Source organism: Streptomyces chengmaiensis (assembly GCF_029846775.1).
In the GTDB taxonomy this organism is placed as follows: Bacteria; Actinomycetota; Actinomycetes; order Streptomycetales; family Streptomycetaceae; genus Streptomyces; species Streptomyces chengmaiensis.
On the sequence record NZ_JARWBG010000053.1, the window covers coordinates 1 to 43552 of the forward strand.

General features: G+C 69.6%; 44 protein-coding genes and 4 pseudogenes. 17 read left to right on the top strand and 31 right to left on the bottom strand.

All coding sequences use genetic code 11. The annotated features are described in order from the left end of the window. The 5 genes and pseudogenes from QCN29_RS30140 to QCN29_RS30160 form a co-directional block, all read left to right on the top strand. Positions 1-139, top strand: a pseudogene (locus tag QCN29_RS30140) (IS110 family transposase); the annotation flags it as partial. A 311-nt stretch (positions 140-450) separates the two neighbouring features. Beyond that, complete coding sequence (locus QCN29_RS30145) at positions 451-1695, top strand: ParA family protein (RefSeq protein ID WP_279932142.1); 1245 nt, start codon at positions 451-453, stop codon at positions 1693-1695. Further along, positions 1692-2744, top strand: coding sequence for a ParB/RepB/Spo0J family partition protein (locus QCN29_RS30150; protein ID WP_279932143.1), 1053 nt, complete (start codon positions 1692-1694; stop codon positions 2742-2744). The genes QCN29_RS30145 and QCN29_RS30150 overlap by 4 nt, the downstream gene beginning before the upstream one ends. A gap of 543 nt (positions 2745-3287) precedes the next feature. Continuing rightward, a complete protein-coding gene (locus tag QCN29_RS30155; RefSeq protein WP_279932144.1) occupies positions 3288-4385 on the top strand; it encodes a hypothetical protein in 1098 nt (365 codons plus the stop codon). A 68-nt stretch (positions 4386-4453) separates the two neighbouring features. After that, positions 4454-4933 carry a hypothetical protein gene (locus tag QCN29_RS30160; protein ID WP_279932146.1) on the top strand — a complete coding sequence of 160 codons (480 nt, stop codon included), beginning with the start codon at positions 4454-4456 and terminating at the stop codon, positions 4931-4933. A gap of 98 nt (positions 4934-5031) precedes the next feature. On the opposite strand, the gene QCN29_RS30165 is transcribed toward QCN29_RS30160, so the two are convergent. Both QCN29_RS30165 and QCN29_RS30170 read right to left on the bottom strand, forming a co-directional pair. Beyond that, on the bottom strand, positions 5032-5553 hold the full coding sequence (locus tag QCN29_RS30165) for an IS200/IS605 family accessory protein TnpB-related protein (RefSeq protein ID WP_318036752.1): 522 nt from the start codon (positions 5551-5553) through the stop codon (positions 5032-5034). Positions 5554-5651: 98 nt separating this feature from the next. Next, a pseudogene (locus QCN29_RS30170) lies at positions 5652-6567 on the bottom strand (IS630 family transposase); the annotation flags it as partial. A gap of 25 nt (positions 6568-6592) precedes the next feature. Between QCN29_RS30170 and QCN29_RS30175 the strand changes: the two are divergent. Beyond that, the gene (locus QCN29_RS30175) at positions 6593-6949 is read left to right on the top strand and encodes an HAD family hydrolase (RefSeq protein ID WP_279932148.1); all 357 of its coding nucleotides are present in this window, start codon (positions 6593-6595) and stop codon (positions 6947-6949) included. Between the two features lie 49 nt (positions 6950-6998). On the opposite strand, the gene QCN29_RS30180 is transcribed toward QCN29_RS30175, so the two are convergent. Then, the gene (locus QCN29_RS30180) at positions 6999-8927 is read right to left on the bottom strand and encodes a UvrD-helicase domain-containing protein (RefSeq protein ID WP_279932150.1); all 1929 of its coding nucleotides are present in this window, start codon (positions 8925-8927) and stop codon (positions 6999-7001) included. 703 nt (positions 8928-9630) lie between these two features. Here QCN29_RS30180 and QCN29_RS30185 point away from each other — a divergent pair. Continuing rightward, positions 9631-9930 carry a hypothetical protein gene (locus tag QCN29_RS30185; protein ID WP_279932151.1) on the top strand — a complete coding sequence of 100 codons (300 nt, stop codon included), beginning with the start codon at positions 9631-9633 and terminating at the stop codon, positions 9928-9930. A gap of 285 nt (positions 9931-10215) precedes the next feature. Then, positions 10216-12348 carry a hypothetical protein gene (locus QCN29_RS30190; RefSeq protein ID WP_279932152.1) on the top strand — a complete coding sequence of 711 codons (2133 nt, stop codon included), beginning with the start codon at positions 10216-10218 and terminating at the stop codon, positions 12346-12348. 48 nt (positions 12349-12396) lie between these two features. Here QCN29_RS30190 and QCN29_RS30195 read toward each other — a convergent pair whose 3' ends face one another. The 26 genes and pseudogenes from QCN29_RS30195 to QCN29_RS30320 all read right to left on the bottom strand — a co-directional run bounded on the left by QCN29_RS30195 (position 12397) and on the right by QCN29_RS30320 (position 30431). Continuing rightward, positions 12397-12888, bottom strand: coding sequence for a hypothetical protein (locus QCN29_RS30195; RefSeq protein WP_279932153.1), 492 nt, complete (start codon positions 12886-12888; stop codon positions 12397-12399). A gap of 72 nt (positions 12889-12960) precedes the next feature. Next, entirely contained in the window at positions 12961-13302 is a 342-nt protein-coding gene (locus QCN29_RS30200) for a hypothetical protein (protein WP_279932154.1), read from the bottom strand. 11 nt (positions 13303-13313) lie between these two features. Beyond that, complete coding sequence (locus tag QCN29_RS30205) at positions 13314-13490, bottom strand: hypothetical protein (RefSeq protein ID WP_279932155.1); 177 nt, start codon at positions 13488-13490, stop codon at positions 13314-13316. A gap of 115 nt (positions 13491-13605) precedes the next feature. Continuing rightward, on the bottom strand, positions 13606-13788 hold the full coding sequence (locus tag QCN29_RS30210; protein ID WP_279932156.1) for a hypothetical protein: 183 nt from the start codon (positions 13786-13788) through the stop codon (positions 13606-13608). After that, positions 13785-14225, bottom strand: a complete 441-nt coding sequence (locus tag QCN29_RS30215; protein WP_279932157.1) for an ASCH domain-containing protein — start codon at positions 14223-14225, stop codon at positions 13785-13787. The genes QCN29_RS30210 and QCN29_RS30215 overlap by 4 nt, the downstream gene beginning before the upstream one ends. After that, positions 14222-14899 carry a GGDEF domain-containing protein gene (locus QCN29_RS30220; RefSeq protein ID WP_279932158.1) on the bottom strand — a complete coding sequence of 226 codons (678 nt, stop codon included), beginning with the start codon at positions 14897-14899 and terminating at the stop codon, positions 14222-14224. The genes QCN29_RS30215 and QCN29_RS30220 overlap by 4 nt, the downstream gene beginning before the upstream one ends. A 93-nt stretch (positions 14900-14992) precedes the next feature. Further along, the gene (locus QCN29_RS30225; RefSeq protein WP_398860263.1) at positions 14993-15265 is read right to left on the bottom strand and encodes a hypothetical protein; all 273 of its coding nucleotides are present in this window, start codon (positions 15263-15265) and stop codon (positions 14993-14995) included. A gap of 163 nt (positions 15266-15428) precedes the next feature. Next, positions 15429-16199 (bottom strand): hypothetical protein, encoded by a 771-nt coding sequence (locus QCN29_RS30230; protein WP_279932160.1) that lies wholly within the window; start codon positions 16197-16199, stop codon positions 15429-15431. A 38-nt stretch (positions 16200-16237) separates the two neighbouring features. Beyond that, the gene (locus QCN29_RS30235) at positions 16238-16387 is read right to left on the bottom strand and encodes a hypothetical protein (protein WP_279932162.1); all 150 of its coding nucleotides are present in this window, start codon (positions 16385-16387) and stop codon (positions 16238-16240) included. Beyond that, positions 16384-17346: an ATP-binding protein gene (locus QCN29_RS30240; protein WP_279932163.1), complete on the bottom strand. Its 963-nt coding sequence runs from the start codon at positions 17344-17346 to the stop codon at positions 16384-16386. The genes QCN29_RS30235 and QCN29_RS30240 overlap by 4 nt, the downstream gene beginning before the upstream one ends. Beyond that, complete coding sequence (locus QCN29_RS30245) at positions 17343-17693, bottom strand: hypothetical protein (RefSeq protein ID WP_279932165.1); 351 nt, start codon at positions 17691-17693, stop codon at positions 17343-17345. The genes QCN29_RS30240 and QCN29_RS30245 overlap by 4 nt, the downstream gene beginning before the upstream one ends. Beyond that, positions 17690-18199, bottom strand: a complete 510-nt coding sequence (locus QCN29_RS30250; RefSeq protein ID WP_279932166.1) for a hypothetical protein — start codon at positions 18197-18199, stop codon at positions 17690-17692. The genes QCN29_RS30245 and QCN29_RS30250 overlap by 4 nt, the downstream gene beginning before the upstream one ends. A gap of 465 nt (positions 18200-18664) precedes the next feature. Beyond that, positions 18665-19183 (bottom strand): hypothetical protein, encoded by a 519-nt coding sequence (locus tag QCN29_RS30255; RefSeq protein ID WP_279932167.1) that lies wholly within the window; start codon positions 19181-19183, stop codon positions 18665-18667. Positions 19184-19267: 84 nt separating this feature from the next. After that, on the bottom strand, positions 19268-19495 hold the full coding sequence (locus tag QCN29_RS30260; protein ID WP_279932168.1) for a hypothetical protein: 228 nt from the start codon (positions 19493-19495) through the stop codon (positions 19268-19270). Between the two features lie 39 nt (positions 19496-19534). Then, complete coding sequence (locus QCN29_RS30265; RefSeq protein ID WP_279932170.1) at positions 19535-22081, bottom strand: hypothetical protein; 2547 nt, start codon at positions 22079-22081, stop codon at positions 19535-19537. An 80-nt stretch (positions 22082-22161) separates the two neighbouring features. Then, on the bottom strand, positions 22162-22554 hold the full coding sequence (locus QCN29_RS30270; protein ID WP_279932171.1) for a hypothetical protein: 393 nt from the start codon (positions 22552-22554) through the stop codon (positions 22162-22164). Then, complete coding sequence (locus QCN29_RS30275; protein ID WP_279932172.1) at positions 22551-23717, bottom strand: hypothetical protein; 1167 nt, start codon at positions 23715-23717, stop codon at positions 22551-22553. The genes QCN29_RS30270 and QCN29_RS30275 overlap by 4 nt, the downstream gene beginning before the upstream one ends. 117 nt (positions 23718-23834) lie before the next feature. Then, a complete protein-coding gene (locus QCN29_RS30280) occupies positions 23835-24023 on the bottom strand; it encodes a hypothetical protein (protein WP_279932173.1) in 189 nt (62 codons plus the stop codon). Positions 24024-24279: 256 nt separating this feature from the next. Then, positions 24280-24642: a hypothetical protein gene (locus QCN29_RS30285; RefSeq protein WP_279932174.1), complete on the bottom strand. Its 363-nt coding sequence runs from the start codon at positions 24640-24642 to the stop codon at positions 24280-24282. 72 nt (positions 24643-24714) lie between these two features. Next, entirely contained in the window at positions 24715-27255 is a 2541-nt protein-coding gene (locus QCN29_RS30290) for a collagen-like domain-containing protein (RefSeq protein WP_279932175.1), read from the bottom strand. A 156-nt stretch (positions 27256-27411) separates the two neighbouring features. Continuing rightward, positions 27412-27975, bottom strand: a complete 564-nt coding sequence (locus tag QCN29_RS30295) for a DUF6197 family protein (protein ID WP_279932176.1) — start codon at positions 27973-27975, stop codon at positions 27412-27414. Positions 27976-28084: 109 nt separating this feature from the next. Further along, positions 28085-28272: pseudogene (locus QCN29_RS30300) on the bottom strand (DUF5999 family protein). A gap of 203 nt (positions 28273-28475) precedes the next feature. Further along, positions 28476-28715, bottom strand: coding sequence for a hypothetical protein (locus tag QCN29_RS30305; RefSeq protein WP_279932178.1), 240 nt, complete (start codon positions 28713-28715; stop codon positions 28476-28478). Continuing rightward, on the bottom strand, positions 28712-28981 hold the full coding sequence (locus tag QCN29_RS30310) for a WhiB family transcriptional regulator (RefSeq protein WP_279932179.1): 270 nt from the start codon (positions 28979-28981) through the stop codon (positions 28712-28714). The genes QCN29_RS30305 and QCN29_RS30310 overlap by 4 nt, the downstream gene beginning before the upstream one ends. A 133-nt stretch (positions 28982-29114) precedes the next feature. Continuing rightward, positions 29115-29612: an ATP-binding protein gene (locus QCN29_RS30315; RefSeq protein WP_279932181.1), complete on the bottom strand. Its 498-nt coding sequence runs from the start codon at positions 29610-29612 to the stop codon at positions 29115-29117. A gap of 210 nt (positions 29613-29822) precedes the next feature. After that, positions 29823-30431 (bottom strand): hypothetical protein, encoded by a 609-nt coding sequence (locus QCN29_RS30320; RefSeq protein ID WP_279932182.1) that lies wholly within the window; start codon positions 30429-30431, stop codon positions 29823-29825. Positions 30432-30786: 355 nt separating this feature from the next. Here QCN29_RS30320 and QCN29_RS30325 point away from each other — a divergent pair, with 355 nt between their 5' ends. Further along, positions 30787-31539, top strand: coding sequence for a GntR family transcriptional regulator (locus QCN29_RS30325; protein ID WP_279932183.1), 753 nt, complete (start codon positions 30787-30789; stop codon positions 31537-31539). A 424-nt stretch (positions 31540-31963) separates the two neighbouring features. Here QCN29_RS30325 and QCN29_RS30330 read toward each other — a convergent pair whose 3' ends face one another. After that, the gene (locus tag QCN29_RS30330; protein WP_279932185.1) at positions 31964-32353 is read right to left on the bottom strand and encodes an HAD family hydrolase; all 390 of its coding nucleotides are present in this window, start codon (positions 32351-32353) and stop codon (positions 31964-31966) included. 99 nt (positions 32354-32452) lie between these two features. Then, positions 32453-33082 carry a hypothetical protein gene (locus tag QCN29_RS30335; protein ID WP_279932187.1) on the bottom strand — a complete coding sequence of 210 codons (630 nt, stop codon included), beginning with the start codon at positions 33080-33082 and terminating at the stop codon, positions 32453-32455. Positions 33083-33896: 814 nt separating this feature from the next. Between QCN29_RS30335 and QCN29_RS30340 the strand changes: the two genes are divergently transcribed. From QCN29_RS30340 to QCN29_RS30375, 8 genes and pseudogenes are all read left to right on the top strand, one after another. Beyond that, positions 33897-36500, top strand: a complete 2604-nt coding sequence (locus tag QCN29_RS30340) for a hypothetical protein (protein WP_279932189.1) — start codon at positions 33897-33899, stop codon at positions 36498-36500. Between the two features lie 415 nt (positions 36501-36915). After that, a complete protein-coding gene (locus QCN29_RS30345) occupies positions 36916-37095 on the top strand; it encodes a hypothetical protein (RefSeq protein WP_279932190.1) in 180 nt (59 codons plus the stop codon). A gap of 116 nt (positions 37096-37211) precedes the next feature. Next, on the top strand, positions 37212-37565 hold the full coding sequence (locus tag QCN29_RS30350; RefSeq protein ID WP_279932191.1) for a hypothetical protein: 354 nt from the start codon (positions 37212-37214) through the stop codon (positions 37563-37565). A gap of 285 nt (positions 37566-37850) precedes the next feature. Further along, complete coding sequence (locus QCN29_RS30355) at positions 37851-40838, top strand: RHS repeat-associated core domain-containing protein (protein ID WP_279932193.1); 2988 nt, start codon at positions 37851-37853, stop codon at positions 40836-40838. Positions 40839-40966: 128 nt separating this feature from the next. Next, entirely contained in the window at positions 40967-41242 is a 276-nt protein-coding gene (locus QCN29_RS30360; RefSeq protein ID WP_279932195.1) for a hypothetical protein, read from the top strand. Between the two features lie 476 nt (positions 41243-41718). Further along, the gene (locus tag QCN29_RS30365; protein WP_279932196.1) at positions 41719-42300 is read left to right on the top strand and encodes a hypothetical protein; all 582 of its coding nucleotides are present in this window, start codon (positions 41719-41721) and stop codon (positions 42298-42300) included. 170 nt (positions 42301-42470) lie between these two features. After that, a pseudogene (locus QCN29_RS30370) lies at positions 42471-42829 on the top strand (hypothetical protein). 22 nt (positions 42830-42851) lie between these two features. Then, complete coding sequence (locus tag QCN29_RS30375; RefSeq protein WP_279932197.1) at positions 42852-43391, top strand: hypothetical protein; 540 nt, start codon at positions 42852-42854, stop codon at positions 43389-43391. Positions 43392-43552: the final 161 nt, after the last annotated feature.

A 43552-nucleotide genomic window follows, 5' to 3' on the forward strand; every position in this document is an offset into this window, starting at 1 on the left:
CCTGAAGAAGCGCGGCGAGGGCTGCAAGCACGTCCAGGCCGTCATTGCTCTGGCCCGCCGGCGGGCGAGTGTGTTGTGGGCCCTGCTGCGTGACGGACGGGTCTTCACCTCCGCCCCGCCAGTCACGCAAGCGGCTTGACTTCGTCATTGAGACTCCTGGCGTCGGTGGCGGCTGGCCTGGGTGCATGAGCGTAGGTGCGCTGGCTGCAGGGGGTGAAGGGCCAGGGTCAGCGATGACTGGAATCCGTCGATGGGCGCCGGTGGGGGAGAAGTGCGTGGAGTTGGCGGGAGGATGGGAGAGGGGACGTGATCTACCGCCGATTTGCGCGGTTTTGTGTAGCTCTGTGTAGCTTTTACTTATCACGGCGTGATAGGGCTACCCCAGATGGATCAACCTAGCTAACGTGTCGGAGCTTCAAAATATCCGTCGCGTTAGTACAGTTACTGGCTATGACGTCACCTGACTCCAGAGGCGACCGGGAAAAAGTCGTCTCCAAACTGCCCGCCTGGCTACGCCAGGAACTCAAGGTCCGAGCCGTGCAGCACGGCATCGACATGCAGGACGCCGTCGACGCCGGCATCAGCGCATGGCGCGGCCTCGGCTCCAACCTCGCAGCCATCGACACCTCCGGCGCCGAATCCTTCGCGACCTTCCTGCCCGCTGAGCAGTGGACAGGATTCAAAGCCGACTGCAAGAGCCGCGGCGTCTCCCTCATCCAAGGCCTGGCCCAGTCCGTGCGGCTCTGGCTCGACAGCAACCCAGCCCCGGCCGTCAAACGCCCCGCGATCGTCCGCCGCATCATCGTCTGCAACCAGAAAGGCGGCGTCGGCAAGACCGCCATCACCGCCGGCGCAGGCGAAGCCCTCGCAGAAGACCCCGCAGCCCTGGTACCCGTGCGGGTATCCAAGCACTTCGCAGCCCTCCTCGACGAGGACGACACCACCGACCCGCTCGCCCTCGAGGACCTACCCGGACTCGGACAGCGCGTCCTGCTCGTCGACTTCGACCCCCAGGGCCATCTCACCAAGCAACTCGGCCACGAACCGCTCCCCATGGACGGCGACTCCCTGACCAACCACATGGCCGGCGACGGCAAGGGAGACCTCAGCGACCTCATCGTCACCATCGACGACGACCGCTTCGCAGACCGACTGCACCTGCTGCCCGCCTGCGCCGACGCCTTCCTCCTCGACGTACGACTCGCCTCCGTCCGCGCCCGCGAAGCCGCCCTGGAACGCGCCCTCGCAGCCGTCGAAGCCGACTACGACGTGATCCTCATCGACTGCCCACCCAGCCTCGGCCTGAGCATGGACGCCGCCACCTACTACGGCCGCCGCCGCCCCGACGAGGCACCAGGCAACTCCGGCACCCTCATCGTCGTCCAAGCCGAAGACAGCAGCGCCGACGCCTACGGGCTGCTCACCTCGCAGATCGAGGACATGCGCGACGACCTGGCCCTCGACGTCGACTACCTCGGCCTCGTCGTCAACCACTACGACGCACGCCGCGGCTACATCGCCACATCCTCCCTGCAGTCCTGGATGGACATAAAGGATCCCCGCGTCGTCGGAGTCATCGGCGACCTCAAAGAACAGAAGGAAGCAGTCCGGGCCAAGCGCCCCCTGCTCGCCTACGCCCCCCGCTGTGAACAGTCCGTCGCACTCAGGGCCCTCGCCCGGGAGATCAGCAAGTGAGCAAAGCAAAGAACCTCGGAGCTGGAGCATCCTTCGCCCAGGCCCGCCCCATCAGCGCCCGACGCGCCGCCATCGGCGCAGCTACCGGGGTGCCCACCGCCGGCGTGCCTGAACCGACCGAACTCCCCCTCGCCGTCATCAGCCAGAACCCCGACAACCCCCGCGGAGTACTGAGGGACCTCGAGGGCCTGGCCGACAGCATCCGCGAGATCGGACTCGTCAACGCCATCACCATCGCCACCCTCGACGCCTACCTCGCAGAACGGCCCGACAGGGCCGACGACATCGACGAAGGCGCCCGGTACATCGTCATCGACGGACACCGCCGCCTCGAAGCAGCACGCCTCGCCGGTGCTCCCACGATCCGGGTGAGCATCGACAACGCCCTCGTCTCCACGGACGAATCCCTCCTCGAGGCCGCATTCGTCGCCAACGTCCACCGTGACGACATGAACCCCCTCGAGGAAGCTCAAGCCCTGCGCAAGCTGGTCGACTTCTACGGTTCCCAGAACAAAGCCGCCAAACGCCTGGGCATCGCCCAGTCGACCATCTCGTCCAAGCTCTCCATCCTCGAACTCGACCCCCAGCTCCAAGCAGACCTCGTCGCCGGCCGCCGCAAGGTCGAGCACGTACGCAACCTGGCCAAGCTCCCACCCGGGCAGCAGCGCCACGAGGCAGACGCCCGCGCGGCCGCCAGCGAGCGCAAGCGGTCCGAGCTATCACGCCGTGATAACCCCGAGAACCCCCGCCCCGCCAAAGCAGCAACCTCTGCCCCGACCCCGGCTGCGGCGACGGAGCTATCACGGCGTGATAGCCCAGCCAGCGAAACGGCACCCCCGCGCGATGACGTGCCCGCACCCCGCGCCGAACCCCAGGGGCAGTCCGAACCGCGCACCGCCCCCGCCGCGAACCTTCAGCCCGGCAACGAGATTCCCTGGCACGACGGACACAAGATTGCCGACCTTGTGCTTGAGCGAATGCTCAAGGAACAACGGGAGATCCTGGTTGAGCGCCTTGTCGCCGAGCACAGCGACACAACCCAGAGGTAGTGGTCCCGAAGCTGCCGCACCGGGGGAGTGGCACCAGGACCAGGACCAGCGAAGCTGGAGTCAACAAGGTGTGCCACCGGCGTTGACTCCGGTCAGCGCCACGACAGCAAGCTTCACGCTGTCACTGCCCCCTCTACGGTCAGCTGCATGACTGACACGCGCTTCTGTTCTGGCGGCTGCAGTCATTGGTGGCACAGACTGCCCGTCGCCTGACAGCCCAGCACACCTGAAGGCCACTTCCCTGTCGAACGTCTTCTGGGGAGCGGATCAGTCCCACCAGAAGTCCCAGTGGTGGGCATCGCTGATCCGCTCGGCGTATGCGGCCAAGGTCGCCTTCACCCAGACCGGCCGTCGACGGGCTGCGGCCGGGCACCTGGCGACTGCTGGGTGAACTCGGCTGACGGCCGCCCGATGCGGCGCGGTGGGCGATCGGGGAGGATGTGCACACTGGTGCGGAAATGGCATACCGGTGAGCGGGGAACGGAGGATCGGGTGGGGAACTGGGCGTGGCGGCACCGAAGGTGGCGGTGGGGTTCAGCGTGTGTGCTGGCCGTACTGGTCATTGTCGGGTTCTCGGTTCGGGCGCCGGTCAAGGACTGGTGGCTGGCACGTGAGGCGTGCGGGGGCAAGCTGCCCGGCGGTGATCTGGAGACGGTACGCACGGACGCGAGGCTTGGGGCGGAGGAAGAGTCCTTCGACAAGGAACTCGGCCGTTACCAATGCGTGTTGACGAACGACGAGGGCAAGGTCGTGGTCGCCGTGGACGCCTATCTGGACGGGAGGGACCGGGACCGCGAGATCCGCCGCATCGGCGCCTCCGGCCAGCCGCACGCCGTCCTGCCGGGCGGGCTCCCCGGCTTCGAGGCCCAGAAAAGCCGCGTCTACCTCATGCCCAAGTGCCCGCGCCGTGCCAAGGGCTCCTGGGGGAAGCACCACAGGCTGCTGGTGCGCACCTGGACGTACTTCGCCGAGAGCCGCGAGGAGAAGGCGGCCATGCTGCGGCTCGCGGTGCGGATGACGAACGAAATGACCGGGAAGCTCGGCTGCGGTGGCGAGCCGCTGCCCGCGCCCGAGGACGGGGCGGTGCCGGACACGGGCAAGTTCGTGCCCCGCGCGCAAGCGAAGGGCACCGCCTGCAATGCTCTGGCCACCACCCGTGGCCTGGCGGAAGGACGTAACGGGGAGGTACGCATCGCCATCGCTGACGGAGGGGTTGTCGGACGCTGCACTCTGCACGCACCCAAGAAGGCCAGCGACAACAGGTTCCGGCCAAAGGACAACCAGAGGCCGGGCAAGCCGCTTGTCGAGCTCACCAGTTGGCTTGGCACCTGGGGCGGGGACATGCGCGAGATGGGCTCGGGTCCCGATCCGCTACCGATGGGCGAAGGCGCCGTCTGGAAGCCTGCGCTGACCGCGGACCGGGCGTGGGCCGTCGCCAAGTGCGGTGGCGAGAACGCCGGCTTCGCCGCGCACTGGGGCTATGACTACTCCTACCGGGAAGAAGGCGAGAAGGTTGAGCCTCCGACGGAGGCCGAGCGGGAAGAGCAGCGGGTGCTGTTGCGTGAGTACGTAGCCACGTTCGCGAAGGACCAGGTGCGGCGCGGCAACTGCACGGGGTTGCAGCTGCCGGAAAACCCGTGAGGCGTGCCGTCCGCGAGCATGCTCAGGACGCGTGGATCGGCCCGGCACAGCCACTCAGGGTGGGCTCCTTGTACGGACTTCAGGAACTGGGCGCCCTGGTAGCCACGTTGCCCCGCGAGCACGTGGCCGAGGCGGCGCGCAAGCAGATGCGCAGACTTGCCGTTGAAACCGGGCTGGCCAAATACACCGAAGTCAGCTCGACCTTGGACGCCCTGGACCGGGGCGAGACCGTACGGCGCGGCCAGGCCAGCCCGCTGGGCCTGCGCCTGCGCACGATAATGGCTCAGGCCGACCAACACATGGACGACCTCCGCAGATGGGCCGCGGAGAACATGGTGCACGCGGTATGGGGCACGCCGCACCAAGCGGTATGCGACATCGCGGCCACCCGCAGCAACCTCAGCCTCCACTGGCTCGCCGAACTCCACGCCGACCTCGGCCACCCCCCGATACCACCCATCCCCGACGACCACTTCTGGGCAACCCCGCGCAACCCCGACATCGACACCAGCTGGTACGCAGACCGCTACGCCCAGGACCAGAACTGAAGGCGGCGGCAGGGATCACAGGCCGCAGGCTGCTCCGGGATCAGCAGGTGCGGAGGCACAGCAGGTGTACGACGAGGCGGCTCTCCTGGAGACCGTTCCTAAAGACTGAGCGTGAGTTGCACGTGCTCAGTCGAACTCCCCGAACGGTCTTGGGTGTTCTGGTCCACCGCGTTCCTGCCGCGTGCGGTCCCTTCGCCTTGCAGGCGTGGTCCGGGTACGCGGGGGCGGTTTCCCTCGCGCCCCCGGTCGCCGGGTCGGGCCTGGGCGGTCCGATGCCCGCCGGCATCGCTCTGGTGCTGGCGGGGCGGTGCCGTCCGTCGCCTGATCCGGTGACCGAGGGAACGTCGTCCGATCGCCACCGCTGCGGCGTAGTGCCGTGTCGCGGGGCGTCGCTTGGTGGTAAGCGGCTTCTGCCAATGCTCCGCGCCCCACATCGAGGTATAGGCGGGATCGACAGCGATCACGCTGATACCGGACTCCGCGCACATCGACAGGAGGCGTGCGCGGAGTCTGCTGGTGGGGATACCGGAGATGAGCTGCCGGAACTTCTTCTTCCGGCCGTGCTTCTCGCGGGTCTTGGAGTCGGTGAAGTCGAGGTCTTCGATCGCGATGGCCTGCACGCCCGTAGCCTTGGCCCAGTGCAGGAGGCGGGTGAGGGCGGGCGGAGTTGTGCGTCACGGTGTCCGGCCGAACCGCTGAGGTCGTAGTCGAAGCGGCAGTGCGCCTCGATCGGGTTCGCCCACGAGGCGTAGCTCGGGGTGAAGCACAGCTCGACCTTGTTCTTCTTCGCCCAGCGGCGGATGTCCGCGCCGGTGTGGGCGGAGAGGTTGTCCAGAATGACATAGATCGGTGCGCCGTCGGGCCGGGCGGCACGGATCGACTTCAGCGCGGCCAGCGTGTTGGCGGTGCCTTTGCGGCGGCGGTTGACGCCCCACAACCGGTCGTCGCCGACGGAGTAGCAGCCGTGGAAGGAGGTCACACCGTGCGTGCGGCGGTAGGTCGCCGGCAGGCGGTTGGGCTTTCCCTGCTTCGCCCAGCAGGAGCCTCCGGTGGACCGGATCCCCAGGGGCCCGAACTCGTCGAAGGCGAAGACCCGGTCAGGGAAGTGCTCCACGACGTGCTCGATGCGGTCGAGCTTGGCGTCGCGCTCGGGGTCGCGCGACTCCTTCCATGTCTTGGTGCGCTGGAAGGTGATGCCGCGGCACCGGAGCAGGCACCGTAAGGCTTCACGGCCGATGCGGATCGCACGTCCGTGCACGCGGCGCAGGTAGGCGGCGAGTTTGCGGATCGACCAGCGGGGTGAACGGCTGGCCGAGTTTGGCGGGGCGAGTGGTGGCCGTCTGGACGACGAAGTCCTCGTCGTCAGGGGTGAGCAGGCGGGGACCGCCTCCCGCCCACCGAGGGTCCATGCAGGCCAGGCCGATCTCGTTGAACCGGTGGATCACGTCCCGCACCGTGTCCTCGTCGGCCTGGACCAGCTGGGCAATCACAGGAACGCGGTTCCCGCCGGCGGACGCGAGCAGCATCATCGCCCGCCGATAGCGCACCGAGCTCGTGCTGCCCCCGCGCACGATCTGCTGCAGCTTCTGCCCCTCCTGGTCGGTCAGTCTGCGCACCCGCACAGGCTCAGTCACCACGCCTCCAGCAGTCGGATCGGACGTGGTCACCGGCAACGGCCGGCCAGTCGCCGAACTCAAGCTGGGTGCCTTCGTGCTCGACACCCACATCCAGTGGTACGGCGCGTACGGCGAGGACGACGACGAACGGGCGGAGCCGGTGCACATCGCGATGCGCCGGGCCGGCCAAGGCCTGGACGTACACATAGCGGCTGACGACGTGATGCTGGTCGGTGATACGCCGGCCGATATGGCAGCCGGCCGGGGCAACGATGTGCCAGCGCTCGCAGTCGCCTCGGGCCAATCGAGTGTCCAAGAACTGCGCGAGGCCGGCGCCACCATGGTGGTCGCAGACCTCGGAGACCCGCGGGCTCTACTTCGTGCTCTCGGCCGGGCCTAACCATGTATCGGCCCCTCAGACGTTCGCCCGTTGATCACATGTGTGACGGCTATGACATTGGAGGGGGACCCAGGCGATCCCAGGGTGACAAGGCAGGCGGGCGTGCAGGAGGTTCGGGGGTGGATCGTGGAGGCATGGTGGCCACAGGTCCGGCGAGGAGATCAGGGTACTTGTCGATCCATTGCAGGCCTCCGCGGTCGAGGCGTTGCCGGGCCCTCGTGACGGAGACATAGGCGAGGCGATAGTCGTCCACGGTGTAAGGACGAGGGACCTGCCGACCGTTGGCGTCGACCTCGCTGGTGGCCTGTGGCTCGAAGTCCTCAGCAATCTTGACCGATAGCCACTCGCGTCCTTTGGCCTTGTGGGCGGTGGAGAGAACGACGTCCGCCACGGATTCGTCTGTGAGCTGTTGCACGGCGCGGAGTACCGTCTCGGCCCCGTGGGTGTCGATGATGTCAACCAATGGCAGCAGGTCACCGCCCATCGGGTCCTCTTCCGCGTATTCCTGGAGTTCACCCCAGGTCTGGAAGAGCACGAGTTCGGGGTGAGCGGTGCGCCGTCCGGCCTTGAGCTCACCGGCGGCCCGGGCGAGTTCTTCAAGAGCCTTGGCGCTTCCGACGAGTGCGACCCGTTTGCCTTCCTCGAGCAGGCGGAAGGTCTCGGTAATGGTGCCGGCGTTCGTGCGGCACAGGATTGCCTCGGGCTGCTCGATGGGTCCGATGGTCGTGTCGAGGGCGGGGTTTCCACGGAGGCGGATCGGTGATCCGGCGGCGTCGAGCCACCGGTTGGCCTCCTCGGCCAAAGCGGGGCCGAAGCGGAAGGACTGGGACAGCACCAGCTGCCTGCCATCGAAGCCGGTCATCACGTCACGGGCACCGCGCCAGCCGTAGATGGCCTGGGCGGAGTCTCCGACCATGATGAGCTGCGCATGCGACCGTTGGGCGTTGAACACCTCTTCGAGCACCGGGTTGGTGTCCTGCGCCTCATCCAGAAGCAGGAAGTCACCGGGGATCACCGGCTTGGTCATGGCCCAGATCTTCAAGGCGTGGTTCGGGTCGAGCTTCACCTTCCGCCCGTCAGGGTTCTGGAGGTCTTCCCAGGCCCGCTTCGCGTACGGCAGGACGAAGCGGGCCACCTCGGGGCGGTGGCCGTTGTCAAGGCCGCGGATATATGGCAAATGCTTGGGCGACAGGTCCGTGTCGTTGGAGTGGCAGAACTTCACCACCATGCCGAGCGCGGCGGAGGACAGCGCCTTGTGTGTCATCACGCGCTCGCCGAAAGTGACCTTCATCGTCCGTGCGATGCCGAGCCGTTCTCCTGCTCGCCAGGCCGGTTCGCGCGGCGCCCCGTAGCGCTCGCCGTAGCGGGAGGCGAGAGCCTTCATGGCGATCGAGTGCGGCGTCCGGCAGTGCACGTTGGGCGGGAACCGGCGTGCTGCATCGTCGACGACTGATCGGTTGAAGGCAAGGAACACGCCGCGGTGACGGTCCGCGTGAGCGAGCAACACCAGTGTGGCGGTCTTGCCGGTGCCGGCACCGGCCTGCACGGCGAAGTGTTCACCACTGAGTTTTACCTCGACGGCCAGGTCCTGCTCCGGAGTCGGCGGAGGCCCCTTGCGCGAAGCGGTCTTCGGATGCAGCACGAGGGGAGCTGCTGGTTCAGGTAGTGGGGGGCACTGTCGGGCGGCGAGGTGCCGCAGGTACTCCTCGGCCAGTTCGAGGGCACGCTCGATCAGTGCGTCTGAGGCGCCCGTCCTGGTGCTGACGCCGAGCTTGAGGTTGAGCCGCCGGTTGACTTCTGCATGGTGCAGCCCGGAGAGCCGGGCGATTTGCGAGATGAGCCCGGAGAGTCTTCTGGCCGGGGACAGCTCCTTCGCGCTCATCTTTGCCTTCGGTGCAGGACTGGCGAACAGGGCGATCTGGTCGTCGGTGTCCTTCGGGGCTTCCTCGTTGCCTCGGCGTGGTGGCTTGCGGCTCACCAGGTCTCCTTTCCACAAGACGCGTAAGCGCAGCGTACCGGTGACGCTACAGAGAGTGACAAAGTGGCGGAATCGAGTGGGCTCAACAGAGGAGAACTGGATGACCGACGACGACGCGACAGCGGAGCCCGCCCCGTTTCCTCCGCTGCACGAGTACGCCTTGGCGCAACCGTGCCCAACGTGTGCAGCACTAGCGGCTGTCGAGTGCGTCGCGCCACGGAAGAAGGCACGCCAAGCACGCATCGACGATCTCCGGCAACGGTACGCCGTCGATTTTCGTAAGCCCGATCCGCTGCACCAGATGCACGCCCGCCGAATCGACGCCGGCCGACGCCACCTCCAGCGAGACATCAGCCGAGCTCCCTGGCCTGATGAACGGGTTCCCGGGCGCAGCTACAGCACCCTGCACGCCGCACCGGTCCCCAAGGTCAGGCCAGCCTCTTCCCCTGCTGGGAGAACTCTGCAGGAACGAGGCGCTGCCGTCTTTGGCAGGACCACGGAAGGTATCGGGTGGCCCTACGGGCTCTCCACACCCTCCCAACGCAACTACCGAAACAGCGCGGTGCGCTACGAGAATGCCGTGCGAGACCGACGCCAGGCGCAGGAGACCATCACCGCCTGGGCCGAGATGTATGGTCTCCGCCGCAGCGAGGCGGGCTGCTGTCCCCGCTGGCTCCAGCGGCGGCGCAGTAGGCAGTGCACGATGGGAAACTGCAGCCGCTACGACGCTCCCACTGCAGACGCCCCATGGCTCGACCACACCGTCGCGTGGCTCCGCGACGGTGGCCCGGCAGCGCTGACCTCTGCCCCCTACGGCCTCTCCCCCATGGACGTGGCCCGGCTCGAGTGGTGGCCGCAGCAGGACCCGCGCCTGCACGTCGCTCGAGGCACGGGCTGGTACGGATTCACCACCACACAGGTCGTGGTCTGGCGATACGACATCCTCGGCGACGTGGAGCCAGCGCGCCGCGACGCTCCAGCCTTCCTCCAAGCCGACGTGTAAGACGGTCAGAACGCGGGGCCCGGGTCCGGTGCCGGCGGTTCGGCTCGTTGCCCTTCAACCCCTGTGCGCGAGCCTCCCCCCAGCCGGACAACACCGTTTACCCGGGGCGCTTCGTTCGTTCGGCCACGTGGTCTCCGTTCCTGCGCGAGGGGGCGGTCTTGGTGTCGCCGACGGTGCGCCTGGATGCGAGGGCATCGTCGCTGAGTTTGATTGCAGACCATGTGGAGACGCCTTGTTCGAGCCCTGTCCCTGGTTGTGCTTGTCCTGGCCACCACAGTCGCAGCGGTGCCAGCCGATACCGTCGCACAGCAAGCGTGCAAGGCGGCCGACGGTCACCGGCTGGCGGGTTCTCTGGACCGGGCGAAGAAGCTGTACGAGTCGGTGAAGGCAAGCGACGGCGACCAGCAGTGCGCCGTCGACGGCCTCCGGCTGGTGGCCGAGGCCCGCCAGGACGCAGCCGAGCTCGTTACGGCCGGGCAACTCATGATCCGCTCCGGGGGCCTGGCGGCGGCCGAAGACAAGTTCGCTGCCGCGCTTCGGCTTGATGCCGCAAGCGCTGCCGCTGCCGCCGGCATCGCGCGCGTCTCCGACCTGAAGAGTCGCCCCTTGCCCACGGCAGTTTCGAACAGTGATCGCTTCTACCGAGACTGGGCGCTCCCCCTTGGGCGTCTCGTTGTGGTTGCCGCGGTCGGAATGCTCGTCCTCTACGCTCTTGCCGGCGTGTGCTCGCGGTGGCTGGTGAAGGTCGATGCCGTCGCGTGGCCGGCGTGGGTGCGGCGCACCATGGGCAGCGTCGGTGCGTTCCTGTTGTTCGCAGCAGCGGTCATGGCGCCGTTGTTCGCCATGTTCAGCCCGTTTGCACCGACGTGGACGCAGTGCTGGGTCGGTGCCCTGGTAATCGGACTGGTGGGTGTCGGGGCAGCAGCCCTGGTGCTCTGGGCCGCTCGCGGCGATGAATGGCGGCGGTGGCGTGCCCTGCTCCTGTCCCTGGACATCATCATGCTGGCGGGGATTCTTGCGGTGCTGCTGAGCTCCGCGCTCAGCTACGACGTGCGGCTGATGTTCGTGTACATCACCCTCACCGTGATCGGCGTGCTGCTGACGGCTGCGGCGCTCGGCCAGAACCTGCGTCTGCAGGTCGAGGTGCAGCAGTCCGACGGAAGCGTGAACGCCTCTTCCTCCGACTACCTGCTCGCCAGGATGAAGGGCCTCGGCACTGAAACCCCGCAGTCCTTGCGCAAGAGCACGTCCACACCGGGGACCACACCACTAAGTCAGATCCCCGTCGAGGAGCTCAGCGCCCTGCCTGCGGGAAAGATCGTGGGAACCCTGACCCGCCTGTTCTTCGCACTCAGGCCCGATCTGACCTGGCGCGCCAGGGTCACCCTCGTGGACGACAACCGCATCGCGATCAGCCTTTCGCGCAACGGACAGCAGGCAGCCAGCACCGTGTTTAGCCGGCCGGACCTGCACCTCCCGAAGGAGGACCAGGAGCGCGCCAAGGCGCAGATGCTCACCGGCGCCGCCGCATTCATCCTGGTGCAACTGAGCGCGGTGCACGAAGAGCTCCAGGACGGCCTGTACGGCGCCAGTCAGTGGAGGAGCGTCGCCCTACAGGTGATCGCCAGCAGCAAGTCGCTGCTCGCCGACAACGAAGCCCGGGACGCCACCAAGGTGCAACTTCTCGCCAAAGCGGTCGACGAGGACCCGCAGAACGAACTGGCGCTGTTCGAGTATCTATGGGCCTCCTACGGGCTACAGCCCCACGAGGAAACGGATTTCGGCGGCTTCGCCCGGGCCATCGATGCTCAGTACCACCGTTGCGAGATCTCGAAGGTTTCCGACGACCGCGAGGGATGGATGCCGCTCAAGATCCGAATCCTCTACAGCAGTGCCACCCAGTGGGTCAACGGATACATCGACGCTGGAGGCACGGACGAGGGCCGTGCCACCATGCTGGTCAGCGCCCGCGAGTCCGCCGACGAGCTCAACCGCCTATGCGACCCCAGCAAGGTCGCATGGAAGGGGAAGGAGTTGTGCCACCAGCAAGCGGCGATGCGCCCGCACGCCCGCAACCTCGTGGAATGCTTCAACGCACTGCAGGAGACCACCGAGGCCGGGCAGGTCACGGCACAGCACTCTCACGAGGAGCCGCACACCTCACCTCGGCTGGCCTACGACCACGCATGCACGCACATGCTCATCGCGCGACGAAGAAACCTCAGCGAAGAGGCTCGACGACAGCAGATGGAGTACACCATCCAGGACCTCCAATACGCCATCGTCACTGAACGCGACAAGAAAGAGGCTCAAGGCGACCCCTGTTTCACGGAACTCCGGTCAGACCCTCGTTTCCAAAGGCTCGTCAGCACGCCACAGGCCCGGCGGCGGAAACGCCTCCGGACGGGGACGCTGTGATTCTGGCTGGCGGAGTCTCATCCCTGGCGTCGTCGGTGGGGGAGACGATCAGCTGGAACCGGGCAGTGCCCGGGTCGTCGCCGGGTGCGGGGACGGTGTCCAGGTAGCCGTCGATGGCGAGGTGTTGGGTGTCCTTAGCTCGCCTCCGCCAGGGTGGTGGTGCGGTGGGCAGCGTCGTACGCGTCCAGGAGCGTCTTTGCCGGGAGGCCGCGGTCGGCGACCTGGTGGCCGTTGGCGCGCCCACGTCCGGATCGCGGCCAGCTGCTCCTTGCTGCGCTTGGTGGCAGTCGGCGCGGAAGCTGCGGCGGTCGCTGCGGGACGGCCGCCGGCCTTCACGGTGCGCAGGGTTTCCTGTGCCTGCTCCAGTTCAGCCTTCAGCTTGGCGACGCGCACTTCGGCCTCCCGCTGGGCATCGTCGGCCTCGCGCCGCGCGGTCAGCTCGTGGAGGTCGCTGCGGACGCGCGCGGCCTTGTTGCGGATGACGGCGGCCGGGTGATCCTTCGCCCAGGAGAGCAACGCCTCGATCCCGTCGCTGTCCACCGCACCATCGGACGCGGGGCCAGCCGCCTGCGGGGCGTCGGTGTCCGGGGTGGGGACGTCTTGGTCGGTGTACTAGAGGGCTTCGGCCAGTTCGCTCTCCGACAACCCGAGGGTCTCGCGGACGTGTTCGGGGCTGTCGCCGTTGTTCAGCATGGAGGCGGCGGTGGCGGTAAAGGCGTTGGCGGGCATCGTGTCTCCGGTCGTCGGGTTGTCGGACGTGTTCATGTGGGGGAGCAGACGTACGAGGTCGTCCTCGCCGCAGGGCAGACCCAGTGCGCCCAGCAGGTCGGCAAGGTCGTCCTTGTCGCGGGCCTGGTGGGCGACCACCAGGGAGGCGGCGGCGCTCTGGCCGCTGCCGATCGGGGTGAGTTCGAGGGCCTCTGCTTCGAGGGCCTCGTTCATGTCGGTGAACACGGTCGGCTCCTCTACGCGGCGGTGGTGCGGGGCTTGCGCTGGGCGAGCCCCAGGAGTTCGCGGTTGCGCTGCTGCTGGTCGGGGGTGAGCGGCCGGGGCTTCTGTGCACCGTGGCGGTGCCAGAGCGGGGAAGCGGGCGGCTCGGGGTAGACGAGGGCGTGGTTGACGTCTTGCTCGGTGCTGTTCATAGGGGCCTCCGTCGGGAGGGATCAGGCGTGGTCGTCGTCGCGCCGGCACCTGGACTGGACGTCGGAGGCGAACCTGCCGAGGCGGGCCTCAACCGGGTTCGCGGCGATCCAGTCCTCAGCGCACCTTGTGCACGGGCTCCCCGTAGTGGGAGCGCATCGGCGTGGGCTTCTCGCACAGCACGCAGGGGCGGTCCTGCCAGCGGTCGAAGTGCTGGCTGTCACGCCATTCGAGGAGCGCGCCGGGAGCCGGGATTAGGCCCGGCTCCCACAGCGGCGTTTTGCGGTGGCGGCTGGTCACGGCCGGAAGCCGGGCAGCTGCTGGAACACCTGCTCCACCAGGTCCGGGGCCGGTTTCCAGGGCACGACCTGCCCGCGTGCTGGGATGAGCAGGGCGAGCTCTTGGACGTCCGCGAGCACCAAGTGCCACGCGCCGAGGTGCGCCCATTCCGAGCAGGGTGGCAACCCCTCGGGGTCTTGGTGGCAGTCGGTGATCCGGGCGACGCCGACCACTGCGCCTGTGACCAGCTGTCGGCTGCGAATCGTGCGGCCGATCAGCAGGATGCGCAGGGCGGGCTGGTCCATCGTCTTGCTCGTGTGCAGCAGCACCCAGCCCGGCCGCCATCGGTTCGGACGGTTCTCCACCGTCTTGGCACCGGCGAGGATGCAGCCCGCGTACGGCTGCCGAATGGTGATGCCGCGGATCCAGTCGCGCTTGGGAAGGGTCGCGGTGCTCATGCGGCTCGCCCCCACACGGCCGTTCCCGGGCGCCCGGCGCGGCGGCCGTTGATGGACGGCACCGCGGCGTGCTGCTGGGTGGCGAGGTGGGCCCGTCCGGTGTGCTTGCCGTCGTACAGCGCGGCGTCAGCGGCCCGCTGCAGCACGGTCAGATCGCGGGAGCCGACCATGTCCGGGGTCGCGGCGCCGACCGAGGCGGCGATGTCGAGGGTGCGGCCGTCGTCCAGGACGACCGGTGTGTGGAGCATGCGGACCAGCTGCGCGAGGCGCTGCTCCAGGCCAGCGGCGGGTACCTGGACGACGACGGCGAACTCATCGCCGCCGAGACGGCCGACGGACGCGCGCGGGCCCGCCCACGCGGTGAGCCGGGTGGCGGTGGCGGCCAGGACGGCGTCTCCGGCCGGGTGGCCGAAGTCGTCGTTCACGGCCTTGAAGTGGTCCTGGTCGACCAAGACCACCGCCGTGTCGTCGTCGTGCCGGGCCAGGAGCCGGCGGGCGCGGGCGGTGTAGGCGTCGCGGCGCAGCAGCCCGGTCAGCGGATCTTTCCGGGTGGCAGCCAGTCGCTTGTGCAGGGCGACGGCGTGGACGGCCCAGCCGGTCAACGGCAGGGCGGCGGTGGTCAGTAAGAGGGCGCGCTGCCCGATTCGGGCCCGGGTGTGCAGGACGGAGTCCATACTGGGGATCTCCCTCTCTCGTCTCGTACGGGGTGGGTAGGCCCGGGACAGGCGGCAGGTTTGGACGCCAAGGGCGCCTGTCCCGGGGCGGAGCTACAGCGTGAAGTCGCTGCGAGTGGTCCAGCTGAGGGGGTTGTGCCAGGGGCCGGCCTTCGCGGCGGGCCACTCCATCTGCCGGCCGGGCTTCAGCCCGCGCGCTCCCCACTGGTCCGGCTGTTTGCCGGGGATCTTGAGTCCGGCCGTGTGTGCGGCGAGCGCGGCGTCGTAGACCTCGTGGGCGCGGCGCAGGGCTGTGGCGGGGGAGTCGGCGACGCCGGCTCTGAGAGGGCCGGGGATCAGTAATGGTCTCCGGCTACCCGACCACAACGCCCTTGCGGGCCGGGTTGGTGGTGTCGTGTATCGGGACGTCAACCTAGAACTCGGTGCGCGGCATGACGCCCATCTCCTCTCCGTGCCAGTGCTTGAGGGGCCACCGCGACCGCCCCGGCCCTGCGTGGTGCGAGGAGGCCGGGGCGGCACGGAGAGCCCGTCAGGTAGCGACGGCGGCGGGGGAGTCCAGGCCGGTGCCGCGGAGCGCGTCCAGGACGTAGGCGTCGAAGCGGGCCTGGTGCTGGGCGGCGACCGCGTGGCCGGCGGCGCGGGCGTAGGCATAGCTGTACGCGTGCATGCTGGCGTTGGTGTCGGCGAGGGCCTGGTCGACGGCGCGGCGTGCGAGGTGCTCGGTCCAGGTCTGGGCGGCCGACTCGCGGCGGGCGTGCGACGTCGCGTGGGCCACCGACTGCGCCCACTGTCCGCTGCCGCAGGTGGAGCCGCCGCACTGCTCCCAGTTCCACTGCCGCTGGCGCATGCCCTCGGGGTTGGCGTCCCAGTTCGCAGCCCAGCGGACGGCCCGCTCGGGGATCTGCTGCTGGACGACGTCCAGGACGTCGCGACCGCAGGGGCCGAGCGCGCGGTGGGCGTCGGTCTCCTCGAGGACGCGGATCTGGTGGGAGAGCAGCCGGTAGGGGGAGTAGTGCTGGCTCCAGTTGCCGGTCTGGCCGAGCGGCTGGACTATCCACAGCCGAACGGGCCAGGTGATGGGCCAGATGCCGGTGTCCTCCAGCGCCTCACCGACGCACTTGACCATGCGGAAGTACGAGAAGGGGCTCTCGTCGAACCACAGGTTGGTGCAGGGCTTGGGGTGGTCGAGGACCTGGCCGACGTTGGCGGCGAGGTTCACCGGGGTTCCGGCGTGCCGGGACGTCTCGATGATGCCGTCGGCGGGGGTGGCGATGTACCAGGTGACGGGCTTGCGGGCCATGCGGGCCTCCGTGAGAGGGGCAGGAGCGGGCGGGCCGCTCATAACTGGACGGTGCGGCGGTGCGCGGCGAGGCCGGCGGTGCCGCCCTGGATCGGGAGGTGACAGGTCGGGCAGCCGTGGGCCCATTCATCCCCGGCCGGGAGGTCGGCCGGGGTGAGCGGGTGCGGGCCGTCGGTGGCGCGGCTCATGCGACCGCGTCCGCGTACTGCGCCTGAAGGCCGGCGCGGCCCTCGGGGTCATCGTCGTGGTCGTGGTCGTCGGTGCCGTCGCCGTGGACGGTGCAGACGATGTCCGGGTCGCTGTCCATGGCGCCGGTCAGCGCCTTGTGCAGGTCGGTGACCGAGTAGGCCGGCGCCCACGCCTGCCCGGTGCACTCCGGGTCGAAGGGGCAGGGCAGCGCCACGTCGAAGCCGAAGTCGCCTTCTCCGTCGACGTCGTCGCGGAACGCCAGGGTGAGGGACTGCGGCCCGAGGCGGATCTCCGCGGCGCGGTCCCGGCCGGTCACCAGGTCCGAGCCGGGCCGCCACCGCCACAGCGGCAGGATCTCCGGGCCGAAGAAGCGGCGGACCAGCCACAGGTCGCCCAGGCCGTCGCTGCCGTCGCGCCCGAGGTCGGCCTCCCGGACTTGCGAGAGCTGCTTCAGGAACGGCTCCAGGCGGTACAAGGTGTCGGCGAACACGATGGTGTTGAAGCCTTCGGCCGCGAGTCGCTGGTGGGAGTGGACCATGGCCCGGTGCTGGGCGCGGACGACGTCCTCAGGCACGCGCCGGATAGTCGGCCGCGGGCTCTGCCGCTCCAGGCAGACCCGCAGCGGCGTGGCGACGATGACCGCGACGGTCGGCATCCCGTGCCGCTTGGCGGCCATCACCAGCTCCACCCGCACGGACTGTTCGATGTTGCGCGCGTCGATGACCGTGTTGAGCTTGCGGGCCATCCGGCGCTCCAGGATCAGCTTGAGGACGTCGGCGGCATCGGCCGTGGCGTCCTGGTCGCCGGGGTCGTCGCTGACCGTGTCGCGCAGGGCGTCGAGGGAGAGGACCTGGGAGGCCGGCCAGGTGCGGGCCAGGGTCGACTTGCCTGCGCCCGAAGCGCCGATCAGCACGATCAGTCCGCTTTCGGGCAGGTTCGGGTACAGCACCGAGGTCATTCGGGAGCTCCTTGCGGGTCGAGGGAGCGGGCGGCCCAGTTCAGGCGCTGCCCGGCGTTGTCGGTGAGCAGGGCGGCGGCCTCGTGCAGGGGGCAGGAGGCGTCGCCGTCGCGGTCGGGCTCGATCTGCTCCGCCCGGCGGGCGGCGGCGGTGACCAGCTGCGCGAGGGCGGGGAAGAGGCCGCCGGGGACGTCGATGTCCTCCTGGAGCTCGCGCAGGATCGAGGCGAGCTCGCGGGCGTCGACGTCGTCGGTGCTCAGGTCGTCGGCGATCTGCTGGAGGGCGAGCTGGGCGATGCCGACGGAGGCGCGCACCTGGTCCAGGCGCGTGCGGGAACGGCCGGTCATCGGGGGGTCGCCTTGGTGGTGGCGACCACGGCCGCGAGGGTTTCCCAGCCGTGGTGCCAGGCGGAGTCGAGGTGGAACGCGCCATTCATTCCGTGCGAGGCCAGCTTGTAGAAGTCGCCCTTGCCGGTCTTGGTGGCGATCTTCTCCAGGAAAGCCTTGCCCGGGACGCGTCGGTCCGCGGCGTAGTGAGTGGCGAAGGAGAGGGCGAGCGCGACCGCGGCGGCGGCCGGGTGGACCCGGATGCCGAGGGCGCGGGCGCCAGCCCCGGCGATGATCGCCTGCGTGGTCGTGTAGGTCAGGCAGTGCTGAAGGCACGCCGAACGGCCGTCAGCCGTGCCGTGGGTCGTCTCTTCCCCGGTGACCGGGTCCTGGTAGGTGACCGGGTGGTCGTCGGAAGCGCCCTTCACACGGGCACAGAAATCGCTCTGCACCCAGAAATCGCCGATCGCGCTACCGGCGCGGGTCAGTCCGAGAAGGGCCGCGAAAACGGCGGGACGATGCTGCATGCTGGATCTCTCCTGAACTCGAAACGGTGAGGGAGCGGGCGGTCGACCCTTTGCCGATGCGCGGCCGCCCGGATGTGCGGGCCCCGTCCCGGCCTGGACGGTCGGGACGGGGCCTGGCTCACGCGGCCTTACCCAGTTGGCCATCAGGTGCCAGCCGAGCTCCGGCGCCTGGGGCAGGTCCTCCCACATTTCGTGGAGCACGCCGTCTTTGGCCCAGGCTTCGTCCCACCAGGCGCGCAGTTCCGCGAGGCGGGATGTGGTGGGCTGGTGGCCGTGTCGGCGGGCTGGTTCTGCGGGGTCTGGTCGTTGCTGTGCACGGTCGGACTGCTTTGGCTTGTTCGCGGGTGCGTCGGTGGGCGGCGGCCCGTCGGTAAGGCGGTGCGTTGGAGCGGGGCTGTTCCGGCTCCCTGCCCGCGCCCGGGCCCCGGGTGGGGGTGCGGGAGGGGACAGGCAGACGTCAGTGCGTCAGCTGTTGTCGGGCGGGAGCTGGTTGGTGGTGCGGCCGAACCAGCGGGTGTCGGTGTGCAGCTCGTTGTGCTGCAGGTAGGTCGGCCCTTGGTGCTGGTGAATGGTGGTGCTGGGCAGCGCGGAGGCGCCGTCCCGTACGGCGCGTCCGATCATCCGGGCGGCGATGCCGATCGTGCCGACGAGCCCGGCCGGGGCGGCCGCGGCGATGGCGAGGGTGGTGGCGTCGACGCTCGACAGCGACCACAGCACCAGGGAGATGGCCGCTCCGACGGGCAGGGAGCCGAGGGAGTAGACCAGGACGAGGGAGGCGTGGTCGGTGGCCTTTTGGGACATCGGCGGCCGTCCGGGCTGGGCGTACGGCATGGCGTCCCCTTGCGTCGGGGCGGGCACGATGTCGCGGTAGTGGGTGGCGGTGGGGGCGTTGCTGCTGTACCCCTCGGCGAGCAGCCGGGCCGCCTCGAACGCTTCCTGGGCCGTCACCGGGGTGTGTTCCGCGCTGTCGCGGTGGTCGGCCATGACGTGGGTTCCTTCCTGCATGGGGCCGTGAGCGCGGCGGAGGCGGCCCGCGGTTCGGCGGGCCGCCTTCGGCGTGGGCTGGGGCTACTTGTTGGAGACGGAGTTGACGGTGTCGCTGGCGGTCTTGGCGCCGGTGCCGATGACGTCCTGGACCTTGGCGACGGCGGTGGCGCCCCAGGGGGTGGCGACGACGAGGATCCAGAACACGGAGACGGCGATGAACTCCCGCTTGCGGAAGCTGGAGTCCTTCTTGAACCAGATGCCGAGGCCGATGGCGACGATGGTGAACAGGCCGGTGACGGTGAGCGTCATGGGTCTACTCCCGGAGTAAAGGGGTGGTGGGGCTGCAGGTCAGGCGTCGAGGCGTTCGGCGGTGTGCCAGTCGCGCTCGATCTTGTGGAGCTTGCCGTGGCGCTCCAGGCGCTTGGTGGCGCCTGCGACGTTGGTCGGCTTGAGCTCGGTGACCTCGGCGATCTGCTTGTTGCGGCGGGCGCCGCTGTCGACCGCGTCCCACACGAGCTGGGAGCGGGTCGGCGGGACGAGCTCGTCCAGGTCCTCGTCGTCGACATCCGCGTCGGCCGGGCCGACCTGGGGCCTGATGTCGATGACGGTGGGCCTGCGATTCGGCTTGGCCTGCTCTTCCTTGAACACCTCGCGCAGGAACTGCTCCTCGTCGGCGGCGTCCAAGTGCCGGTATTCCTCCCGGCGCAGGTAGGCCGCGCCGGCGACCTCGGCTTCCCGGTCGGTGAGCGTGGGCAGCGGAAACTGGCGGCTCACGCGGGCGGGGTTGGTGTGGAACATGGCCCGGGACTGGGTGTACTGGGCTTTGCCGTCGGCGATGTAGAACAGGCCGCCGGTCTCCGAGCCGTCCGGGAACCGCTCCGGGAGCGGGGAGAGCCGGAACTCGGGGGTGCGCGAGCCGAGCGACATGACGTCCACGTCCGACCTCGCGGTGCGGAAGAGGGCGATGTTGCCGGACTGGAGCATGTCGCGGATTGCGTTCGCGCTGGCGTCCGAGCCGATCGAGTCCAGGTTCGGGATCTGGACCCAGACCCGGGCGGCCATCCCGGCTGCGCGGGAGAGCCGGCCGACGCTGGACACACTGCGCAGCAGCGGCTTGACGTGGTCTGCGGTGGGGTCCTTGAGGATCATCTCGTTGAACTCGTCCCAGGTGATGACCACCGGTGCGAACGGCTCGAACGGCACGAAGAAGCTCCGGCCGTTCTCGGTGTAGCCCTCCGCGTCGAGCCACTGCATGGTCATCTGCTCCGCGTAGCGGGACTCGGAGACCGCGTTGGCGGCCTGCCCCATGAGCATCGCCCCGTAGAACGACTTGACGATCCAGTCCAGGTCGTTCATCCAGGGGGCGTAGCCGGCGCCGCCCTTGCCGTCGGCGAGCCAGGAGACGAACCCGTTCATCCGCTGGGCGATCTGCAGGTCCTCCTCCAGGGAGGTCTTGCCGGCGCCGGTGGTGCCCGAGCCGAAGGAGTGGACTGCGGACGCCGACGCCCCGCCGCTGAGGCCGCGGCGCTTGGGGTCGAACTTCAGCAGCCGCCACTTCGCCGGAGCTCCGTACAGGTCGCGGCCGACGGTGACGTAGCCCTGGTCGTCCATGCGCAGGGCGTTAAGGTCCAGCGGGATCCCGCCGGCCAGCGGGTTGATCGACATGTCGTTGACCTCGATCCGGCGGGCGTCGAGTACCCGCAGGTGAAGCCGGGCCGCGCTGTCCTCTCCTTCCATGTCGAGGGCCTGGGCGATGCTGCGCGGCTGGACCTCGGAGACACCGGCGCCGCGCCGGGGAAGGAGGATCTTGAACTTCCGGCCGAACGGTGTGTCCTCCACGTCGTACAGCTGGCTGCCCGGATAGGGGCTGAACCCCTTCCACACCGCGGGCAGGTCGTCCTCGTCGAGCTCGGTGACCTTGGCGCGCAGGCGCACGGTGAGCTTGGCGCGGGAGGCCGGCATGTCGTCGGGCCGGTAGATGTTGACCGCGCGCGGCGGGACGTCGAACGCGATCGACACCGAGTCCTGCGCGAGCGACGTGGCGGGCCTGGCGGTGGTGGAGACGATGACGGCGGTCAGCTTGTCGTCGTCCAGGTGGACGCTGGCGAGCTTGGAGGCGGGCAGCGGGCCCCGGTCGCAGGCGATCCATTCCACCCAGCGGGCCAGGTACCAGTCCTCGCCCGCCGCCTCCTGCTCCGTCTCGGGGTTGGCGGGGTCGGGCTTCGCCCACACCCTCGCGCCCCACGACGCGGCGATCGAGCCGACGACCAGGTGCGCCCACCAGGGCATGTCCACGAACCCGGTGGCGGGGATCGCCGCGAGGGGACCGGCCCGCAGGGCCATCTCCACCGGGCTGTATCTGCGCCACCAGCCCGTCTGCCAGTCGGGCAGCAGCCGCGCCCACGCCGTGCGCAGCAGCTCGCAACGGGCCCGGCGGGCATCGGCGGTGACCTCGCGGACCAGGGCCGGCCGCTTCGGGTGCGCGTACCAGCCGTCGGCGACACCAAGGGTGTCGACGAGCCGACCGTCCGCGCCGAGGGTCGGCGGAAGGGAGTGGCCCTGGGCGAGACGGGCGCGCATGCGGCGCAGGGTGCGCCGGTAGCCGCGGCGGCTGGAGCGGCACATCCACTCCCACGGCTCGCCATTGCCCGGCAGCCACCGCCACGGGCCGGGCAGCATGCCCAGCGCCGCCCACCCGGCCGCCACCCCGGTCGCGCCGAAGGTGGTGACGAGCAGCTGCCCGTCGGTCATCAGCGTGGGCGCGAGACCGAGCGCGGCACCGGCGTACAGGCCGGGGGAGCGCTGCAGCTCGGCGACCCGCGCCCGGATGCCGGTCAGCTCCTGGGTGGTGTCGTCGTCCTTGTCGTCTGTCTGGGGCGCGGTCGTGGTCGCCATCGGCCTTCTCCCTTGGCGCGAAGGCAGCGGCCGGGACCGCCCGCGGCGGCCCCGGCCGCTGCGGGCGGGGTGGGGTGCGCCTAGCGGCGCTGGATGAACTCGCGGTCGGCCATCTGCACGTTGTGCGTGCGGTTGGCCTCCGCCATGCGGCCGTGCTGGGCACGGGTCTCGCCGTCCAGGCCCTGCGCGGCGGTGGACAGGGAGTCGGAAGCGGAGACGATCTGCCCGACGTTGCCCGCCATGGCGTTCGACAGGGTCGCGATCTCCATGTAGGCGGTGGTGGTGGGCTCGTCGACGTTGAGGACGGTCATCGCCTCGGACAGGTAGCGGGCGGAGTCGGCCCGCTCGCTGAACCGGGCCTCGAGCCGCTCGACCGCCGCCCTGGTGCGTGCGGCGCGCACACCGTAGGCGGTCGCGCGGGCGAGGACGGCGACGTAGGCGACGGCCGCGCCGGCCTTCTGGGTGGCGCTCATGCGTGGGCTCCTCGGGTCTCGTAGGTCTCGGTCTCTGCGCTGGTGTCCTCGCCGTCGACCTGGTCGGAGATGTAGAAGTCGCGGTCGGCGACGGACTCCATGTCGGCCGCGATGTCGGCGTAGTAGCCCTGGCCGGCCTCCAGCAGCGCCTTGGCCTTCACGACGGCCTCGCCCTGGGAGATCGTGTTCTTCTCCAGCTCGTCCAGCTGGGCGAGCAGCACCTGGTACTGCTCGCTACAGCGGGTGACCCAGCCGATGACGGTGGGCCCGGCGCCGACGTCCTCCAGCTGCGCGACGAGCTGGTCGGCGCGGCCGATCTCGCGCTCGCAGCGCTGCCGGATCCGGCCGTAGACCTGCACGTCGTCCTCGCACATGAGGGAGAGTTCGTCGCTCTCCTCCATGACGGAGTCGTAGCTCACCTCGGATGCCATCCGGCCAACTCCTCCACGGTCGTCGATGGTTGTTTTTGAGACACCGCCGTCGCCGGGGTCCGGCGTCGGATCCGGCGCGTTGGCGGCGGGTTGCGGAGCCTCGTCAGCCGGACTGCGGGGCCCGGGCACCGGGGCGTGGCCTTCTGCGGGGCCCCTGGGGGCGTTGCGGGCGTTGGTGAACCAGTCACCGCCGTCGTCCTCTGCAGGCGGCTCTGAGGCCCACTCAGGCGGCTTCTCGGCTTCCTCCGGCTCCCAGCCGTCCTCCGCCCACACGGTGGGCGGCTCGGCCGGCATCGGCGGGATGGGCGCGGCGACCGGGGCCGGGTCAGGCTCACCGGCGGCCTGGCGGCGCTTGCGGTACTCCCGCAGGGCGCCCCGGCCCGTGTCCTTGCCCCAGGCGACGCCGCGGGCGGCCCAGCTGCCGACGCGGCGGCCCATCGGGGTCGCGACACGGGCGACCGCGGTGTGGCCGCGATAGCCGGCCCGAAACGCCTCCGGAACCGTCAGCGAACCCTCGCCCGACGCCGCCGGCTCCTTCCACGGCGAGACCCCGGCGTGGTTCGTCGCCGGCGGGGTGGCTCCGTGCTTCTCGGCGATCTTCCGGACGGTCTTGTCGTGGCGGACCTGTTCCTTGATCAGTTCGCGCTGCGCCGGGCTGATGCCGAGCGCGGCGCGCTCGCTTTGCGCTCCTGCCGCCCATGCCAGCAGGCAGGCGGCGAGCAGAATCTCCATCGCGTTCCCTTCACGGTCTGCGACCGGGGAGGGTGAACGCGGCCCTCGTACGCGTACGTACGCGTGTAGGGGCCGGGAACGTTCACCTTCCCCGCGAGTGAACGAATGAGTGAACGATCACCGTGTGTAGCGTTCGGTGATCTTCTGGACGGCGTCGCCGACCTCGCGCCAGGCGCGGTTGGCGACCGCCGGGTCGACGCCGCGCAGCACGCCGCGCAGCCGGTCCAGGCGCTTGGTCGCGCCCTCCTTCGGGGACCGCTGGTCGGCCTTTCGGATCTCCCGGTTCCAGTACGCGGAGCCGCTCATCGGGCCGCGCCTCCTTCCCTCAGCGGACGGGTGGTTCGGTGGTGCGGTTGTGCGGTGGCGGTGCTCGCCGTGGCGCTCGCCGGGTCTGCTTCTCGGGTCTGCGGCCAGGGGGTCGCTCGCCGTGGCGCTCGCCGGGTCTGCGCCGGAGGGGTCTGCTGCTGCCTCGTCGACTGCGTGGTTTCTCTGGCAGTCGCAGCACGCGCCCGTCCGGCCGGGGCCGGGCGGGCGCGCACTGGTGGTGCCGGAGGGGTGGGATTCAGGACCGGGGACCGGCCTCTTCCTCGTCCTCTTCGTCCGCATTTGCATCGTCGTTGGTGTGGCTGGTTTCCGAATCCTCGGCCGCCTTCTCGGCCTCGGTGGCGTCGTCGCGCGACATCAGCTCGCCCCAGGTGCGGCGGATGCGCTCCTCGCCGCCGACGAAGCCGGCCTCGCGGAAGGCGGCGACGGCCTGGCGGTAGGACAGCGGCGGGTCCTCGCGGTAGCGCAGATGCCGCAGCACGACCACGAGCTGCTCGTCGCTCAGGCGCTCACCGGTCTCGGGGACCGGCACACCGGCGACGGCCGCGACTTCCGCGAGCGTGACGGTCGCCTGTGACGCCTTGCCGGCCGTGGCCGTCACCGGTCCGCGCTCGGTGAGCAAGCGCGGACCGGTGGCGACTATGAGCGGCAGGACGTCGTGCGGGCTGTCCGGTCAGCGGACCGTGTGCTGCTTGAGGGCGACAGCGATCTGTCCGGCGCGGTCCGTGGCGATGGAGCCACCCTCGGCCCGGACCGCCTTGGCGATGTTGGTCCGGTTCAGCGGCTCGTTCGCGGTCCGGAGCCGGTCCAGCGCGGTCCGCTCCAGGTCCGTGAGCGTGATGACCGTGCGGTCCGGACCGTCTTCCTCGCCTCGGCCCGGACCGCTTGCGCGGGCCGGTGCCTCCTGGCCGGCCGGTCCGGTGCGGTCCGGCTCCTGTGGCCTCGGAGCGGCGTCGGCGGTCCGGACCGTCACCCCGCGCGTGGCCGCCGCACTCTGGGTGGCGGGCACGGTCCGAGGTCCCCGGTCCGGACCGGGACCGGTCGGCAGGTCAGCGCTCTGCGGTCCGGCCGGACCGGCCTCCAGGGCGAGCGCCGGTCCGCCGGTCCGGTCCGTGGCTCCTGCGGTCCGGACCGGGCCGTGGACCGCCTTCCGGTCGGCCGGACCGGACCGGACCGCGTACCCGCCGTGCTGGACCGGGCGGACCGGAGCAGGGCTTTCTAGCGTTCCGGTCCGGTCCGTGCGGGTCAGGGTGAGCACGGTGGGGATGGCGGCCGGTCCATGGTCGTCGGCTCCAATGCGGGGGACGACAACCCGGTGCAGGGCCAGACCGGTCCGGACCGCCTTGCGGTCCGCGAGCTGCGCACCGGCTGCGGTCCAGGCCCGGTCCAGCGTGGTCAGGCGCGGGTCGGTGATCGCGAGAGACCAGGCGGTGAAGCTGTGGACCGGGTAGCGGAACCAGCGGACCGCCCCGATGGAGGGCCGCGCCTTGGCGACCTTGCCGTCCTCACGGAGCTTGCGGCGGTGGATCAGCGAGGCGTACAGCTCCCACAGCACCATGCCGACGATGCTCATGGCGGCGAACGCCACCGCCTTCGGGGTGAAGTGCCAGTAGGTGATCTGCTCTGTCCAGATCTCCTCCTTCGCGTCCCAGACCCGGCTGCCGGCCACCGGCTGCCCGGAGGCATGCCAGAAGTTCATGACCGCCGCCCCGAGGGCGAAGATCCAAGTGGAGACCCGGTAGAGGGTTCCGGCGTCGCCGCTCTGGCGGGCCTGGTGGTACATCCAGCCGACGAACGCCGTCGACAGCTCCCAGGCTGCGGCGAACAGGATCGTGAACGGGACGACCCAGCCGAGGATGTCCTCGGCGAACCCGGCCTGGCCCGTCCACGCCACGGCCATCGGGGCGGTGATCGGGCCGATCACCATCAGACGTTCCGCGTTGACCTTCACAAACTGCTTCACGCGGTCGGTCACGGTCGGCTTCCCGGCGCGGGACGAGGCCCGCAGCTCACGGGCCTTGGCCTTGCGGGCCTCCTGCGCGTCCCTGCGTTCCCCTTTGGCCTGGAGCTTGAGGCGCTTGCGTTCCAGTGCCCGCTCGGTGCGGTCGGTGGCGCGCTTCATCTGGGCGGCGGCTTCGGCCGCCATGTCGTCGGCCGCCTTCAGCGTGACGTCCGCGTCCGCTTCCCGCAGCCGGGCCTGCGCCAGGGCATGCTCGGCTTCCTTGAGCTCCGCGTCCCGTTTGGTGCGGGCCGCGGCCAGGATGCGGTCGGCTTCCTCGCGGGCGGTGCGGGTCAGCCGCTCGGCGTCCTCGGTCGCCGTCGCCCGCAGCCGGCCGATGTCCTCCTTGGCGAGCGCGCGTGTGCGAGTCGCATCCGCACGGGACGCCTCCCGCTCGCGGGCGGCGTCCTCACACACCTCGGCGGCCGCCTTCTCCGCTTCGGTGCGCACCTGCACGGCCTGGGCGTCCGCGCTCTCGCGCAGCCGGGCGGCCTCGCCTCGCGCCCGCTCCAGGAGCTGTTCAGCGTCGGTGGTGGCGCGGGTGCGGGTCTCCGTCGCGGTGCGCTCCGCGCCGGAGAGCAGCTCGGCGCGCTGTGTCTCCGCGTCGGCGAGGGCCTTCGCGGCGGCCTGCGCCGCCTCGGTCTTCACCTGCTCCGCCTGTGCGGTCGCCGTGATGGTGACCTCTTCCGCCTGGCGGCGGGCGTCGGCGAGCAGCTGCTCGGCAGCCGCCTTGGCGTCGGCGAGGACCTGGTCGGCTTCGCCGGACGCCTTCGTCGTGACGGTGTCGGCGTCGCGGTGCGCGTCGGCGAGCAGCTGCTCCGCGGTGGCGGCCGCCGTGGTAGCGGCCTCCGTGCGGACCCGGTCGGCGTCCGTCGCGGCGACGGCCAGGAGGCGGGACTGCTCCGCGGTGGCGGCCTCGGTGATCGAGGCCGCCTCGGTACGCGCGCCGTCCAGCAGCTCGGTGGCGCGCGCCTCGCTGTCGGCGAGGATCCGCGCGACGTCGTCGGCGGCCAGGTCCCGAAGGTCGGCGGCACGGTCCGCGGCGTCGGCAACGACCGGGTCGACCTCCTCGAATACCAGCGGCACGGTGTCCTCGAAGGCGGCGGCCTGTGCGGGAACGGTGGCCGGCGCCTGTGCCTTGGCCCGCCCATTGACGCGGGGCTTCGCGGCCGCGGCGTTCCGGCGCCTGTGGCGGGTGGCGGTCTTGGGAGCCACAGTGGGGTCCTCTCTTACGCTCCGGCGCCTCCTGCAAGAGGTCACCGCAGTCGGCATCGGGTCGGTAGGGTCGTGAGCAGGCCCTCCGGGGCCCCGGCAGCTCAAATGCCGGGGACTCGGAGGGCCGTTGTGCTGGTGCGGTCAGCCCCGGGCGGGTCAGACGGCCGCCGTTTCCTGGCCGGGCCCGTAGGTACGGGCGAACCGGGCACCCGCGGTCAGCAGGGCAGTGACGTCCGCGTGGGTGCGGTGCTGCCGCTCCGACCACGGTGTGGCGCGGGCGGAGTCGGACCCGGTGTGGGCCTGGATCACCAGGTCCAGGACGTCGGACCCGATGGAGGCCGTGTCCGTGTCTCCGTGCCCGCCGTCCTCACCAACGTGGCGCAGGGCGGTGGACAAAGTCCGCTGCGGGCCGGTGCCGCTCTCGTCGCGGACGAACCGCAGAAGCACCCGGACCATCGCCTTGACCGTCATGGAGTCGTCGTCGGCGAGGTCCGCGCCGGCCGACCAGCCCTTGCCGTAGTGGTAGGCGCGGATCCAGCCGTCCTTGTCGAGCAGGGCGATGGTGGCCTCCAAGTGGCGAGCCACGGCCTCGCCGGAGGACTCCTCGCCGGAGGGGCCGATCCACACCGGCCGGTAGAAGTCGGCGGCTAGTTCCGCCGCCTTCCTCAGCGTGGCACCGCTGAACACCGCCGCGGCGGGGGCGTTTGTCGTCTTGGGCATGCGAGCCTCATCTCAGGGTTTGTCGGGTCCGGACTGTCCGGCTCCCCATCACCGCCCGCCCCGGCCACCAGAAGTCGGCGGTCGGTGCGGGCGGATCAGACATCAGCCGTCAGGCCGCGGCCAGGGGCCGGTGCGGGGCGATGACCTGGCCGTCGGGGAGCAGCTCACCGGTGTCGAAGACCAGGACGCCGTTGCACAGCAGGCAGACCAGCCCTGCTCCGGATGGCTCGCGACGGTGTGCGCGGCCTCCCGGTCCGTGCTGTCGGCGGTCGGGCACTTCGGCGTGCGCGTGCACAGCGAGTCGGGCGGTCGGATGGTGCCGATCGCGGTGGTCCTCCAGGACACGAAGGGGTGGAGTGACCTCGGCAGGAAGAAGGGCCAGCCGAGGAAGCAGTGGGAGCTCCCAGCGCTCTCCACCGCCACCGGACCGCGCAAGGACGCGGGCCGGTGACGCATGGGCAACGGTGGGCTGCGGGAGAGCAGTTGCTCAGGCCCCAGGTTCAGGAACCGGCGGGGCGGCGGTGCGTTCGCCGGTGGACCGGCCACCACAGAGCGAGGCCGGAACAGGTACTCCGCACAGCGGCGCGCACAGCGCGGCGCGCCGAGCGCGGCGAGCGGGCCCGGGTGACACGGGCCGCCGGGCGGCGGGCGCCGAGGGCGACCAGGACCTCGAAGGAGTCGTAGTCGGCGGCGGTCCAGTCGGGGCGGGGACCGACGTGGCGGGAGCGCGGGATGGTCATGACGCGGCCTCCTGCTTCCGCTGCCGGGCGCGGCCGCGGGCGTCGCGGCGCAGCATGGCGCGACGCTCGTCCTCGGACAGGCCGCCCCACACCCCAGAGTCCTGCCGGGACTCCAACGCCCACCGCCCGCAGGTCTCCATCACCGGACACCTGCGGCACACGGCCTTGGCCTCCTCGATCTGCAGCAGCGCCGGACCGGTGTTCCCCAGCGGGAAAAACAGCTCCGGGTCCTCCTCGCGGCACAGAGCGTTGTGACGCCAATCCATCAGGGTCTCCATTCATCTCGTACGTTGGGTGAGTCGCGTCGTCGGCCAAATACGGGCGGGCAGCAAGGTGAAGCGGGGCCCAATGGGGCCGGCCTTCCTCGCGCCCGCACCGCTGTTCGGCAATGTGCGAGTGCTACTCGGCGGCCAGCAGGTGACAGCGGACCTGCTTGCCGACCCGTGAGGGGGCGACGTCCCAGCCTGGTGCCAGCAGGTCCAGCAGGCCCAGGCCGCGCCCGGACTCCGCGTTGTCGCTGTCCATCGCCACCGCGGTGCGGCGCGGCAGCAGATCGGCGGCGGGATCGTGCACGTTCACCTGGATTCCGCGCCCGGTGACGTACACCTCGATGACCAGCGGCACGTGATCACCGCAGGCCCGCTTGGCGTTACCGAGCAGTTCCGAGACGACCCACTGCGCGGAGCCCGCGGTGTCCTGGCCCGCCCCGTACGCCATCGGCACCGAGACGGTCAGGCCGCGAATCGTGCTGAAGGTGGACTCGGAGGCCGTGATGTGGGCGACGAAGCCGCCCTCGCGGTGCTGGACGTACAGGCCGGGGACGACATCCGGGAATGTCGGACGCTCCACCGAACGGCGCTGGTCGGCCAGACGAGCCCGGCGCAGCATCTCGCGCATGTCCGGACTGCTGTCTCCTGGTACACCAGGGGGAGCTGGAGATGTCATGATGGTGGTCAACCTGGTTCCTTTCCCAGACGGGACGGGGACGTTGAACGGCCCCGGGGCGCTATCCCGAGGCCGCTCGTTCAGGCTGTTCGTACGAGCAGCCACGGCCCCGGCCATACCGATCGCTCGGGATGGCCGGGGCCGTGGTTGTTCGTGCGGGGTTCAGCGCGCGGGGCACTGAGGGTGGAGCGTCTTGAGCGGGACCGGCGGCGCGCCCAGCGGCGCGCCACCGTCGGGCAGTTGTGCGCGGCGGGTGTCCGTGTCGCGAGCCGCCGACTCGGTCGACGCCCACTGCTCCTTGCGCAACAGCCACTCGGGCTGGCCGTCACCGGGCTGGTCAACCGTGGTCGTCTGCTTCTGTGCGGCGATCTGGCTGACGGCCGGGGCGACTGCGGTCTTCGGCTTGCGCCGCACGGTGGTCCGGCGGCGGTGGCCGGTTTCCGCGTGACCGTCCTCCAGGCGCTCCTGCCACTTCCGGACCGTGATGTCGACGAGGACCAGGCGGTTGCTTCCCAGGCGGCAGCGGACGGCGGCGTCCTTGCTCGCGCGGCCGGTGTCGTGCGGCACGAGCTTGGGCTGCTTGGTCTGGAGGCCGGTGATCGGCACCCACGTCTCACAGTCGGGGCAGACCAGCGACGCGCAGGCAGGGCGCAGGTCGTACTGGTTGGGCTTGAGAGTGGAGAGGGCCAGCGCCGGGCGGGCGTTAACGGTGCGGGAGCGGGTCCGGCTCCGGCGGGGGCGGGCGGTGCGCTCAAGGGTCGAAGCAGACATCGGGGCTCCTCACGGACGGAGTGGCGGGGCGCGGATCGCGATGCTCTCTCCGCCCTCCGGGCCGCACGGCACAAGGCCGGCGTCCCGCAGGACAGACAGCGCACAGCGCTGCGACGTGCACACAAGTCGTCGCGGCCGTCAGGCTCCGGGGGAGTTCGATGGTGCTCTCGCGCCCTGGGTGACCCCTAGGACTACCCCGGCCGCCCCAGAGGGCGGACGACTATTGCGATGGTGCTAGCGCGTAGGGCGCTCAGCGTTGTCCGCAGCCACTACAATGCTGGTCTTCTAGAAGACTGTCAAGGTCTTCTAGAATGTGCTTGACTGATGGAGACCACACAAGCTGAGAGGAGTCGCCATGCCAGCACCGGCTTCTAAGCCGCCTAAGTGGCGACAGATCGCCGATGAGATCGCGACGAAGATTGTGAACGGCGCTTATCGGCCCGGAGATCGGCTTCCGTCGGTCCAGGCCCTCGTCAACGAGGGCAAGGGCGCCGTTGCGACCGTTCATCGCGCCTACCAGGCATTGGAAGCTGAAGGGCTGGTCCGTACGACCCAGGGCATCGGAACCACTGTTCTCGGGCCCAACGACATGCCTCCAGCAGTCCTGACTGGTGCCGCTCGTTTGGAGCGGCTTCGCCGTACTGGCAGGCCGCTCGCTCCACGGGAGCGCTATGTGAACTCCCGCTCCGTACTCCGCTCGTGCGCAGATCCCGAGATCGCGAATCTTCTCGGAATCGACTTGTACGACGAGATCGTGTTGAGAAGCCGGACCTTTGTGCAGGACGACAAGCCCACGGTCTTGGCTCTGAACATGATCCACATGCGAGCCCTGATCCCACTGCCGGAGCTGCTTGATGAGGGACCGATGCCGAAGTTTCGGCACGATCTGTACGCCGAGCGCACCGGTAAGACGATCACGGCAGGCCCTGAACGGAGTACAGCACGCCTTGCCTCCAACAACGAACTCAGTGAGTTCGGCATTGATGTGCCGACGGACGTGCCGGTCCCGGTCCTGGTCCTGCGAACCCTCTACTCTGACGAAGACGGCCCACTGGAGGTGTGGGAGGACATCCTCCGGCCTGGCGTGTGGCATGGAGGCCATTCCTGACCTGGTGTGAATGACCACTGGTCTGCCCCCTTCAATCGCATCGCTATGTGAGGGCCATCACACTGGTCGCGGCTGCCATGCAACATCACAGCGCTTTGTCGAAGCTCGTGCGCACCGGCATTCACGGACTTTCAACATCCACGTACACATGGGAATTGGCCGCTGCGGCCTAGGCTCACGGCCATGACGACGACCAGGGGGATGAGGGTGGGGAAGCATCGAGCAGGGTGGCTGCCGGACCGCCTGCGGGAGCAGCGGGACGCCCACGGTCTGACCCTGGAGAAGGCCGGCGAGCGCCTCCGCGAGGTGGCTGAAAGGACCAAGCTGAAAGGCATCCCGGCTGCGAATCCCCAGCCGCAGCGGGTGGCCGCGAGCTCGAAGAGCTGCGCATCGGGCTCGCGGGCCTCGATGTCGCCAGAGGCTGCTATTCCGTCGACCAGCTTGGTGATGCCGGTCGCGGCGATCTTGGCGCGCTGGATGTCGGAGGCGCCGTTCGTGGCGATGCCGATAGTCCAGACCGCGGCACGGAGTTGGCCCATGCCTCGAGAAAGGCAGGGCGACAGATGACGGCGGCCGCCATCCGATCGACGTACGCCTCCCAGAGCTGCGCTACGGATTCATCCAGTTCGAAGACCTCTCGGAGTCGGGCGAAGTCCGCAGCATTGGCGCGGTCGGCCAGTTCCGTGAGCATCCACTGCTCGACTTCGGCACTGAAGCTATGAATGCCGCACAGGCCAGCGACGGCCTCGCTGACCGCCGACTGCCGGTCGACCAGCGTGCCATCCAGGTCGAAGAGGGCGAGGCGCTGATGCACGTCGAGGACTCTATCCGTGCTGGTGGGGCCATCCGCATGCTGGAGCAAAGGCGGAGGGGCGCTCAGCGTGGTGCCGATGCCAGCTCCACAGGCACTGTCTCAGCGAGGGGGTGCAGCGACAAAGGGACGAGCGAGGTGGTTGGGGGCATCGACGCGTTGCTTCTCCGAGGCCTCCGCCCTCGCCGGGTCGAGGGCGTTGAGTGCGGCCTTGAGTGTCGCGGAATCCCGCTGCCATCTCTTCGGTGCGATGAGCTTCAGCCGCGGTGCGTCTTCCGGGCCAAGGACCTGGCTCTTGCAGTCGATAACCGGGATGAGCCCGAGATTGTGGGTGTAGATCAGCACGGGCTTCTGCGCGACGAGCGAGCGCAGTTCAAGGCGGGCCAAGGGGCCGAGAACGAAGACGCGACTGCCAGGTCGCTTCTGTCGTCCCAGGATGACGAGGCCGTCGAGGTCTCCGACAACCGTGTCCCAGTCGTATGGGTGGTCACTGCTGAAGGTGTTGCGGAAGTGGAGCACCTCGACTCCGTCGGGGAGCCTCTCCGTGATCCGGGCAAGCATCCGGTCCCATTTCGAACTGTTCAGCATTTGTGGTCCGGTGCTGACGTACACACGGACCGGTGTGCCGGTGGCCCGGTTGACGGCGATGCGCTCCATCGCTGCGACGAAGCGGCGCTGCTGCACCGGATTGGCGAAGGTCTCCACGTCCAGGAGGTCGGTCGTCGCGTGCATGCTGCTCATCATGCCGGTCCGGGCTCCCAGGAGTTAACAAGGGGGCGGGGCGCCGTCGGACTGGTGGTACGTCAGAAGGTTGCTGTGCAAGGGCGACACGGCATGTGGCGGGGTGTCGTTACACGATGTGAGGGGGGTACTGTGTCCGTGGATAAGATCCACACAGACATGGCTTGCCCCCCGCGAGTTCCAGCTCCGGGGGGCGACGGCCGCAGACCAGCTAAGGATGGTCTCGACATGATGCAGGATACCCGTACCCTCCGACAGACACACAAGGCACCCACCTCCGTAGTAGCGATGAACTACATGTCGCTCCGGAGGCCGGGTGCCTTTTCTCTGCTTCTGTGCCGGTCCGGGCACGGGCACACCCCTCCCCTGGAGGGGGTCGAGATGGCCTAGGCCTGGGGGCGGCACCTGCACTGCAGGGCTTCTAGCCGCCCGGGGCTCGCCAGGTGATTGCAGTCACCTCGGCGTAGCGCCCATCTGATCTCCGGTCCGGCCTTGCAGGGCCCTCCCGGAGGAGTTGTTCGACCGGTTGCAGCCGCATCGAACAGTTCGATCTTGGTTCTGCCTAGGAACCCGAAGCGCCACGAGGGGCTTCGTTATGCCCTCAGGTTGAGAAGAGGAGCGCTGTCATTGTGCAGCACGATTTTGCCTTTCGCCAGTCCACGCACGCCCATTTCATCCCTGTTTGTGTATGTGAGTTCTCCCGCTCTGCCCAACCCCACTGTCACCTTTGCCTCATTTGCACAAGCTTCGGTGCTGCTGGTTTCCGGGCTCCGAGGAATCGGACGGCGCCGCTGCAGGTGGGCTGGTGAGTGCCGTGGCGGCCGAGGCCGCTGTGGTGATCCCGTCGCAGCACCGCCCGGTGTCGGAGTTCGTGGACACAGCTGTCGACGAGGGTCCGCGCCGTCGGCTGCGGTCCGTTCCGACGGCTGCTGGGACGGTCTCGGAGCGGGCTGGGGTCAACCCGCTGTCGCTGGGTCGGGATGCCCGTGCCCGGCTGGGTGGTGCGGTGGGCGCGTTGCTGAACATGGCTGGCCTGGACGGTGCGTCGGACGCGGTGCGGCTCGCCGTGGTGGTGCTGGCATCGCGGACGCCGTCCGTGTCGGGGGTGGTGAAGATCCGTACGGGTGAGCTGGGCCGGTGGCTGGGGCTGTCGAAGTCCAACGTCGCATCCGAGGTGATCCCGGGTCTGCGGCGTTCGGGTGTGGTCACAGTCGACACGGCGGAGGGAGAGTACGGCCAGGACGACGGGCTGGAGTGCCGGGTGCTGCCGCTGTGGGAGGCCCGAAGGGCCGTCGGGCATCCGCTGGGGCTGTCACGCAAGGAGTTCGCGACGCTGCTGCGGCTGTTGGAGGCCGTGATGGCGCCGGGCTGGGTGCACCGGGATGGCCGGGTGACTCCGGCCGGGTTGCTCGGGTCGCGTACGGGCCGCGGCGCGGCGACGGATCGGCTGGCGCTGCTGTTGCTGGTGCTGGAGGCGCGGGAGACCGGGCGGGTCCGGCAGTGCGGCGGGGCGGTGGACACCAAGCGCGGCCGGGCCGCGGCGACGGTGGCCCGGCTGCTGGGCTGCTCGGCGTCGGCGGGGGAGCGGGTGCTGGAGCGCCTTGAGAGCCGGGAGCTGGTGCTGCGGGTGCGTCTGAAGACGGGCTCGGGCATGCCGAACCGGTCGCGGCTGATGGTGCCAGCGGTCGCCGCCGCGCACGGCCGCACGGTCACCGACGACGTCCAGGAGGACCGTACGGAGGCCCTGGAGCCCGAGTTTTCAGACCCCGACGATGCGGCAGGGCCTGTTCAGGCGCCGGAGCCGGAGACGGAATCGCAGGTCAGCGGCGTGCTGGTGACGGATGAGGCGGATGTTGCAGAGCCCGACGTTGCGGCAACCCTTCACACTGACCACCCTCACCTGGTTACTCCCGTCATTCCTCCGCAGCTCTCTTGTGGCTTTTCCGGCGAAGGCCGTGGAGCTGACGACCGTCGGCCGGAGCGCGCGTACGCGGGCGAGGGCCAGGCCGCCAACGGCGAGGACGCCGCTGCCGGTTCGGCGTCGCCGGTGGCGGAGGGCGGCCCGCTTCGCGGGGAACAGCCGAAGAAGCCTCCGGTCGATGAGCGGGGTGGGCAGCGTGCTGCCAGGGCTGGTGCCGGTGGCCGGCCAAAGGCAGTGGGCTGGGACAAGGCGCAGCAGCAGCGGAGGGCGGGCCTTCCGGCTCCTCCTGCTTTGCAGGTGGCGCTGGGGCCGGTCGCGGGGCTGTGGGCGCGGCTTTCCGGCTGGCAGCAGGACCAGGTCCAGGCGGCCGCGGAGGCGGAGATCAAGCGGCTGGAGGGTCTGCTGGAGCACCAGGGCGGCGGGCCGCGGCTGCTGGCCGGCCGGCTCACCGACCGGCTGAAGGAGACCGGCGGCGAGGCCCTGGTCGATAAGCCGTACGGGTGGCTGATCCGCAAGGGCATGGTGCAGCGCCAGGCGTGCACGGACCCGCGCTGCGACGACGGGATCCGGCTGGACACCGGCGCTGACTGCCAGGTGTGCGGCAACGTGATCCACATCCGCCGCGCCCGCCGCGCTAAGACCGCTGCTGAGCTCGACCGGGGGCTCCCCCGCCTGAGTGACGACGAGCGCCGCCGGGTCCTTGAGGACCGGCTACGCCAACAGGCCGCCCTCGATGCGGAAGACTTCGTCTGGCGGCGGGAGCAGGCCCGCCAGGAGGCGGCCCGTGCGGTGGCCCGGGAACAGGCCGAGCGCGAACGTGCGGCCGCGGCCGCCGCCGAGGCGGTCCGTCAGGCTCTGCCGTGCGAGGACTGCGGGCTCCAGCGGTTGGCCGGGCTGTGCGAGGCGTGCGGCTACCGGCGCCGGGCCGAGGCGGCGATCGTGGAGGCCGGGCTGGTCGTGGCCGCCGGGGCGGCCGACCTGACCGACCCGGGCGACGTCTCCGCTGTCACCGCCGAGGTGCGGTCGACGATGGAACGTGACATCGCGGCCACCCACGCCGAGTACCTGCGCGCCATCGACCCGGCCGACCAGGAGGCCGAACCGGAGACCGCCGCATCCGTGCTCGCCTACGGCGCCCTCCACACCGCCCAGCAGACACTCGCCGAGTACCGGCGCAACGCCCTGGCGATGCTGGGCCGGACCGAGAAGGCCGAAGCCGAGGCCCGGCGGGCGTACAAGACCGAGCAGGGCCGGCACTGGTTCCGGCACAACCCGAACGGCGCGGACGCCGTCGCCGCCGCCACAGAGAAGGCCGAGGCCGCCCGGGAGCGCACCGCCGAGCACCTGCTCGCGGTGCGGCTGAAGCAGCTGCGCGAACAGCTGGCGGCGCGCCCCGAGCAGGCCGCGGCCGCGCCGTGGACGGACCGGCTGCCCGAGCTCGCCGCGCGCCCGCTGGACGACGAGGCGGCCGAGGCGGTGATCGCGTGAGCCCCGAGCTGAGCGGGGTCGACCTCGCGCGCCAAGCCCTGGTCGCCGCGTCGGAGGCGCGGTGGTGTCGGTGCTGAAGACCGTGTCCGCCAGCTGCCATCCCAGGCCCCGCAGGGCGTTCACGGCTTCGCGGTCGTCGCCCAGCCGAAGTGAGGCGAGATCCTGGCCGGTGATGTTGCCGACGCCGCCGCGCGCTGCCCGGATGGCCACCAGCGCCGCCAGGAGCTGCGCATCGGGACCGGGCAGGGCCAGCGTCGCAACATAGTCGAGCAGGGCGCGGGCTGCTTCTCCCTGCTTTGGACTCAGGAGGAAGGGGAGCTGCTGGGGCGTTCCGCTCGGGACTGTACTGGCGCAGGACGTGTTCGACGCTGATGCTGGCATGCCTCACCCAACGGGCGCAGGCAGCCGGGGTTACGTGAACAAACCCCCTGCCTATAGAGCACCCGAAGACGTCCGGGACGAGGACGCCGCGCGCCTCTCTCCGTTCGTCCGGCACCACGTCAACGTGCTCGGCCGGTACTCCTTCCAGCTCCCCGACCTGCCTGGCGGGCTGCGGCCCCTGCGGGACAAGAATGCTGCCGCCGACGACGAGTAGGCGCCGGCGCGGGGCGATCCGGCGGAAAGTCGGACCGGGCCGTGCGTGGTCCTGGATCGTTGATCCGTGCAGACGGCGCCCACCCGTGGACGCCGGTAGGGATGAAGGAGACGGAGATGACCGGAGCCGTCGCCCCGGAGGTACGGGCCGCGCAGCGGCGGATCGTCAGCACCATCAACGCGTCCAGCAAGCTGAACGGCGACGGGCTCGCCATGTGGCGGGAGGTCAACTGCGGCGAGTGGAAGGCCACCGCCGCCGACATCGGCCGCGACCTGGTCCTGCTCCAGGTCCCGCATACGATCGTCACCGCCTTCCGCTTCCCGCTCGCCTCCTCCTACAGCAAGGCCATGCGCGAAGGCGAGGAGGTCCGCGTCCTGCGAAAGGAGCGGCGGCTGGTGTGCGGACAGTGCTGCAACGACGGCGTGGACGAGATGGAGCGTCTGGCCGCGGTCGCCCGCGCGTCCTCGTGACCCGTGCCACCACGGGGCTGAGGGGGTGAGCCAGGTCACCGCTTCGGAACCGGCCCCCACCGCCGAGCGGACGATCCGCCCCGGCCGCGCTCGGGTTCGGTCTTCCGCTCGGGAGCCGCAACATCGACCGATCCGGGAACGTTGAATCCAGGGGGAGGGGCGACCTGCGCGCCTCCCGGGAGAGCCCCAGAGAGGTGATCGTGCACGATCAGTGGAACCCCGACGCAGATCACCCCGTCCCTGAAGACGGAGTACGCTTACGACACCGCAGGCCGCGTCACCCAGATGACGCCGCCAGGTCAGCTGCCGTGGGCCTTCGCCTACGGCAAGGTCGGCACCGATCCGGTGTCCGGTGACGGCATGTTGCTGAAGGTGTCACGCCCGACACTGAAGGCCGGATCCGCCGACGAACTCGACGGGAACACCGCCGAGACCTCTGTCGTCTACGGTGTCCCGCTCACCGGCACGAACGCGCCCCGCGCCATGGGCGCGAGCGATGTGCAGGCGTGGGGCCAGCTGGACGCGCCCACGGACGCCACCGCCGTCTTCCCGGTGGGCTCCACCCCGGTGTCGCACGACGGCGGCAGCCTGGCGTCCGACGCCTACGGGCGTGCCATGGTGCACTACCTGAACGCTTCCGGGCGCGAGGTCAACACCCTGGACCCGGCCGAGAACATCACCACCACGGAGTACGACGCGTCCGGCAACGCGGTGCGAGAGCTGTCCGCAGCCAACCGCGTCCTGGCGCTGGGTGCGTCCGACGCCGACAAGGACCAACTGGCCGACCTCGGCATCGCCGCCCTGCCCGCGCCCGAGCGCGCCGAACTGCTGTCCAACCGCAGCGTCTACAACGCCGACGGCTCGCGCGAGCTGGAGACCCTCGGTCCCCTGCACCGCGTCGTACTGGAGGGCGACCTGAAGGACGGCACCACCACGGTGGCCGCCGCCGGCGACCAGGCCGTCGTCCGCCACCGCACGGTGAACGAGTACGACAACGGCCGCCCCACCGACGGTACGGCCTCCGTCTCCGACAAGGTCACCCAGCGCACCGAGGGCGGACAGCCCCGCAACTGGCCGACACTCACAGCCGATGCCAGGGTCACTCAGACCATCTACGACTGGGAAGTCGGCAAGCCCACCAGCACGATCCAGGACCCCGGCGGCCTGGCACTCACCGAGAAGGCCACCTACGACAGCGCTGGACGCCAGATCAGCCGGAGCCTGCCCGCATCCAGCGGCACCGACGCCGGCACGATGATCACCGACTACTACACGGGCGACGGCACTGGCGTCTGCGGCGGCCGACCCGAGTGGGCCGACGAGGTGTGCCGCACCCGCCCGGCCGCAGCGATCACCAGCGGTGGATCGAACCCGTCGGAGCTGGTGACCACCACGGCTGAGTACGACCGCTGGGGCCAGACCGCCAAGCTCACGGAGACCGCGAACGGCAGCACCCGCATCAAGACGACCGAGTACGACACCGCCGGCCGCGCGAAGACCGTGACGATCACCGGCGGCATCGGCACGGCCGTCCCCGCCCTCACCACGACGTACAACTCCACCAGCGGCAAGGTCGCCACCATCACCTCCACCGACGGCGGCACGATCCAGAAGGTCTACGACAAGCTCGGCCGTCTCATCTCCTACACGGACGCCGACGGCGGCGTGACCACCAGCCAATACGACGCGCAGGGCCGCCCGGTCCAGGTCAGCGACAACGTGCCGTCGACCACGTCGTACGCCTACGACACCGCGGTCGACCCGCGTGACCTGCCCACCTCGATCACGGACTCGGTGGCCGGCACCTTCTCCGTCACCTACGACGCCGACGGGCAGATGCAGACGCAGAAGCTGCCCGGCGGCTACACCCTGCGCCAGAGCACCAACCCCGCCGGCATAGCCACGCAGCGCACCTACACCCGGGACAGCGACGGCGAGGTCCTCTTCTCCGAGACCCTCGTGCCCACCGCCCACGGGCAGCGGTCGCTGTACACCGGCTCGCTGGGACAGACCTCCAACCAGACCTACCGGTACGACAAGGTCGGCCGACTGGTGAAGGCGCAGGACGACACCATCGACGCTGTCTGCGTCACCCGCAGCTACACCTTCGACAAGAACTCCAACCGCAAGACCCTGGCCACCTCGGCCGCGGCACCCGGTCTGGAGTGCACCACGAGCGGTGCGACGACGGTGAGCCACACCTACGACAGCGCGGACCGGCTGGTCGACTCCGGCTACGCCTACGATGCCTTCGGCCGCACCACCGCGGCCCCCGGCACCACGCTGACGTACTACACCAACGACCTGGTCCGTCGGCAGACCGCCGGCAGTCAGCGTCAGACCTGGACCCTCGACCCCCAGCTGCGTTTCCGCGGCTGGACTGTGGAGTCCAACTCCTCAGGCACCTGGACGCAGACCCAGTCCAGGCTCAACCACTACGGCTCCGACCTGGACGTCCCCCGCTGGATCGTGGAGGACACCGCCACCGGAGCCCTGACCCGCAACATCAACGGGTTCGACGGACAACTCGTCGCCACCACCGCCAAGACCGGGAACACCGTGCTTCACCTGGTGAACCTGCACAGCGACGTGGTGATGCAACTGCCCCTCACCGCGGGCCAGGCACCCACCGTCCTGAGCACTGACGAGTACGGCAACCGCACTGGCACCCAGACCGCGGTCCGCTACGGCTGGCATGGCGGAATGCACCGCTCCGGAGAAACCGTCTCGGGCCTCACGCTCATGGGCGTCCGCCTGTACAACCCGGCGACTGGCCGCTTCCTCTCCGCCGACCCCGTGCCGGGAGGCAGCTGCAACGCGTACGACTACGCCTGCGCCGACCCCGTCAATAACGAAGATGTCACCGGGTGCGCCACCTGTCGCATCCCCAAGCACGCCTGGACGGGCCGGAGTTTCAGCAAGGTCCTGCGCACCACACGGTGGTCGTACAGCGGCTGGCGGAACTACAACTACCACTGGTTCTGGGACGTGGTCAGCGGCGACTACGGCCCCATGCCGATCACCTCGTGGAAGCGGCAGTACCGCTACCGCAAGCAGTACATCTTCAAGTGCAAGGTCGTAGCCTGGTACGGATACGGCAAGCAGAAGATCCTGGCCACCTATGAGACGCACTACCAGAACTCCTACCGTGACCGCACCACCTACCGGATCGCGTTCACCGGCATCAAGTGGACCCGGACAGGAGGCTGGAGCTGGGCCTCGACATACAGGCGGTACGTGTCGAGCTACCGCATCGTCTACACACGCGGCTGACCTCCGCCCATACCGGAAGCCCATAGTGTGGTGTCCCCGCGGTACTACCGCGGGGACACCCCCTCCCCTCACTCACGGCACGGGCCGCCAGGTTCGATGAGCGGCCCCCTACAGAGACACACCTCCCTATGCTGATCGCAATCGCCGCCCTGGGCATCACGGTCTTCTGCCTCGCCCTCTGGTGCTCGGTCACCGTCGCCCGGATGCGGGACCTCCCCACGTGGCGCAGATACCTCCCCCTGTCCTTCTTCCTGTTCGCAGCCGCCGCGAGCCTGTTGCGAGCCTTCGACATTCCGCAGATAGCTGACGTTGCCGCTTTCCCCCTCAACCTTGCCGCCATCGTGCTGTCACTGCGCGAGATCCGCGCCCGACGCGGCACCCGCGCCAGCCTCCGCACCGACTGAAACTCAAACGGCGTTCAGCGATGTGGAAGCCCCAGCGGAGGACCTGCTCGCAGTGCCCGTACCAGCCGCTCTCGGCCTGGGTACGGTCGGCCACCACCGTGACCAGCGGGGGCAAGCTCGCTCCCAGTGACAGTGGTCCGTCGAAGGCACCGGGGTGTTCCCTTGCGGAGCCAGGGCGGCGAACCGCTCCGCAAGGCCCTCCAGCCAGCCACGCCATTCACGAAAGGCCTCGACGACCAGCGGAGCGGCCGCGTCCGGGGTGCTCCATGGAGTCGAACGAACAGCACCACGCCTGTACTACGCCCCCGTCGGCGTCACCCTCGCCGATCGACCAGTTCCATCTGCAGGCCCATCGACCGTAACAGTCCGCAAGCGGGTGATGGGTTCCAATGATCGCCAACGGCTACCGGCAGGGGCCTGCGGCTTCCCACTGGCCGAGCTGCCGCACTGTCCGAGCCGGAACGTAGATTCACCGCATGGGAATCTACGTATGCAGCGTCGACGCGGACGACTGGTCGGACGAGGACATTCTCCGGCCCACTGCCCAGGCCCTCGACGCCGAACTCTCCAAGCGCGGCCTCGCGTCCTGCACCCCACCGGCCGCCGTGGAGTTCGTCCCACAGTCCGGAATGTCATTCGAAGAGAAGATGTACCGGCCGATACAGACCTTCGAGGATCTTTGCCGCGCTCAGCCAGACGGGCAGGACTCCTACGACGCACTGCTCGGATGGGACCTGCTGGTACCCGTCGACTTCAAGGACTCCCTGACCCTTCCCGTGCCGGCTCCCTACAGCGAGAACACGACCGTCCTCAGCGCCCATCGCACGCTCAAGGCGGCGAAGCGTCTCGCCGTCCAGCTCGCTCTGCCACCGCACGTTCCTCACCGTTGCGACAACCTCGACCTCGGCAACTGGTTCGACAGTCCGGCCACGGCCGAGGCCGCCGCCAGCCACCCCGGCCCCTGGGCCGAGGACCTGGACGCCGCGTACTACACGGCGCTGTACCTTCGTGCTGCCGAGCACTCGCTCCAGCGGCAATGTCCTATTAGCTACGTGTGATCGGTCATTTCGGGCAAGGTGCCCACCTGCCGGGAAGCGATCTACGGCCAGCCGGGAAACGATCTCCAGGGGCTATGGCTCCTCGCTGGCCAGGCGCACTTGTGAACACCCCTGAAGGGTGCCCGGAGAACTCAGTTGAGCCGGACGGTTCAGCCCGGCACACTCGCCCGATGAGCCACAGCACACAACCGGGCCGCTGGGACGGGCCCTGGTACCGGTTCGCACTGAGCACTTCGAAGCCGCTTTCCTGCCGAACTCCGGCGAGGATCTGGAATCTGTGGACAATACCGACGTCTTCGTGGAACTGAAGGAAGGATCCCGCTGGAGCGCGACCATCATCACCCCCGGACAAGTTGAGGCCATCATGGCTAGATGGGCCGAAAGCGGGGAAGCCCTGGGAGGCCGCTACTTCTGGTGCCCGGACGGCCTGATCGTCCGCGATCCCGGCATCAGCAACATGGCCCAGGTACTCACCGGTCTGATCGAGTCCGACGAGTTCACGCAGATCCTTCACCGCCTAGACGGCTGACCCGGCACGATGTACCGCGTCCTTGAACGCCGCCAGGCCCCAGCCGCAGCGCCTTCAACCTCCGGCGGGCAGTGACGTGCTGCCATACGTCTATCAGGTCACCAAGTACGACCCTGCCGACCGCGACCAGCACGGCCACTACGCCGGCGTCGAGCCTGCGACCAGTGACCACGGACCGGTCGAAACCGCATACCTGCAGGCCATCGCTGCCTTCGCCGAAGAGACTGATGTCGACCAGTTGGCCATCCGCGAGCCGCAGATCGGCGGGTTTGCCCACTTCGGCCTGGAGCCGCCGGTCGACGGCTACGGCCTGGCCGACCTTTTCCCAGCTGGCCTCACCGGGTTCCACGACGGTGCCCTGGTACCGATGGCCGCCGGCCTGGAACTCGTCCGGGCCATGCTCCGCGACAATGGCACCTGGTGCCGTCTGGAGGCGGAGGGGGCATTCACTGTGCACGTCGGCTGGGACCAGTACCTCTACATCGGCAGCAGCCGCCCTTGCGAAGCGGCGCTGGCCCGCACCCGCTCGCTCGGACTCTTCCCGGAACGCCTGCACGCATGAAGTTTCCCCGTGATCTCGGACACGTGATCGTTATGCCGCGAGGGCGTGCTGATGCCGCTGCCTGGTCTCGGCCGGGGTGAGATAGCCGAAAGTCTTGTGCTTGCGCAGGCGACGGCGGTTGTAGAAGGTCTCGATGAAAGTGAAGACCTCCCCGCGGGCGG

Coding starts and splice junctions, on each gene's coding strand:
- QCN29_RS30325 (WP_279932183.1), top strand. CDS start 30,787: ATGCCAGCACCGGCTTCTAAGCCGCCTAAGTGGCGACAGATCGCCGAT.
- QCN29_RS30350 (WP_279932191.1), top strand. CDS start 37,212: ATGACCGGAGCCGTCGCCCCGGAGGTACGGGCCGCGCAGCGGCGGATC.
- QCN29_RS30315 (WP_279932181.1), bottom strand. CDS start 29,612: ATGCGCGAGATGCTGCGCCGGGCTCGTCTGGCCGACCAGCGCCGTTCG.
- QCN29_RS30360 (WP_279932195.1), top strand. CDS start 40,967: ATGCTGATCGCAATCGCCGCCCTGGGCATCACGGTCTTCTGCCTCGCC.
- QCN29_RS30270 (WP_279932171.1), bottom strand. CDS start 22,554: ATGAGCGCCACCCAGAAGGCCGGCGCGGCCGTCGCCTACGTCGCCGTC.
- QCN29_RS30260 (WP_279932168.1), bottom strand. CDS start 19,495: ATGACGCTCACCGTCACCGGCCTGTTCACCATCGTCGCCATCGGCCTC.
- QCN29_RS30250 (WP_279932166.1), bottom strand. CDS start 18,199: ATGCAGCATCGTCCCGCCGTTTTCGCGGCCCTTCTCGGACTGACCCGC.
- QCN29_RS30240 (WP_279932163.1), bottom strand. CDS start 17,346: ATGACCTCGGTGCTGTACCCGAACCTGCCCGAAAGCGGACTGATCGTG.
- QCN29_RS30335 (WP_279932187.1), bottom strand. CDS start 33,082: ATGCACGCGACGACCGACCTCCTGGACGTGGAGACCTTCGCCAATCCG.
- QCN29_RS30245 (WP_279932165.1), bottom strand. CDS start 17,693: ATGACCGGCCGTTCCCGCACGCGCCTGGACCAGGTGCGCGCCTCCGTC.
- QCN29_RS30185 (WP_279932151.1), top strand. CDS start 9,631: ATGGGAAACTGCAGCCGCTACGACGCTCCCACTGCAGACGCCCCATGG.
- QCN29_RS30365 (WP_279932196.1), top strand. CDS start 41,719: ATGGGAATCTACGTATGCAGCGTCGACGCGGACGACTGGTCGGACGAG.
- QCN29_RS30145 (WP_279932142.1), top strand. CDS start 451: ATGACGTCACCTGACTCCAGAGGCGACCGGGAAAAAGTCGTCTCCAAA.
- QCN29_RS30235 (WP_279932162.1), bottom strand. CDS start 16,387: ATGAGCCGCGCCACCGACGGCCCGCACCCGCTCACCCCGGCCGACCTC.
- QCN29_RS30220 (WP_279932158.1), bottom strand. CDS start 14,899: ATGGACTCCGTCCTGCACACCCGGGCCCGAATCGGGCAGCGCGCCCTC.
- QCN29_RS30205 (WP_279932155.1), bottom strand. CDS start 13,490: ATGAACAGCACCGAGCAAGACGTCAACCACGCCCTCGTCTACCCCGAG.
- QCN29_RS30295 (WP_279932176.1), bottom strand. CDS start 27,975: ATGCCCAAGACGACAAACGCCCCCGCCGCGGCGGTGTTCAGCGGTGCC.
- QCN29_RS30310 (WP_279932179.1), bottom strand. CDS start 28,981: ATGGATTGGCGTCACAACGCTCTGTGCCGCGAGGAGGACCCGGAGCTG.
- QCN29_RS30275 (WP_279932172.1), bottom strand. CDS start 23,717: ATGGAGATTCTGCTCGCCGCCTGCCTGCTGGCATGGGCGGCAGGAGCG.
- QCN29_RS30265 (WP_279932170.1), bottom strand. CDS start 22,081: ATGGCGACCACGACCGCGCCCCAGACAGACGACAAGGACGACGACACC.
- QCN29_RS30320 (WP_279932182.1), bottom strand. CDS start 30,431: ATGTCTGCTTCGACCCTTGAGCGCACCGCCCGCCCCCGCCGGAGCCGG.
- QCN29_RS30230 (WP_279932160.1), bottom strand. CDS start 16,199: ATGGCCCGCAAGCCCGTCACCTGGTACATCGCCACCCCCGCCGACGGC.
- QCN29_RS30255 (WP_279932167.1), bottom strand. CDS start 19,183: ATGGCCGACCACCGCGACAGCGCGGAACACACCCCGGTGACGGCCCAG.
- QCN29_RS30355 (WP_279932193.1), top strand. CDS start 37,851: ATGACGCCGCCAGGTCAGCTGCCGTGGGCCTTCGCCTACGGCAAGGTC.
- QCN29_RS30280 (WP_279932173.1), bottom strand. CDS start 24,023: ATGAGCGGCTCCGCGTACTGGAACCGGGAGATCCGAAAGGCCGACCAG.
- QCN29_RS30305 (WP_279932178.1), bottom strand. CDS start 28,715: ATGACCATCCCGCGCTCCCGCCACGTCGGTCCCCGCCCCGACTGGACC.
- QCN29_RS30215 (WP_279932157.1), bottom strand. CDS start 14,225: ATGAGCACCGCGACCCTTCCCAAGCGCGACTGGATCCGCGGCATCACC.